Annotated in this window: 37 protein-coding genes and 1 pseudogene; 14 read left to right on the forward strand and 24 right to left on the reverse strand. The window is 64.3% G+C overall.

What is annotated here, in order from left to right:
- Nucleotides 1-221 precede the first annotated feature (221 nt).
- A complete protein-coding gene (locus GVL12_RS22500; protein WP_159917800.1) occupies nt 222-1169 on the reverse strand; it encodes an ABC transporter substrate-binding protein in 948 nt (315 codons plus the stop codon).
- A 577-nt stretch (nt 1170-1746) separates the two neighbouring features.
- Between GVL12_RS22500 and GVL12_RS22510 the strand changes: the two genes are divergently transcribed.
- Entirely contained in the window at nt 1747-2646 is a 900-nt protein-coding gene (locus tag GVL12_RS22510) for a DMT family transporter (protein WP_159917802.1), read from the forward strand.
- On the opposite strand, the gene GVL12_RS22515 is transcribed toward GVL12_RS22510, so the two are convergent.
- From GVL12_RS22515 to GVL12_RS22550, 8 genes are all read right to left on the reverse strand, one after another.
- Nucleotides 2638-3375, reverse strand: a complete 738-nt coding sequence (locus tag GVL12_RS22515) for a uracil-DNA glycosylase (RefSeq protein ID WP_159917803.1) — start codon at nt 3373-3375, stop codon at nt 2638-2640. The genes GVL12_RS22510 and GVL12_RS22515 overlap by 9 nt on opposite strands.
- A gap of 14 nt (nt 3376-3389) precedes the next feature.
- Nucleotides 3390-4190 carry an indole-3-glycerol phosphate synthase TrpC gene (gene trpC / locus GVL12_RS22520; RefSeq protein ID WP_159917804.1) on the reverse strand — a complete coding sequence of 267 codons (801 nt, stop codon included), beginning with the start codon at nt 4188-4190 and terminating at the stop codon, nt 3390-3392.
- Between the two features lie 28 nt (nt 4191-4218).
- On the reverse strand, nt 4219-5265 hold the full coding sequence (gene trpD, locus GVL12_RS22525) for an anthranilate phosphoribosyltransferase (protein ID WP_159917805.1): 1047 nt from the start codon (nt 5263-5265) through the stop codon (nt 4219-4221).
- An 8-nt stretch (nt 5266-5273) separates the two neighbouring features.
- Nucleotides 5274-5858, reverse strand: a complete 585-nt coding sequence (locus GVL12_RS22530) for an aminodeoxychorismate/anthranilate synthase component II (protein ID WP_159917806.1) — start codon at nt 5856-5858, stop codon at nt 5274-5276.
- A 4-nt stretch (nt 5859-5862) separates the two neighbouring features.
- Complete coding sequence (locus GVL12_RS22535) at nt 5863-6204, reverse strand: chorismate mutase (protein ID WP_159917807.1); 342 nt, start codon at nt 6202-6204, stop codon at nt 5863-5865.
- Nucleotides 6201-7700, reverse strand: coding sequence for an anthranilate synthase component I (trpE, locus tag GVL12_RS22540; RefSeq protein ID WP_159917808.1), 1500 nt, complete (start codon nt 7698-7700; stop codon nt 6201-6203). The genes GVL12_RS22535 and trpE overlap by 4 nt, the downstream gene beginning before the upstream one ends.
- 232 nt (nt 7701-7932) lie before the next feature.
- Nucleotides 7933-8634 carry a phosphoglycolate phosphatase gene (locus GVL12_RS22545; RefSeq protein ID WP_159917809.1) on the reverse strand — a complete coding sequence of 234 codons (702 nt, stop codon included), beginning with the start codon at nt 8632-8634 and terminating at the stop codon, nt 7933-7935.
- Nucleotides 8635-9292: 658 nt separating this feature from the next.
- A complete protein-coding gene (locus GVL12_RS22550) occupies nt 9293-9973 on the reverse strand; it encodes a hypothetical protein (RefSeq protein ID WP_159917810.1) in 681 nt (226 codons plus the stop codon).
- Between the two features lie 262 nt (nt 9974-10235).
- On the opposite strand from GVL12_RS22550, the pseudogene GVL12_RS22555 reads away from it, so the two are divergent.
- From GVL12_RS22555 to GVL12_RS22565, 3 genes and pseudogenes are all read left to right on the forward strand, one after another.
- Nucleotides 10236-10735: pseudogene (locus GVL12_RS22555) on the forward strand (tyrosine-type recombinase/integrase).
- A 279-nt stretch (nt 10736-11014) separates the two neighbouring features.
- Nucleotides 11015-11539 (forward strand): hypothetical protein, encoded by a 525-nt coding sequence (locus tag GVL12_RS22560; protein ID WP_159917811.1) that lies wholly within the window; start codon nt 11015-11017, stop codon nt 11537-11539.
- A 384-nt stretch (nt 11540-11923) separates the two neighbouring features.
- The gene (locus GVL12_RS22565; protein ID WP_159917812.1) at nt 11924-12754 is read left to right on the forward strand and encodes a DUF2971 domain-containing protein; all 831 of its coding nucleotides are present in this window, start codon (nt 11924-11926) and stop codon (nt 12752-12754) included.
- A 246-nt stretch (nt 12755-13000) separates the two neighbouring features.
- Here the strand turns inward: GVL12_RS22565 and GVL12_RS22570 are convergent, their stop codons facing one another.
- A complete protein-coding gene (locus GVL12_RS22570; protein ID WP_159917813.1) occupies nt 13001-13960 on the reverse strand; it encodes an IS5 family transposase in 960 nt (319 codons plus the stop codon).
- A gap of 533 nt (nt 13961-14493) precedes the next feature.
- Between GVL12_RS22570 and GVL12_RS22575 the strand changes: the two genes are divergently transcribed.
- A complete protein-coding gene (locus tag GVL12_RS22575; protein ID WP_159917814.1) occupies nt 14494-18216 on the forward strand; it encodes a DEAD/DEAH box helicase in 3723 nt (1240 codons plus the stop codon).
- A gap of 612 nt (nt 18217-18828) precedes the next feature.
- Here GVL12_RS22575 and rpe read toward each other — a convergent pair.
- Complete coding sequence (gene rpe, locus GVL12_RS22580; protein WP_159917815.1) at nt 18829-19515, reverse strand: ribulose-phosphate 3-epimerase; 687 nt, start codon at nt 19513-19515, stop codon at nt 18829-18831.
- Between the two features lie 29 nt (nt 19516-19544).
- On the opposite strand from rpe, the gene apaG reads away from it, so the two are divergent.
- The 7 genes from apaG (at nt 19545) to GVL12_RS22615 (ending at nt 26629) form a co-directional block, all read left to right on the forward strand.
- The gene (gene apaG / locus GVL12_RS22585) at nt 19545-19952 is read left to right on the forward strand and encodes a Co2+/Mg2+ efflux protein ApaG (RefSeq protein ID WP_159917816.1); all 408 of its coding nucleotides are present in this window, start codon (nt 19545-19547) and stop codon (nt 19950-19952) included.
- A complete protein-coding gene (locus GVL12_RS22590) occupies nt 19953-21914 on the forward strand; it encodes a site-specific recombinase (RefSeq protein ID WP_159917817.1) in 1962 nt (653 codons plus the stop codon).
- 110 nt (nt 21915-22024) lie between these two features.
- Nucleotides 22025-23284: a cation:proton antiporter gene (locus GVL12_RS22595; RefSeq protein ID WP_159917818.1), complete on the forward strand. Its 1260-nt coding sequence runs from the start codon at nt 22025-22027 to the stop codon at nt 23282-23284.
- A complete protein-coding gene (locus GVL12_RS22600; RefSeq protein ID WP_159917819.1) occupies nt 23274-24398 on the forward strand; it encodes a YbdK family carboxylate-amine ligase in 1125 nt (374 codons plus the stop codon). Before GVL12_RS22595 ends, GVL12_RS22600 begins: the two co-directional genes overlap by 11 nt.
- 134 nt (nt 24399-24532) lie before the next feature.
- Nucleotides 24533-25489 carry a thiamine-phosphate kinase gene (gene thiL / locus GVL12_RS22605; RefSeq protein ID WP_159917820.1) on the forward strand — a complete coding sequence of 319 codons (957 nt, stop codon included), beginning with the start codon at nt 24533-24535 and terminating at the stop codon, nt 25487-25489.
- A 94-nt stretch (nt 25490-25583) separates the two neighbouring features.
- Nucleotides 25584-26144, forward strand: coding sequence for a phosphatidylglycerophosphatase A (locus GVL12_RS22610; protein ID WP_159917821.1), 561 nt, complete (start codon nt 25584-25586; stop codon nt 26142-26144).
- 5 nt (nt 26145-26149) lie between these two features.
- Nucleotides 26150-26629 carry a CinA family protein gene (locus tag GVL12_RS22615; protein WP_159917822.1) on the forward strand — a complete coding sequence of 160 codons (480 nt, stop codon included), beginning with the start codon at nt 26150-26152 and terminating at the stop codon, nt 26627-26629.
- A gap of 164 nt (nt 26630-26793) precedes the next feature.
- On the opposite strand, the gene GVL12_RS22620 is transcribed toward GVL12_RS22615, so the two are convergent.
- The 7 genes from GVL12_RS22620 to lptA all read right to left on the reverse strand — a co-directional run bounded on the left by GVL12_RS22620 (nt 26794) and on the right by lptA (nt 34554).
- Entirely contained in the window at nt 26794-28257 is a 1464-nt protein-coding gene (locus tag GVL12_RS22620) for a SulP family inorganic anion transporter (RefSeq protein WP_200844017.1), read from the reverse strand.
- Between the two features lie 432 nt (nt 28258-28689).
- Nucleotides 28690-29532, reverse strand: a complete 843-nt coding sequence (locus GVL12_RS22625; RefSeq protein WP_159917824.1) for a UPF0149 family protein — start codon at nt 29530-29532, stop codon at nt 28690-28692.
- A gap of 147 nt (nt 29533-29679) precedes the next feature.
- A complete protein-coding gene (locus tag GVL12_RS22630; protein ID WP_159917825.1) occupies nt 29680-30195 on the reverse strand; it encodes a putative toxin-antitoxin system toxin component, PIN family in 516 nt (171 codons plus the stop codon).
- Nucleotides 30192-31463: a class I SAM-dependent RNA methyltransferase gene (locus GVL12_RS22635; protein ID WP_159917826.1), complete on the reverse strand. Its 1272-nt coding sequence runs from the start codon at nt 31461-31463 to the stop codon at nt 30192-30194. Before GVL12_RS22635 ends, GVL12_RS22630 begins: the two co-directional genes overlap by 4 nt.
- A gap of 71 nt (nt 31464-31534) precedes the next feature.
- The gene (locus GVL12_RS22640; protein ID WP_200844015.1) at nt 31535-33115 is read right to left on the reverse strand and encodes an RNA polymerase factor sigma-54; all 1581 of its coding nucleotides are present in this window, start codon (nt 33113-33115) and stop codon (nt 31535-31537) included.
- Nucleotides 33116-33152: 37 nt separating this feature from the next.
- Nucleotides 33153-33905: an LPS export ABC transporter ATP-binding protein gene (gene lptB, locus GVL12_RS22645; protein WP_235033955.1), complete on the reverse strand. Its 753-nt coding sequence runs from the start codon at nt 33903-33905 to the stop codon at nt 33153-33155.
- A gap of 25 nt (nt 33906-33930) precedes the next feature.
- On the reverse strand, nt 33931-34554 hold the full coding sequence (lptA, locus tag GVL12_RS26745) for a lipopolysaccharide transport periplasmic protein LptA (protein ID WP_159917827.1): 624 nt from the start codon (nt 34552-34554) through the stop codon (nt 33931-33933).
- Nucleotides 34555-34745: 191 nt separating this feature from the next.
- Between lptA and GVL12_RS22655 the strand changes: the two genes are divergently transcribed.
- A complete protein-coding gene (locus GVL12_RS22655; RefSeq protein ID WP_159917828.1) occupies nt 34746-35501 on the forward strand; it encodes a hypothetical protein in 756 nt (251 codons plus the stop codon).
- A gap of 27 nt (nt 35502-35528) precedes the next feature.
- Here GVL12_RS22655 and GVL12_RS22660 read toward each other — a convergent pair whose 3' ends face one another.
- From GVL12_RS22660 to GVL12_RS22685, 6 genes are all read right to left on the reverse strand, one after another.
- Nucleotides 35529-36596, reverse strand: coding sequence for a hypothetical protein (locus GVL12_RS22660; protein WP_159917829.1), 1068 nt, complete (start codon nt 36594-36596; stop codon nt 35529-35531).
- Nucleotides 36597-36816: 220 nt separating this feature from the next.
- Nucleotides 36817-37470: a thiol:disulfide interchange protein DsbA/DsbL gene (locus GVL12_RS22665; protein WP_159917830.1), complete on the reverse strand. Its 654-nt coding sequence runs from the start codon at nt 37468-37470 to the stop codon at nt 36817-36819.
- A 56-nt stretch (nt 37471-37526) separates the two neighbouring features.
- Entirely contained in the window at nt 37527-38189 is a 663-nt protein-coding gene (locus GVL12_RS22670; protein ID WP_159917831.1) for an SPOR domain-containing protein, read from the reverse strand.
- 15 nt (nt 38190-38204) lie between these two features.
- Nucleotides 38205-39902 carry an arginine--tRNA ligase gene (gene argS, locus GVL12_RS22675; RefSeq protein WP_159917832.1) on the reverse strand — a complete coding sequence of 566 codons (1698 nt, stop codon included), beginning with the start codon at nt 39900-39902 and terminating at the stop codon, nt 38205-38207.
- A gap of 293 nt (nt 39903-40195) precedes the next feature.
- Nucleotides 40196-40642 (reverse strand): DUF2214 family protein, encoded by a 447-nt coding sequence (locus tag GVL12_RS22680; RefSeq protein ID WP_159917833.1) that lies wholly within the window; start codon nt 40640-40642, stop codon nt 40196-40198.
- Entirely contained in the window at nt 40639-41574 is a 936-nt protein-coding gene (locus tag GVL12_RS22685) for a LysR family transcriptional regulator (protein ID WP_159917834.1), read from the reverse strand. Before GVL12_RS22685 ends, GVL12_RS22680 begins: the two co-directional genes overlap by 4 nt.
- A gap of 205 nt (nt 41575-41779) precedes the next feature.
- Between GVL12_RS22685 and GVL12_RS22690 the strand changes: the two genes are divergently transcribed.
- On the forward strand, nt 41780-43975 hold the full coding sequence (locus tag GVL12_RS22690; RefSeq protein WP_159917835.1) for a malate synthase G: 2196 nt from the start codon (nt 41780-41782) through the stop codon (nt 43973-43975).
- The last annotated feature ends 133 nt before the right edge of the window (nt 43976-44108 follow it).

The raw sequence follows: 44108 nt of genomic DNA on the forward strand, positions 1-44108 counted from the left end.
ATTTACGCTCCACGCTTCCTCCCCACGTTCGGTCGCCCTCACGCAGTTGCGCTTCACTTTGCTCACTGTGACCAGCTCGCAGCGGGACTTGCACCCGCAGGTGTGCGCCCATGCTGGGCACACATGCAAAAAGGGCCACCAGGGCCCCGGACCACGCCGCGAAAAAGGAGCCCGGCACGGTAGCGCCCAGCGCGGCGGCGCCCGGCGCGGCGGCGCCCCGTTTAACCGCGGGCAAAGGCATCCGAGAGCTGCTGGATGTTGGTTTTCAAGGCGCCGGGACCAGCGTTGGACAACAGATACCAGGTCGAAGCGTTGAGGTAGACGACCTGCTTGTTGCGCCAGGCCTTGGTCGCCTGCACGAGCTTGTTGTCGAGCAGCTTGTGCGCGGCATCGCCTTCGCGGCCGATCGCGGCATCGCGGTCGAGCACGAACAACCATTCGGGATTGGCCTTGAGCAGGTATTCGAAGGACACGGCCTGGCCATGCTTGGAGACGTCGATCTTCTGCGGCAGCGCCGGCATGCCGAACACGGTGTAGAGCATGTCGAAGCGCGAGCCAGGACCGTAGACACTGAGCTTGCCGCCGCTGGTCATCAGGAACAGGCCCGGGCCCTGCCGGGCGGCCTTGGTGCGCAGCGCGGCAACCGCCTTGTCGACGGACTGGATCTCGGCTTCGCCTTTTTCGGCCAGGCCGTACACCGCCGCGATCGCGCGGATGTTGCGGTACACCTCTTCGAGCTGCCTCTGGTTGTCCAGCGTCACGTCGAGCACCGGCGCGAACTTCCTGAGCGCATCGAGCTTGGGCAGGGAGCGGTTGCCGGCAATGATCAGATCGGGCTTGAGCGCCTTGATCTTTTCATAGTCGGGCTCGAACAGGCTGCCGATGTGCGGGTACCTGGCGCTGTCGGAATAGGCTTCGAGCAGCGGCGGCAGCTTCTGGTTGGGAATGCCTTGCACATTGCCGCCCAGGGCCTGGATGATGTCCAGCGCCGACAGGTCGAGCACCAGCACGGTCCGGGGTTTGAAAGGCAGGCGCACTTCGCCCGAGCCATCCTTGACGGTGACCGTCTGCGCGGCCCAGCCCGTGGCCGCGCCACCGGCCATGCTCAACACCACACCCCATTGCCCCAGGCGGCCCATCGCCTCGCGGCGCGTCACGGAAAACGTCATATCCCCTATCCTTCCTCACAATGCCGGCGAAAAAAAGCCCCCACGCTTGCCTCACTGCGTGTGGCTGCGCTGCCCCCCGAGGGGGCACTTTTGTCTTGGGGCGGCCCGGCGACAAAAAAAAGCCCCCACGCTTGCCTCACTGCGTGTGGCTGCCTGGGGGGCAAAGCCCCCCATCGTTTTTGTCTTGGGGCGGCCCGGCGACAAAAAAAGCCCCCACGCTTGCCTCACTGCGTGTGGCTGCGCTGCCCTCCGAGAGGGCGTTTTTTTGTCTTGGGGCGGCCCGGCGACAAAAAACATCCGCTGCAGACGCGTTCGACCGGCTGGCCGTCAGCCTCCAATTTGCGAACAATTATCATTTCCAATCCTACCAGAACCCCAGGGTTAATCCGTATACGCATGGTTTTTCCACGGTTGCCGGCATGGCTGCTGCGCCATGAGCGACACGCCACGGGTGCGCTGGGGTAAACGCGCCTGTGACAGGGCCTAGAATGATTTGCTTGCGGCGCGCATCCGGCCTCGCAGCCAATTCCAGGCCGCGATCGCGGCAGATTCATTCAAAAAAGAGAGGGTGGGCGCGATGTCCTCCTGGTTTGCGGGACTGTCCCTGCCCGTGCGCTCGGCGCTGACCGGCATAGCCCTCACGGTATGCGCCTGCGCGCTGTTCGCGCTGCTCGACAGCGCGACCAAGTTCAGCGGCCAGGCCCTGCCCATGCTGCTCGTGGTCTGGCTGCGTTATCTGGCCCAGGCGCTGGTGACCACGGCGCTGGTGCTGCCGCGTTACGGCTGGTCGATATTGCGCACCCAGCACCCGCGCTTTCAGCTCAGCCGCTCGGCCTTCGGCCTGCTGACCACCTGCGTGGCGTTCTTCTGCATCCAGAGCATGCCGCTGGGCAACTTCACCGCGATCTGGGCCGCGAGCCCGCTGCTGATCGTCGTCGCCTCGGCCTGGCTGTTCAAGGAGCGCATCAGCGCCGCACGCCTGGTGCTGCTGCTGATCGGCCTGGCCTGCGTGATCCTGATCGTGCGCCCCGAAAGCACCGACCAGCCGCTGGGCTGGCGCAGCCTGCTGCCGATGGCGCTGCTGCTGTGCGGCACGGGCTACCAGTTGCTGGGCAGCCGCCTCGCGCGCCTCGATGAACCCGCGACCACCCAGCTCTACACCACCTGGCTGCCGCTGCTGCTCACGGCTCCGCTGCTGCCCTGGTTCTGGCAAAGCGTGGACCGCTGGCAGCTCTGGGCTGCGGTGCTGGTCATGGGCGCGTGCAGCGGCATCGGCCATCTGCTGCTTCTGCAGGCCTACCGCGTCGCGACCCCGGCGACGATCTCGCCGTTTCTCTACAGCCAGATCGGTTTCGCCATGGCCATGGGCTGGCTGTTCTTTGGCCAGGTGCCGGATCAGTTGTCGCTGCTGGGCATGGCCGGTGTCGTTTTGTGCGGCATGACCAGCATCTGGCTCAGCCTGAGAGAGTCACGCTGACTGGCTGCGCGCCTCGCGAAACGCGCGCGCCCGGCCGAAGTGGCCGTTGCCGATGAAGGGCACGGGCGGACGCAGCGCCGACAGCGGCGAAGGGTGGTTGCTGGTCAGCACCAGGTGACCGCGGTCCGCGGGAATCCAGGCCTGCTTGGACTGCGCGTGGCTGCCCCAGAGCATGAACACCACGGGATGCGGGCCTTCGGCCACATGGCGGATGACGGCATCGGTCAGGGCTTCCCAGCCGCGCCTGCTGTGGCTCGCGGCCTGGCCCTCTTCGACCGTGAGGCAGGTGTTGAGCAGCAGCACGCCATGCGTCGCCCATTTGACGAGGCTGCCACCGGGCGCGGGAAAGGCCGGCATGGGCGTGCCCAGGTCGCGCTGCATTTCCTTGAAGATATTGCGCAGCGACGGCGGCAGCCGCACGCCGGGCGCGACCGAGAACGCCAGGCCTTCTGCCTGGCCGCGGCCGTGGTACGGGTCCTGGCCCAGAATGACCACGCGCACCGCTTCGGGCGGCGTGAGTTCGAGCGCGCGCAGCGGCTGGGGCGGGAAGATCACCGCGCCCGCAGCTAGCCGCGCCTGCAGGAACGCCAGCAGCTGCTGGCCGCCTGGACTCGCGAAAAAATCATCGACCAGCGGCTGCCAGCCCGGCGCCACGGGCCAGTCGGCAGGGTTGGCGCTTTGCAACTGGGTCGCGGCGTCGGGGGCAAGAGTGTCGATAGCGTGCTGCATGTCGCCCCGCGATTTCAGGAGAAGAGCTTGGCCAGCGCCAGGCCCGGATCATCGGCGCGCATGAACGCCTCGCCGACCAGGAAGGCGTTGACGCCCGCGTCGCGCAGCGTCTTCACGTCGGCGGGCGTCAGAATGCCCGATTCGGTGACCAGCAGCTTGTCGGCCGGCACCTGCTTTTGCAGCTCCAGCGTGGTCTGCAGGCTCACTTCGAAGGTGCGCAGGTTGCGGTTGTTGATGCCCAGCAGCGCGGTCTTGAGGCGCAGCGCGCGCTCGAGTTCGGCCGCGTCGTGCACCTCGACCAGCACGGCCATGTCGAGGCTGCGCGCCACGGCTTCCATTTCGGCCATCATGCCGTCTTCAAGGCAGGCGGCGATCAGCAGCACGCAGTCGGCGCCCATCGCGCGCGATTCGTAGACCTGGTAGGGATCGATCAGGAAATCCTTGCGCAGCACCGGCAGCAGGCAGCTCGCACGCGCCTGCTTGAGGTAGTCGACGCTGCCCTGGAAAAACTGCTTGTCGGTCAGAACCGACAGGCAGGCCGCGCTCACCTTGCCATCGCCGTCGGCATAGCTCTGGGCGATGTCGGCGGGAATGAAGTCGGCACGGATCACGCCCTTGGACGGGCTGGCCTTCTTGACTTCGGCGATCACCGCCGCCTGGCCCTTGGCGATCTTCGCGCGCAGCGCGCCTTCGAAGTCACGCGTGAGCACGCGGCTTTCGGCATCGCGGCGCATTTCGGCCAGCGGCATTCTTTTCTGGGCAGCGGCGAGTTCTTCGCGCTTGACCGCCACGATCTTGTTGAGGATGTCGGACATGGGAAGCTTTCGGTAATCGGGGAAGAATTCAAACGGCGCGCGGGCGCGACAGCGCCTGCGATTTGGCAACCAGTTGCTGCAGCTTGGCGAGCGCCGCGCCGCTGTCGATCACCTGCCGGGCGCGCAGCAGCCCGTCGGCGATGCTGGGCGCTACATTCGCCGCGTACAGCGCCGCGCCCGCATTGAGGCACACGATGTCGCGCGCCGGGCCTTTCGCGCCCTTGAGCACGTCGCGCAGCATGGCCATGGACTCTTCGGGGTTCTCCACGCGCAGCGCGCGCGTGCTGGCCATCTGCAGGCCGAAGTCTTCGGGATGGATCTCGTACTCGTGCACCGCGCCGTCCTTGAGCTCGCCCACCAGCGTGCTCGCGCCCAGGCTGATTTCATCGAGCCCGTCACGGCCATAGACCACCAGCGCGTGCTCGGCGCCCAGGCGCTGCAGCGCGCGCACCTGGATGCCCACCAGGTCTTCATGGAACACGCCCATGAGGATGTTGGGCGCGCTGGCCGGGTTGGTCAGCGGCCCCAGGATGTTGAACAGCGTGCGCACGCCCAGCTCCTTGCGCACCGCGGCCACGTTCTTCATTGCCGGGTGGTGGTTGGGCGCGAACATGAAGCCTATGCCGACCTCGGCGATGCACTCGGCGATGGCCTCGGACGACAGGTTCAGGTTCACGCCCAGCGCTTCCATCGCATCGGCGCTGCCGCTCTTGCTCGAGACGCTGCGCCCGCCATGCTTGCTCACCTTGCCGCCGGCCGCGGCGATCACGAACATAGAGCAGGTCGAGATGTTGAAGGTATTGGCGCCGTCGCCGCCGGTGCCGACGATGTCGACCAGATGGGTGGTGTCGGCAACCGGCACGCGCAGCGAGAATTCGCGCATCACCTGCGCGGCGGCCGTGATTTCGCCAATGGTTTCCTTCTTCACGCGCAGGCCGGTGAGGATGGCGGCGGTCATCACCGGCGACATTTCGCCGCCCATGATCATGCGCATCAGGTGCAGCATTTCGTCATGGAAGATTTCGCGGTGTTCGATGGTGCGCTGCAGCGCAGCCTGGGGAGTGATCTGTTGCATGCCGGGTCTCAGGCCTTTTGTTCCAGGAAGTTGCGCAGCATGGCGTGGCCATGCTCGGTCAGTATGCTTTCGGGGTGGAATTGCACGCCCTGGATGGCGAGCGCGCGGTGGCGCACGCCCTGGATCTCGCCGTCTTCGCTGGTCGCGGTGATTTCCAGCACCTCGGGCAGGCTCACGCGCTCGATGACCAGCGAGTGGTAGCGGTTGACGGTGAACTGCCGGGGCAGGTCGGCGAACACGCCCGACTGCGTGGTGGTGATCACGCTGGTCTTGCCATGCATCTGCTGCTGGGCGCGGATGATGCGCCCGCCGAACGCCGCGCCAATGCTCTGGTGGCCCAGGCACACGCCCAGGATCGGCAGTTGGCCGGCGAAGTGCTGGATGGCCGCGACCGAAATGCCGGCTTCTGCCGGCGAGCACGGGCCGGGCGAGACCACGAGCCGCTCGGTGCCTTCGGCCTGCATGCGCGCGGCCAGTTCCTCGAGCGTGATCTCGTCGTTGCGCACCACGCTGACTTCGGCGCCGAGTTCGCCGAAATACTGGACGATGTTGTAGGTGAAGCTGTCGTAGTTGTCGATCATCAGGAGTTTCATCGCGTCACTCCTTGTCGGCATTCGGGGCCAGGCCCTGGTCGCGCAGGCGCGCCAGTTCCTGGTGTTCGTAGGCGATGAACAGCTCCATCATCGCGCGGTAGAGCTGCTCGAACAGCTCGGGGCTGCCGCCTTCCAGCGCGGCCTGGGCGCGCACGCGCTCGACGATGGCCTCGATGCGCGCTTCATCGCGCACCAGTTGCGGGTCGTTCTTCACGCGCGCCGCCTGGGTCATGAAGCCGCTGCGCTGCACCAGCAACGGCACGAGGATGTCATCGAGGGCGTTCACGCCTGCGCGCACCTCGTTCATGGTCGTGCAGTGGGGCACTTTGTCGATTGCGCGGCTCATTCCAGTCCTTCCTCTACCAGTTCCGCGGCGCGCAGCAGCGCCCGCGCCTTGTGTTCCGTTTCGCGCCATTCCATCTCGGGCACCGAGTCGGCAACGACGCCGGCCGCGGCCTGCACATAGAGCACGCCGTCCTTGATCACGCCGGTGCGAATCGCGATCGCCACGTCCATGTCGCCCGCGAAGCTCAGATAGCCGCAGGCGCCGCCGTAGATGCCGCGCTTGACGGGCTCGAGCTGGTCGATGATTTCCATCGCATGCACCTTGGGCGCGCCCGTCAGCGTGCCCGCGGGGAAGGTCGCCTTGAGCACGTCCATGCTGGTCATGCCGTCATTGAGCAGGCCTTCGACGTTGCTGACGATGTGCATCACATGGCTGTAGCGCTCGACAGCGAAGGCTTCGGTGACTTTCACGCTGCCGGTGCGCGCGATGCGGCCGATGTCGTTGCGCGCCAGGTCGATCAGCATCACGTGCTCGGCGCGTTCCTTGGGGTCGTTGATCAGATCGATCTCGGTGGCCTTGTCGGCCTCGGGCGTGGCGCCGCGCGGGCGCGTGCCGGCCAGCGGGCGGATGGTGACCTTCTGGCCCTCGGGCGTCTTTTCCTGGCGCACCAGGATTTCCGGGCTGGCCCCGACCACATGGAAGTCACCGAAGTGGTAGTAGTACATGTAGGGGCTGGGGTTGAGCGAGCGCAGCGCGCGGTACAGGCTCAGCGGGCTTTGCGTGTAGCGCTTGTGGATGCGCTGGCCGACCTGGACCTGCATGAAGTCGCCCGCGGCGATCATTTCCTTGGCCTGCTCGACGGCGGCGATGTAGTCGGCCTTGGCAAAGCTGCGCTGCGCCGGGTGGCTCTCGCTGGCCTTGAGCTGGGGCGCGCTGACCGAATAGCGCAGCTGCTCCTTGAGCGCGCGCAGGCGTTTCTTGCCGCGCGAATAGGCTTCGGGCTGGGACGGATCGGCGTAGACGATCAGGTACAGCTTGCCCGAGAGGTTGTCGATGACTGCGACTTCCTCGCATTGCAGCAGCAGGATGTCGGGGCAGCCCAGGTCGTCGGGCGGGCACGACTTCTCGAGCTTCTTCTCGACGTAGCGCACCGCGTCATAGCCGAAATAGCCGGCCAGGCCGCCGCAAAAGCGCGGCATGCCCGGCGTCAGCGCGACCTTGAAGCGCTGCTGGTAGGCGGCGATGAAGTCCAGCGGATTGCCCAGGTGGGTTTCGACCACCTGGCCGTCGGTCACGACTTCGGTGCAGGCATCGGCGCCGAAGCCGCTGGCGCGCAGCAGGCTGCGCGCGGGCAGGCCTATGAAGCTGTAGCGGCCGAAACGCTCGCCGCCGACGACGGATTCCAGCAGAAAGCTGTACTTGCCATCGCCCTGGGCATGGGCCAGCTTGAGGTACAGCGACAGCGGGGTTTCGAGGTCGGCAAAGGCCTCGACCATCAGGGGAATGCGGTTGAAGCCTTGCGCGGACAGGCTTTTGAATTCGAGTTCTGTGATCACAGAAAAGAGCTCCCAGCTCAGGGCGGCAGGCGGTTTCTACGCGTGCCGCAGTTCAATCTAACGGCCCGTCTAGGGCCACGGGTGCACGCTGGGACGTGCCCCAGGTGCCATCAGGCGTTCAAGTGCGTAGGCTTGCGCCAGGGCCAGGCTCCCCGGTCTTTGAGACCTGCAATGGACGTGCGGTGAATGAACATGGGCCAAAGTGTAGCAAACCCGCGCCGGTGCCGGGCCTTCAGACGCTCAACAGCGTGGGAACGACCGTCAATTCCTGCAGGCTGTCGATGCAGGCGTCGGCATCGACATCGCGCACCGGCTCGCCATGGTTGTAGCCGTAGCTGACCAGCACCACCGGGCAGCCCGCGGCGCGCGCGGCCCGGGCGTCATTGCTCGAGTCGCCGATCATCAGCGTGTGCGCGGGCGCGCTGCCCAGCGCTTCGCAGGTCTTGAGCAGCGGCAGCGGGTCGGGCTTCTTGCGCTCGAACGAGTCGCCGCCAAACACCTGCTCGAACAGGCCGTCCAAGCCCTTGGCCGCCAGCAGCGGCTGGGCAAACGACAGCGGCTTGTTGGTCAGGCAGGCCAGGCGCAGGCCCTGGGCGCGCAAGGCTTGCAGGCCTTCGCGCACGCCGTCGTAGACCTGGGCGTACTGGCCGTTGATCGCCAGGTAATGGTGCTGGTAACGCTCCCAGGCCTGGGGGTACAGCGCCTCGATATCGGCCACATTGACATGGGCCAAAACGCTGCGAATCAGGTGCTCAGAGCCCTTGCCCACCATGGTCTCGATGGACGCGGCGGCAATCGCCGGCAGCTGGAGGTCGGCGAGCATGCCATTGAGCGCGGCGCTGAAGTCGCCCAGCGTGTCGACCATGGTGCCATCCAGGTCCACGATGGCGGCGTCGAAATCAAAGTGGGACAACGGAATAGAGATGGAAACCATGAAATAGAGTTCGCAAACCCAAAAGGAGGTATGTTAGCTCCTCAGGAATAAGGTTGCGAAATCGCGCTTCTCCCCCGGAACCTGATGAATGCACAAAACACATCTACAGGGACGGACGCTAGCCTTCTTTACCAGCATTTCACAATGAGATGATGGGCATGCTTGCTCTGACTATCAGAAGCAATCGATGACTGCTATGCAGCAATTGCGCTGCTCGTTGCCGATGGTCACCGCGCCATGCCGGCCATCCGAGCATCGACTTCAGCGACGCGGCCCAATGGCGGGTTTCGTGTGTTCAGCGGACAGCGACTATCAAGTGCAGGCAGATAGGTCGCCCGATGTCCGCTGCCATGTCGCGCGAGCGAGTGCTTTCGACCCGTTGTAGTCGTTTGCCGGCCATCGCGTCCTAGGTCTGCCTTGCAGCGGTTGCTGCCGGTCAAGGCAATATTTCCACTTCGCGGGCACACCTGCTGAGCAGTCATCTGCGCTTCAACGCTGGAAATATCCCAACGGCAGGTTTTAGGCTAGCTGCAGACATTGACGGCAACTTAAGGCCCGAGGAGTCCGAGCGTCCGGTGTCGCTGTTCGCGAACAGGTGCTTCCGACCCTAAGCGGAAATTCGTAACTCGGAAAAGCGGACGTTCACCGGTCTGAGATGTTAGGTGCCGCTGCCTGCGACTTTGTAAGGCTTGGGAGTAAGCTTGCCATCAGCGACATCTTTCGCGAATTGCTCCGCAATTTGCAGCGCTTTTTCCTCTAGTTGGCGACCCATGTTCGCTATGTACTCTGCATGCCCCTCAAGTTTCGTCTGCTCTTTGAGAAGATTGGAAATTGGCATGAGCCCGTACTGAACCTTCGCATCATCGTATTCCTCAATCATGACCGCTCCCTGCGGTAGTTTTTGCTTGCCCAAGCTAGCCGTAAAGAAGATAAATGAGTCATGACTAGGAATTCTGCGACCTGCCCAGTGTGCGAACATGTGCCGTATGTGACGATGCTGCACGAAGATCTCAGCAGCTTTGCGAATCCCCTCAGCAAGCTCAAGATTCCAAACACAGCTATCAGCGCAAGCAACAAGATGATCTAGCGCATCCTTGTCGTTGAGTTTCAGTGCAAATGTTGTTGCCGTTCCACTCCTGATATGAGTAAGACAATTGATCACGCGCCGCGCTTCAAGATCAGCAACGCAATAAGTCTGAACAAATTTTCCGATCAGTGCGTAGTCGTCACCTGAAAGTGGATGCGTGCCGTTCATAAGGTGACCAAGAGACATCCTTGCCGCCAGTAAATCGGCTGGAATCTCCGGTGCAGCATCACGGGGCAATCTGTGGCTTCTCATGACTCCTCCCAAGCACCTAAAAGTTATTCAGAAGCAAAAAAATCTTATTCTGAATCATACGGACAGCTTCAATGTCCCCTATGGGTAGCACGTCACGTAGACAGCGGCTATTGGCCGGGAGGGTGAATTCGTGGCTGCACCATGAAGCCGACAGTCAACAGTTTCGGCTGCTCATCGCGAGCCGTGGAACAAGGGCAAGATCGTCGGGCAGAAGGCGTCGTTCAAGCTCAAGGAAATCTGGGCACTTCGCGTGAGGCTCCAGATGGAGGGCCGGGTGCGCGAACTTGCTCTCTTCAACTTGGGCATCGATAGCAAGCTGCGGGGATGCGACCTCGTCTCCCTTAAGGTTCGGGACGTATGCCACGGGGGCCAGATGGCGACGCACGCATGTCGTCATGCAGCACAAGACTCAGCGTTCAGTGCAGTTCGAAATCACGCAGGCTGCTCGTGAAGCCTTGCAGACCTGGATCAAGCAGGTTCAGCTGAAGCCAGAGGACTTTCTGTTTCCAAGCCGGCTACACGACTCACCGCATCTGGGGACTCGGCAGTATGCCCGGATCGGTCGACGAGTTGGGCCTGGGCCGTATGGAGTATGGTACGCACTCGATACGCAGGACGAAAGCGACACTGATCTACCGCCGCACCAAGAACCTGCGCGCTGTGCAGTTGCTACTCGGCCACTCCAAGCTGCAGTCGACAGTGAGGTACCTGGGCATTGAGGTCGACGACGCCCTCGAGATATCTGAACAGACGGAGATCTGAGACTGCAACTGGCGGCCACCACGGTAACTACGGCCGGGCGGCCGCCTTCAACGGCTGCAATACGGCGCTGAGCCCAACTGGCACTCTCGGCCAGAAGCAGTCCTTCGGTCATTAACAGTCAGTATCCACCAAAGACTGAGATCAAAATTTTTAGGCTTCTCTAAACGCGACAACAGCTAATTTGCCTGTAGAGCTGCAAACACATACAGTACTAGGCGAACTAAGCATGCCTGTTGCGTTCCTTCTAAATCTAGTTAAGCCACTTACAGGAGCGTACGAATGAGAACCAAGACTAGTCCGGTCGGGCAGTTCATCATCGATGAACTCGGGGACACCGACGAAGCATACGAATACGTATATGGCCTCATGCCGCTGATTGGGGAAGTGGTCATTTGGTTCAATACTTTGGAATCGGACCTCGACCACCTCCTCTGCAACTTCATATCAGACCGTACTGACCAGAAGGGCCTTCTCGTTGTAGCAAACATGATGTACGCGACGAAGCTTGATTTGTTTGATCGCTTCGCTACCGACTTTCTACGGTCTGCAGTCAATGAGCCCGTCTGGCTTTCCAAACTCATTTCCGACTTGCGAGAATGCGGCACACTGCGCAACAAAGTCGTTCATGCAAACTGGATGTATACGAACTCCGAGGGCTACACGCAAGTCAAAATCAAAGTGGGTAAGCGTGGCCTCGAACACGAGCTGACACAGTTCACAGCAGAAGCACTTCAGCTCATCATTCAAAAAATCCAATCAACTCGCGAACAACTGGACTACCTCAACATGGAGTTTCTTCCGTGAAATACCGTGGCCTAACCGGTTGGTCAAGCCGACACCCACAAGCTTCGTTTGTAGGTACCATCCGAGCTTCGCACTCCGGCGCGGCTTACCGCGAGCGTTAGCCAGTCTATTAGCCCTACTCATTTCAGCCCATGAATGTTCAAGCGTTATTTACGCTTGCAAGCGTTGTTTCGCTCGGTGTTTGGCGTTCGCTTGGGCTTCGCCTGCGTGGGGTGCGCCAGTTTCAAGCCTTTTTGGCCTCGAGCCGTTGCTTCACTACTACAGGTAGCTCTGATTTTTGCAATCAGTGGCCGGTGCAGTCACTTTTGTTTTTTGCTGGGTCTAACTCGGCGCTCAAGCTGACCCGCCTTCGGCGGTCGGCTTAGATTTTTCGTTAGAAATCTTATGAACACGCTGTACCACTATACCGACCTTAATGCCTTCTTAAGCATTATTCAAAACAAAAAGCTATGGCTAACTGGAGCGTACAACCTTAATGATCACCGAGAAGTTACATGGGCTCTAGAAAAAATTGGAACCTGTCTATCGCGGTTCGCTACAAGTCACTGCCAAGAGAAAGCAAACGAGATTTCGCAGCTAATCCAGGCTAGTTGTGGCGTCCCATATATTTGCTCACTATCGACAGAATCAGACAGATTAAGTCAATGGCGTGCATATGGCCAAAATGGTGCAGGAATAGCCATCGGAATCAATAGATCAGCCCTCCCAAGTAGCGAACGATTACCGTATATGACTGCCTCGCGAAAACAAAGTGTATCGCTACAACGCGTCGTCTATGACAACGGAGAGCAAGAGCAATTAATTGATCAGGTTCTAGCGCCGATATTTGATCTTCCTAAAATTGACGAAGAGGCACATTTCCAGATGTCAATGGCGGCCTCAAAATTATCTGGACTTTCCACAATATTTAAGAATCGAGCATTTAGCGAGGAGAGTGAATGGCGAATTATTCATAGCCCCATGATCATGGGGCGCCATGACGACAACGCATCATTGATAAGAATGAGTATTTCCGAAGCGAAATTTAGGGTGGCCGGTCAAAAGATAGTTACGTATTTCGAGTTCGACTTCTTTGATAAAGCTCACAGCGAAATATTTGCAGAAGTCATGTTAGGTCCTAGGTGTGAGGTTTCAAACTATGACTTGTCAATACTTCTCACACAGCACGGTTTAGAGAAAATACGCATACGACGTTCTGAAGCATCTTATCGTTGAACCATATTTCTAACTATGCGTTCAACGCGGACGCCAACAGCTGCCATGGCTTCGCCATTTTCATGACAGCTATTGGTTCGCTTCACTTTTCGTGCTGCGCCGCCCGTTAAGGAAGCTCTGCTTTAAGCACTTTGCGATGTGCTAATGCCGACCATGCGAGTCGTTTTGCCAGTTCAGTCAGCTCGACGGCCGGTTTCCCGTCACTTTCAGCTGACCCACAGGCCTTTTGGCAAACTGCAGGCGCACTCATGCCTGCACCACCATCAATTTGTGCCGCACCATCCACAGATTGGACAGTGCAAACAGCGTGTGCAACTGCGCAGTGTTCTTCTTCAACCCGCGGTAGCGCACCTTGACGTGCCCGAACTGGCGCTTGATCACTCGGAACGGATGCTCGACCTTGGCCCGGATGCCGGCCTTGAGTTTCTCGACCTTGTTGATCAAGGCATCGATCACGTTGTCCTTGTCCAGCGCCCGGCGTTTGCCCGGGTGCATGGCGATGTTCCAGCGCACGCCGTCTTGTGCATCCGGCCGCTTGGCTGCACCCTGGTAACCGGCGTCGCCCCAGGCTTCAATTTCTTCACCGTGCAGCAGGCTGTTGGCTTCGACCACGTCGTTGACGCTGCCTGTAGTGCCGCGCACCGTATGCACCAGGCCCGAATCGGCATCCACCCCAATGTGGGCCTTCATGCCGAAATACCATTGGTTCCCTTTTTTGCTCTGCTTCATCTCAGGGTCGCGTTCGCCCGACGCATTCTTTGTCGAGCTGGGGGCCGCAATCAGCGTGGCGTCCACCACGGTGCCAGCGCGCAGCAGCAGCCCCTTGGCGCCCAGCAGTTCGTTGACCAGAGCCAGAATCTGCGGGGCCAGCTTGTTGTCCTCCAGCAGCCGACGGAACCGAAGAATCGTCGTCTCGTCGGGCACGGCGGTGTCCCAGTTCAGCCCTGCAAACTCCCGGAACAGTGGCATGTCGTGCAACGCTTCTTCCATCGCCGGGTCGCTCAGCGTGAACCATTGCTGCATGAAGTGCACGCGCAGCATGGTCTCCACGGCAAACGGCGGTCGTCCGCGCCTGCCCTCCGGCGCGTAGGGCGTGATCAGCGCGACCAACGCCGCCCACGGCACAACTCGCTCCATCTCGCCAAGAAACTCCCGCTTGCGCGTACGCTTCGTCGTCAGGTTCAGACCCAGGTCGGCTTGTTTCATGACTGGAATTTTCTCAGAGCATCGGCTTCGGCTGAGCACATCGGGGCGGGATTTATGCAGACCTTCCTTAACTTTTCAGTTAGTAATTTGGCTGTCTGCTTTGGGTCGGCAGCGCCAGTTGATCGGCCGTTGGAGCTGCCGTTTAACCCAGGGGCACCTGAGCCTTTGGTCGGCGGAGGCAAGACCCATCCTGAAGGGCCGGTCACGGGGGTGCAGCAGTCATTCGACTGCGAATCTGTCCAACGACCGGTGTCCGCGATAGCGGTCGATGCGCTGCCGACGTTGGATGACGGCTCCCAGCCTGAAACAGTCGCCAGTGGGAGCGCCTCCAAGGACTGCTTCTGGCCGACACCGGTCACTGGCCGACTCGCGCGTCGAGCGGCAACGTAGGGCCTGGCTGCTGTAATTAGCGCGCAAGCATGTGATAGGGTCAGGCTTTGTCCGAGTGGCTGGTGGCCGCAATCGCGCGTCAGGCTGACAAAAGACAGTGCAAATGTTGCATATGCACTGATATGCATCACAGGAGAAAAGCCTTGGCTTCCAAACCCGGCAGCGTCAACCCACGTTCAATTCAAACATTGGATCACTTGATTGCGTCTGCGACGGGAAAGACGACGGGTGGCGTCGTCAGTTTTACGGTGCCAGTGGCGGATCGCGCGAAGGTTGCGCAAGAGTACAAGAAGGCCATGGTCGCGTTGGATGGCCACGAATTTTGGGTTGAGGGCGCCGAGGAGTCATATCGATCCGACAGGGGGCTCTGGACGCCACAGCGCCGAGCCGTTGCCTTGGCTCACGCGTACCTGGCCTCACGAAAACACGCTGCAACGGATGCACCTCGCGAGGCGGCGCTCATCAAGATGCCCACGGGCACTGGCAAGACGGGCGTCATCGCGACGCTCGCCTGCGTGTCGCCCCTGGTCAAGAAGGTGCTGATCCTGACCCCTCGTGCTGGACTCGTGCATCAGATGAAGCAGGACTTGAGCTTCCGTTTCTGGAGTCGCTCGGTCCACGGGGTCTATCACGGGTGCAAACTGCACGAGAAACTGACTGACACAGAGATCAGCGATCTCAGCGCAGCGGTCAAGGCCGGCAAGGTGACACCGGTTCGCGTCCTGGCCGCGGAAGAGTACTCAAAGATCTGGAAGGAGCGGACCCAGGACCGACAGATTCTGGTGTCGACGTTCAACGCGCTGCACTTGGTCATGGGTATCGCCTCGCCGCCCCACCGGTCAATGTATGGCAAGGAGATCCGCCCGGTCGCCAGCAGCCTGAATGGGCTTGAACCGGGGAAAACGGCCGATGAGTGCCTCGCAGCGTTCCAGGATCTTCTGAAATCCGTCGATTTAGTGATCGTCGACGAGGGGCATCACGAGCCGGCGTATTCGTGGGCGCAGGCTGTTCGCGCCATCGGCAAGCCCACGATCATTTTCTCGGCCACCCCGTATCGCAACGACTACAAGTACTTCGAGATCGACGGCAACTTCGTGTTCAACCTGCCATGGCAGGAGGCCGTGGATCAGAAGCTCATCCGCGACGTGCAGTTCGCAGCGCCGGTGGCATCGAGCTCAGCAAAATCGTCAAGCGGCTCAGGTCGTCGCAGTAGTGCCGCCAAGCCAACGGGCTACACCCCGCAGAGCTTCGTCGACGAGTTTGCAGCGACGCTCAAGCTGCTTCCCGCAGGTAAGAAGGTGATCGTCCACGCGGGCACGTTCGCAGCACTCAAGACGCTGCAGCGCGTCTTCTTCAACAAGGGCAAGGGCGAGGCCGCCTTACTGATTCACGACGCCTACCAGGGCGTCGCCGAGCTTGAGTGCAAGGACTTGGATGGCCTTTCAGCTCGCCACAAGAAGCAACTCAAGGAGCTCAGATTCAATCAGGTTCGGCAGACGGAAGCAAATCCGGATGCCTCAGGCGTCCGCATTTGGCTGCACCAGTACAAGCTGATGGAGGGGATCGACGACAGCAGCTTCATCGAGATCTGGCTCTACGACGGCCTTGGAAACGCCCGGCAGGTTGTGCAGCAGATCGGGCGCGCCATCCGGCGCCCGGACCTGAAGGATCCCACCGGACAAATCGCAATCATCCGCGGCAGCTCGAAGAAACTGGACCGATACGAAGGTTCTCCAACCGTGGCCGAGCAGACCGCGCGTCGCTGGAAGGAGTACCTCGAGTACGAAGAGTATGCGGCGCAGCGATCTGATGTGGCCTTCATCGCAGAGACCCAGCTGGTTGCCTCAGTCAAGCGCACGGCGCCGGCGGTCCAATACATCGCTGGCGAGTTCAAGGGTGGGCACCTGCTTGATCAGAACCCGACAATGGAGGCCTTCGTCCTCCCTCGGCGAGCGGTGGTGTGTCGCGTCGAGGGAGTTGACGCGCATGATCCCATAGCCATTCCCGACAAGGTTCTGGAGCAGCTTCAGGCTGCAAGCTGCGAAGCCATGCAGCTAGAAGAGCGATTCGACATTGCGGTGGTGTCGGCACCGGCCGGTGAAATCTATAAGGACGTCCGCCTGATCCGCTACCTTGCCTGGGGCAACTCGCCATACCTGGCAAGTCACCACATTCCAGAGTGGCGACTGGGCGTCATGGCCATCGTCCGGTCGGGCCGCTACATCTTCCTGCTCGACACCGAGAGCATCTGCATCGACTACGACCGGCTGAAGCTGCTCAGCCCGGATCCCGTCGAATTGAAGCGGTTGTTTGCGCGGACTGCCACTGGCGCTGCTGCACCAGCCAATGCCACACGTATTGTCGAGACGGTGGCCAGCGGTTTGGACACGAGCGAACTGGGCCTTCGATCTATCAGCATCCGCAAGCATGCGCTCGACGACGCCTATTTCGATCTCGCCGAGGCCAGCCAGATCCCGACGTCAGTGCGCGGCTTTGGACAACTTGGACCCAAGTCAGCGCGCCGCCGGCTGTCGCTGTCTCGCTCCAGCGTCGCTGACGCGACCAACAAGCCGCTGCCTGTGAAGGACTACGTGGAGTGGGCACGGATCGTCGGGACCACAATGGCCGATGGCGGGGTGAAGCCTCACGGTTTCTTTGACCGGTTCGCGAATGAGGTGGCCGCCCTTGACGAGACGAAGGGCGCTCCCAAGTCCATCCTGCTAGATGTCTGGGAACTGCTGGACACAGCCACCGAGACGCGGGACGAGCGTGCTTGGGATCTGGATGCCGCCCGGGAAGTATTGAAGTGGGACACCTGCTGTGAGATAACAGACCGCCGAACCAGCTCGACCGCACCGGCGAGGTATGCCTTCGATTTCGGTCCTCACGAGGTCGAGATCAAGTACATCTACAAAGCGGCCATTCCGTCTACGGGTCGCTATGCACTTTCCTGTCCCGCGCTCAACGAGGCGCTCAGTGACCCCAGTGTGCTGACGGGCGGTACGGAGACCGATGCCGACAACACCGCCTTCGGCCGACTGCAGTCGGTTTCCCTGACACGGCTTATCAACCAGGAGCAGTCGTTCCGGGTGGTCACCTCCGAAGATCGAGTCGTCTATTCGAAATCCCACTTCTATCGGCCGCACATCGACGATGCCCTGATGTCGATCCTAGAGCCCTGCCAGGCTGTCAAGCTGGTCCTGAGCGAAAAGGGGGACACACGGATCACGAGCGTGGCCGACTGGGATACAAAGACGCTGTTTGGACTCGTGTACGGCTGGATCAACTCGACGACCGCGCATACTTTGGAGCTTGCGAAGGATCTTCAGGGTTGCGGCTTGGTCATTTGCGATGACCGGAACGACGAGACGGCCGACTTCTACGGGATCAATGATGTCGCGAGACGCGTCATCATGATCCACGGCAAGGCGGCCGACGGAACTGCCGGTGTGTCTGCTAGGAAGCTGCAGGACGTCACGCGTCAAGCCTTGGCAAGCCTAGCGTTCGCGGGCTCCAGCCGTCGCGACTTCCCGTTCTCGTCCAAGTGGAAGTCCGATTGGACGGTCGTTCTTAAAGATGCCAAAAAGGCGGCGATATCGAAGACACGATTCCTGTCTAAGGTCGTCAAACCAGCAATCCCACCGACGCCAAAGGAAGCGCACGGTCTGCTTTTGAAGGCACTCGCCGACCCGGCGTACAAGAAGGAGATCGTGATGTTCACCGGCGGCCTCTTGAGTCAAAAGGCGGCGCTGGCGACCCTGAAGAGCTCCGATCAGCGAGAGCTTCAGTTTCTCTACTTCCTGGCGGCGGTGCGATCGACGTTTGATCGAGCAGGCGTGCGGTTCCGGATCGTTTGCAACGAATAGCAGTTCCAAACGCCGCTCAGCGCGCGCCAACCGAGCGCTGCGATGCCTGTATGGTCACGAAGAATGGTCAAAACCTGCGCACCGTGTCGGCTGCGGCGGACTACGACGGGAACAATTTCCGCTTCACCAGCGGCGTGATCCAGCAGTTGCACGCTTCGTAAGGTGCGCGCATGAACGGTGTTGAAGAACCAACGCGGTATACAGATACGCCCCGCGTGGAAGGATCGCACCAGCCCTGCTCACATCCGTTTGCAACTCTATTTCCATTGCGTGTCACGCAACACGTCGGAAATCCCAGTTTTTGCAACTTTTGCTGGTTTAGCTACCGAACCGAAACAATCGCCTGAGTAGCAAACAGACTGCTTAGGTTTTCCAACTTTATTCCGTTGGACCACAAAGGAGCGAAGGGCGGGATGGGGCAGAAGCATGGTGGAAAGCAAAGTGACGCATGACTATCGCCAGCCCAGGGCGCCGCCTGCGAGACTGGCGTGCCCCAGCATTGGGGCAGCGAGGAAGGGCCGCCCCGCACCGAGGCTGCCGTCCCTGGCCGGGCGCCCCCCTCCACCGAAGGTTGAGAGGGGGAAGCGAGGGCGGCCCATGCCGCGAAGTCGCTCAGGGGGTGCTTAATTTTTCTCGCATGCCGTCGATGACGCTGCGGTAGTCGGGCTTGCCGAAGATCGCGCTGCCGGCAACAAAGGTATCGGCACCGGCGTCGGCGACGCGGCGGATGTTCTCGCCCTTGATGCCGCCGTCGACTTCAAGGCGGATGTCCTTGCCCGAAGCCTCGATGCGCCGGCGCGCGTCCTCGATCTTGCGGAAGGTGCTGTCGATGAAGCTCTGGCCGCCGAAACCGGGGTTGACGCTCATCAGCAGGATCAGGTCGATGTCGTCGATCATCCAGTCGAGCACGTCCAGCGACGCGGCCGGGTTGAACACCAGGCCGGCCTTGCAGCCGTGCGACTTGATGGCCTGCACGCTGCGGTGCACATGGGTGGACGCATCGGGGTGGAAGCTGATGTAGTCGGCGCCGGCCTGGGCGAAGGCCTGGGCCAGTGCATCGACGGGCTGCACCATCAGGTGCACGTCGATGGGCACGGCCACGCCTTCGGCGGTCTTGGCGTGGGGCTTCAAAGCCTCACAGATCATGGGGCCGAAAGTCAGGTTGGGCACGTAATGGTTGTCCATCACGTCGAAGTGGATCCAGTCGGCTCCAGCAGCAATGACGCTGCGGACTTCTTCACCGAGGCGGGAGAAGTCGGCGGACAGAATCGAGGGGGCGATGCGGAAGGTGCTGCTCATCCGTCAATTGTCGCAGTTACTATTGCACCATGCCGACCAACGACTTTCAGATCGAGGTACAGCCCGAATACCTGCCAGAGCAATCTGCGCCGGAAGCCGGCGTGTTCCGCTTTGTCTACACCATCACCATCACCAACGCGGGCCGCACGCCCGCGCAGTTGATTGCGCGCCACTGGATCATCAGCGACAGCAACGGGCATACCGAGGAGGTCAAGGGCCTGGGCGTGATCGGCCACCAGCCGCTGCTGCAGCCCGGCGAAGCCTTCCAGTACAGCAGCGGCTGCGAGCTGCGCACGCCCAGCGGCACCATGCACGGCAGCTACCTGTGCGTGACCGACGAGGGCGAGACCTTCACCGCTGCGATCCGCCTGTTCATGCTCGAAGCCTTCGATTCCGGCACCGACCCGCGCCCCCTGAGTGACCGCATATTGCACTGAATGAAGCGAACCGCTTACGACCTGCCCCTGCTCCTGCTCGAACTCGACCCGCAGGCCGACCTCGCCCACCGCCATCTGTGGCTGATCCATCTGCTGGCCTGGGTGCGCGCGCCCGCGCCTTCGATCGAGCTGGCCGTCGACCGCGTGCGTCAGTTCGTCGATGCGCTCGAAGCCGACCCCGCGGCGCGCGCGCGCATGCAGGCCTGGTGGGAGCGGTTCATAGAAACCGTCGACCTCACCACGCTGCTGGCCGACTTCGGCTTCGCCCCGCGCACCGCGCTGGCCAGCGAAATGAGCGAGCGCCTGCGCTACAAGCTGCTGCCCGCGAGCCCCGAGACCATCGATGCTTCCGAGCTGTTCATGCTCGCGCTGCCCGACGAGTTCGACGCGCGCTGGCTCAATGCGCTCGACGGCGAGCTGCTCGCGCGCCTGCGGGTGCTGGTTTCATCTAAGCAGGATGGCCCTTCGTACTGGCAGCGCACGCTGCTCAGCGCCATCACCTATTGCGCCGGCCAGATCCTGTCGACCGGCTTTGCGCCCGAGCTGCGCCTGCGCATGAGCGACAGCGCGCGCAATGCCCAGCCATTCCACGCGCTGATCCATGACGTCGAGAACCTGCGCGTGGAAGTGATGCTCGCGCTGCGCACGCCCGACCGCCTGCTGGCTGCGGAGCAGCGCCTGCGCGAGCGGCTAGACGCCTGCCGCGCGGCCACGGCCACCGTGTACTCGCATTTCGAGTCCGAAGGCATTTCCGTCGGCCTGGTGTTCCGGCTGCGCCAGTTGCGCGAGCGCATCGTGCGCGTGCGCCGGCTGCTCGACTGCCTGACATCCGAGCGGCCGGTCGCCGAAGCCGCGCCGCTGCTCGCCCACCTGGTCGGCGTGGCGCGCGAGCGGCGCAGCCTGCGCGCGCTGTTCTCGGCCAATTCCTCGCTGCTCGCGGCCAAGGTGGTCGAGCGCAGCGCCGAAACCGGCGAGCACTACATCACGCGCAACGCCGCCGAATACCGCGCCATGGTCGGCAAGGCCGCGGGCGGCGGCATGGTGATGGCCTTCACCACCTTGATGAAGTTTGCGCTCGCCTCGCTGGCGCTGTCGGCGTTCTGGGGCGGCCTGCTCGCGGGCATGAATTACGCGCTGAGCTTCGTGCTGATCCAGATGCTGATGTTCACCGTGGCCACGAAACAGCCCGCGATGACCGCGCCGGCGATGGCCGCCAAGCTCAAGGAACTGCCGGACCAGAAGTCCGTCGAGGACTTCGTCAGCGAAGTCGCGAATCTCGCGCGCTCGCAGGTCGCGGCCATCCTGGGCAATGTGCTGGTCGTGCTGCCGGGCGCGCTAGGCCTTTCCTGGCTGTTCCTGCAGGCGTTTGGCCACCCGCCGCTGGACAGGCCGCATGCCGACCAGGTGCTCGATTCGCTGAGCCTGCTCGGCCCCTCGGTGCTGTTCGCGGCGGTCACCGGCGTGCTGCTGTTCACCAGCAGCCTGGTCGCGGGCTGGGCGGAGAACTGGTTCGTGCTGCGGCGCATGGATTCGGCGATACGCTACAACCCGCGCATCTCCGATTTCCTGGGCGCCGCGCGCGCCGACCGCTGGGCCCACTTCCTGCGCAAGAACATTTCGGGCTTTGCGGCCAATATCTCGCTGGGCATGATGCTCGGCCTGGTGCCGGCGTTCGCCGGCTTTTTCGGCCTCGGGCTCGAAGTGCGCCACATCACGCTGTCGGCCGGCCAGATCGGCGTGGCCAGCACCACGCTGGGCATGGAGGTGCTGCACAACAGCGCCTTCTGGTGGGCCATGGCCATGCTGCCGTTCAACGGCGCGCTGAATGTGATCGTCAGCTTCCTGCTGGCATTCCGCCTCGCGCTCAGAGCGCACAACGTCAGCGGTGTGGACCGCGAGCGCATTTACCGCGCGATCCGCGCGCGCCTGCGCAACGCACCGCTGAGTTTCTTCAAACCTTGAAGACGCACTTGTCCTGCATTGTTTTCAAACAGGCAAGGATAAAGTCCCCCGGCAGCTGCCGACGGAGCCGTAACCAGCCGGCCGGGTAGCCCATAACAGGAGGAAGACGCATGGAGAATCTCACAGGCTTTTGGGCGCAATGGCTGCGCCCGTCTGCCGGACTGGTGACGCTGCAATGGTCGCTGCTGCTGGCACTGGCCACCATCGGCGGCTCGCTGTGCCAGCGCTATATCGGCCTGCCCAAGGTGGTCGGCTATTCGCTGGTCGGCACGCTGGTCGGTTTCGCGGGCTTCAGCGGCGCTCCCTGGCCGCTGCAGGGCATCAGCCTGTTCATGCTCGAACTGGGCGTTTCGCTGGTGCTGTTCGAATGCGGTGGGCGCATTCCGCTGCGCTGGTTCCGGCACAACCCGATGGTGCTGGTGCAAAGCATCGCCGAAGCCGCGCTGACCTATTTCTCCGTGCTCTGGCTGCTGCGCTGGCTGAACACGCCCGCCGACGTCGCCGGCCCGATCGCGATGGTGGCCATGGCCGCCTCGCCGCTGGTGCTGTCGCGCGTCATCACCGACATGCGCGCCGCCGGCGCCGTGACGGACCGCTCCATGGTGCTCGCCACGCTGTCGACGCTGTACGCGCTGACGCTGGGCAGCGCCCAGGCCGAAGTGTTCCACCGTCCCGCGCAGACGCTGCTCGACAGCACGTCGGCCGTGGCCGTGGTGCTGGGCGTGTCCATCCTGGTCGCGGCCGTGCTGTCGCTGCTGATGCGGCTGGCCTTGCGCGTGATGAGCCCGTCCAGCGAAAACACCTCGATCCTGGTGCTCGCGCTGATCGCCGCGGGCACGGCCGTGACCGCGCATCTGGGCGGCTCGGCGCCGCTGGCCGCTCTGCTCGGCGGCATGCTGCTCAAGCACCTGCATCCGCGCCCCTGGGCCTGGCCGCGCCAGCTCGGCACGGCCTCGACCCTGCTGACGATGATGATGTTCGTGCTGGTCTCCACCGTCGCTGCGCAGGCCGACTGGAACCTGCCGCTGGCCGGCGTGGTGCTGGCCGTGATCATCGTGCGGCTGCTGGCCAAGGCCATAGGCGTGGGCCTGGGCAACGTGGGCAGCGGCGCGAGCTGGCGCCAGGCGATGTGGGTCAGCTGCGCGATGGCGCCGATGTCCTCCGTGGCCCTGCTGCTGGCCTCGCAGTTCGTGTCCGCCGCACCCGACAGCGGCCAGATGATCTCACGCGTCGCGCTGCCTATGATTCTGATGATGGAGCTGATCGGCGCCGTGGTGGCCAGCCTGGCTTTCCACCGTGCGGGCGAAAGCTCCAAGACCCTGCGGCTGCTCAGCCGCAGCAACGCTCCCGGAGACCGCAATGGGCCTTGAAGCTTTCCACCATTCCGAACCGCTGACGCTGGGCGTGGAGCTCGAGCTGCAGTTGCTCAACACCCACGACTACGATCTCGCGCCCTACGCCGAAGACATGCTGCGCCTGATGGCGAAAACCCCGCTGCCCGGCAGTGTGGTGCCCGAGATGACCAGCAGCATGATCGAGATTTCGACGGCCATCTGCCACTCGGCCTCCGAAGTGCTGGGCCAGCTCACGCCTATCCGCGACGCGCTCGTCAAGAATGCCGACAAGCTCAACATCGCGATCGCGGGCGGCGGCACCCACCCGTTCCAGCAATGGCACGAGCAGCGCATCTACGACAAGCCGCGGTTTCGCGAGCTGTCCGACCTCTACGGCTACCTGTCCAAGCAGTTCACCATCTTCGGCCAGCATGTGCACATCGGCTGCCCCGATGCCGATGCGGCGCTGCTGATGCTGCACCGCATGTCGCGCTATATCCCGCACTTCATCGCGCTGTCGGCGTCCAGCCCCTATGTGCAGGGCCAGGACACGGCCTTCGATTCGGCGCGGCTGAACTCGGTGTTCGCGTTCCCGCTGTCGGGGCGCGCGCCCTGCGTGCTGACCTGGGGCGAGTTCGAGCACTACTTCGACAAGATGACCGGCACCGGCGTGGTCAAGAGCATGAAGGACTTCTACTGGGACATACGGCCCAAGCCCGAGTTCGGCACCATAGAGATCCGCGTGTTCGACACGCCGCTGACCATAGAGCGCGCGGCCGCGCTCTCGGGTTACGTGCAGTCGCTCGCGGCCTGGTTCCTCGACACCCAGCCGTTCACGCCCAGCGAGGACGATTACCTGGTCTACACCTACAACCGTTTCCAGGCCTGCCGCTTCGGGCTCGACGCGGTCTATGTGGACCCGGCCACGGGGCGCCACCAGCCGCTGGCCGAGCACATCCTGCACACCATGGACCAGATCGCCACCCACGCCGCGCGCCAGGGCGCAGCGCCTTCGCTGCACCTGCTGCGCCTCGATGTCGAAGCCGGCCAGAACGACGCGCGCTGGCTGCGTGAACGCCAGCGCGAAGAGCAGCTGCTGGCCGAAACCAGCCGCCAGGCGGCGCTGCGCTTTCGGGGACAGCCAATATGAATCCCCCCCTGAGCGACTTCGTCGCGTCCCCCTAGGGGGACGACACCCTCGCTGCGGGACGGCCCTTGCTCGGTGTCCCTGACCTGGCTCAAGCCGGTATCGAACGGCAGTGAACTAAATTCAGAAAGCCTTGAATGGGTGAATTCGACCTGATCCGCACATTTTTCACGCACCCCGTGCGCCGCGCCGCGCTGGGCGTGGGCGACGACTGCGCGCTGCTCGCACCCACGCCGGGCATGCAGCTCGCGGTGTCGAGCGACATGCTGGTCGAAGGCCGGCACTTCTTCGCCGACGTAGCCCCGCTGCGGCTGGGCCACAAGGCGCTCGCCGTGAACCTCAGCGACCTCGCGGCCTGCGGCGCCCGGCCGCTGGCCTTTACGCTGGCGCTGTCGCTGCCGCGCGCCGACGCCGCCTGGGTCGCCGCGTTTGCCGAGGGGCTGCTCGCGCTGGCCGACGCGCACGACTGCGAACTCATAGGCGGCGACACCACGCAAGGCCCGCTGAACATCTGCATCACCGTCTTCGGCGAAGTGCCCGCGGGCCAGGCGCTGCTGCGCAGCGGCGCGCGCGCGGGCGACGACATCTACGTCAGCGGCAGTCTGGGCGACGCGCGCCTCGCGCTCGAAGCCTTGCAGGGCCGTCTGGCGCTGCCACCGGAGACACTGGCCGCGGCGCGTCTGCGGCTGGAAATGCCGACCCCGCGCGTGGCGCTGGGCCAGGCCCTGCGCGGCATCGCCAGCAGCGCCCTCGACCTGAGCGACGGCCTGCTCGGCGACCTGGGCCATATCCTCGCGCAATCGCGCGTCGGTGCCTGCATCGATACCCGGCTCACAAGCCCGCTGCTTGCCGCCGGCCTGCCCAACGATGCGGAACTCGTGCGGCAATGCACGCTCGCGGGCGGCGACGACTACGAACTGTGCTTCACGGCCGCGCCAGCGCTGCGCGCCCAGGTTGCGGCCACAGCCCTGGCAAGCGACACGCCCGTCACACGCATAGGCAGCGTGCAGTCCCAGACCGGCCTGCGGCTGCTCGACGCCCAGGGGCAGGAGATGCTCAAGCGCTACGCCTCGTTCGACCACTTTTCCGTTTGAGAGACAGGGACGGCGGCGCATACTCCCACAAATACCGCTCCACGGAGATCATAGAATCAGGCTATTAATCTTCAAATCTATTTGCAATTTACTTATGTCACGCCCTTTCGCCACGCCTGCTGAGGCGCCTCGCCCATCCCGCAAGCCTCCGGCGCCCTATCGCCCCAGCGTGCGCTTCATGATGGCCCACCCGGCCCATTTCATCGCGCTGGGCCAGGGCTCTGGCCTGGGCCGCATCGCACCGGGCACGGTCGGCAGCCTTTGGGGCTGGGCCACGTTCCTGCTGCTGCAGCTCTGGTTCACGCCGACGCAGCTCGGCTGGATCATCGCCGGCGCCCTGATTCTGGGCTGCTGGGCCTGCACCGTCACCGCGCAGCACATGCGCGTCGCCGACCCGGGCCATATCGTCTGGGACGAAGTCGTCGGCATCTGGCTGGTGCTGTGGCTGTGCATGCCCATGGGCTGGTGGGGCCAGCTGTGCGCGTTTGCGCTGTTCCGCTTCTTCGACGCCGCCAAGCCCCAGCCCGTGCGCTGGGCCGATCAGCTGTTCAAGGGCTTTGGCTGGCGCGGCGGCATTGGCATCATGTTCGACGACCTGATCGCCGCCGGCTGCACGCTGCTGACCATCGCGCTGTGGCGCCATTTCTTTTTCTGAACGCCATGTCCACCGCACTCGTCACCGAACTTGCCGCGGCGCTGCTGGCGCGCGGCGCGCAGATGGCCACGGCCGAAAGCTGTACCGGCGGGCTGATCGCCGGCGCCTGCACCGAGATCGCGGGTTCGAGCGACTGGTTCGAACGCGGCTTCGTCAGCTATTCCAACCAGGCCAAGACCGAGATGCTGGGCGTGGACGCAGCGCTGATCGATGCCCATGGCGCCGTGAGCGAAGCCGTCGCGCTGGCCATGGCGCACGGTGCGGTGGCCCATTCGCGCGCCCGGTGCAGCCTGGCCGTGACCGGCGTGGCCGGCCCCGGCGGCGGCTCGCCCGCCAAACCCGTGGGCATGGTCTGGTTCGGCTGGTGCGTCAACGGCCAGGCCGAGGCGGAGTGCATGCGCTTCGATGGCGACCGCGCGGCCGTGCGGCAGGCGACGGTGGAGCATGCGCTGGCCGGGTTGTTGCGGCGCTTGGGCGCGGGCTAGCCACTTGCCTGGGGCCCGGCCCTTCGATCCTTCGGCAGGCTCAGGACTCAGGGTGAACGGTGATACGGACGCTGGGCGAACGGTGATTGGGGCGTGGTGTCAAATCCGTTCGGGCTGAGCCTGTCGAAGCCCCCTGTATTCAACCAGCCGAGCAAGCGTGGGGGCTACTTCACCCGTTCCATCAACTGCCGGCTGCTGGCAGTCAGCCCCGTGACCTCCACCGCACAGCCATGCGCGCGCAGCCGCTGCACGACCTTCTCCAGCGCCGCCACCGCGGTGATGTCCCAGAACTGCGCGCCGCTCGCATCGATGCGCACCGCGCGCCCTTCGACGCCGCGCACGTCGAACGCGTCGACCAGCGCATCGGCCGAGGCAAAGAACACCTGGCCCGTGACGCTCCAGGTGCGCGTAGCGGCGCTATCGTCGTCTTCGCAGCGCACCTGCAGCAGCTGCGACACCTTGGCCATGAAGAACACGCCGCTGAGCAGCACGCCCACGGCCACGCCGACGGCAAGGTTGTGCGTCACCAAGGTCAGCACCACCGTCGCCAGCATCACCGTCGTCGATGTCCTGGGATGGCGCGCGATCTCGCCCAGGCTGCCCCAATTGAAGGTGGCCACCGACACCGTGACCATGATGGCCACCAGCGCCACGACCGGCACCAGCGCCACCCAGGGCTTGAGCAGCACGATCAGCACCAGCAGGAACACGCCGGCGAACAGCGTCGACAGGCGGCCGCGCCCGCCATAGGTCACATTGCCCACGGCCTGGCCTATCATGCCGCAGCCGGCAATGCCGCCAAAGCAGCTGGCCGCGACGTTGGCCAGGCCCAGGCCCCTGCATTCGCGGTTCTTGTCGCTGGGCGTATTGGTCATTTCATCGACCACCGACGCCGTGAGCACCGACTCGAGCAGGCCCACCATGGCAATTGCAATCGCGGGCAGCAAGATGATGCGCAGCGTTTCCCAGGCCAGCGGCACTTCGGGCAGGCCGAACGACGGCAAGGCATCGGGCAGGTGACCCAGGTCGGCGACGGTCGCCACCGGCAGGCCCAGGCCCGCGGCCAGCAGCGTCAATACCAGCACGCAGATCAGCGGCGAGGGAATCACCGCCAGGGCCGCGATGTTCAGGCGGCGTGCCATCCAGGGCAGGCCATAGATCAACGCCAGCCCCAGCACCAGCAGCGCCCAGCCCGCGCCGTTGGCCTGGTGCAGATGCGGCAGCTGCGCGCTGAAGATCAGGATGGCGAGCGCGTTGACAAAGCCGGTGCGCACCGAACTCGAGACAAAGCGCACCAGCAACCCCATGCGCAGCCAGCCGAAAATGATCTGCACCAGGCCTGCAAGCAGGCCCGCGGCCAGCAGATAGGCCAGGCCGTGCGAAGCCACCAGCGGCGCGGCGACCAGTGCCACCGACCCCGCAGCCGCCGACACCATCGCCGGGCGCGCACCCGCGAACGCGATGACGATGCTGATCACAAACGACGCGTACAGCCCCACGGCCGGGTCCACGCCGGCGACAAACGAAAACGCGATGACTTCGGGAATCAGCGCAAACGTCGCGACCGCGCCGGCCAGCAGTTCACGCGGAATGCTGGGTGCCCATTCGGCACGCAGGCGGGCAAGCAAAGGGGGGGCCATAACAATGAAAGCTCTCAAGAAACAGCTTTTTTCTGCCAAATAAATCAATGACTTAGCAATGATCCGATTTATGCAAACAGCGATCGCAAAGTCATGATTTTTTTCCAAAACGAATAGCTAATGGCCGTTCACCCTGAGCTTGTCGAAGGGTGCCTCCACCCTAGGCCAGTGCGCCAGTTCATCCTTCGACAGGCTCAGGACGAACGGGATTTTGAGGCCGTGCCTCACCTTGTCACGCTGTTTCTTGACAACGCCTGGCGAGGTTTCTCCTCGCTTACCCAGCTCAGGGCGAGCAGGCTCGAAATCGGCGCGGCCCAGCTCAGGGGCAGCGAGCAAGGGCCGCCCCGCAGCGAGGCTGCCGTCCCCCTCCACCGAAGGATGAGAGGGGGAAGCCGCGTGAGCGGCTCAGGGGGTGCTTATTTACCCACCATGACACTTCTTGAACTTCTTGCCGCTGCCGCAAGGGCAGGCATCGTTGCGGCCGGGCTGCACGCCCTTGACGATGGTTTCCTGGCGCGGGCCCATGCTCTTCCACAGCTGGCGCAGGTCGTAGATGCCCCAGATGGCTTCGCCGAACTGCTCCACGCGCGCCTGGCTGGTGCTGGCCGGGCCGTTTTCATCGTACATGCAGACTTCGGGCTTGCCGGTGTCGTCTTCGGTCAAGGCAACCACCGATTCCAGTGCGGCGTCCAGCCACTGCGCGGCTTCCTTGTCGCGCGGTGCAGCCCATTCCTCGGGCCAGTTTTCGACGGCGAACATGAAGCCCAGCGCCCAGACCTGGCCAAACGAAGGGATTTCCTGGCCGTCCATTTCGGCGCGCTCTTCCTCGGGCAGGCTGGCGATCGCGCCGCGCATGTCCATGGCTTCGGGCTGGAACGTGCGGTCGTCGTCGAGCGTCTTCACGTCGGCGTCGAGCTGCTGCACGACTTCATCCCAGCGCGCCTGCCACAGCGCGAGGAAACGCTCTTGCTGTTCTACGTCCTTGAACGCGTCGATCTTGGGCAGCGGCTGGCCTTCGGTGACTTCGAGTTCGGCACCGTCGCCCAGCAGCATGGGCAGGTATTCGGCCGGAGGAATCGCGCGGCGCGTGCAGACCAGCGCCGTGAGAAAACCGTCGCAGAATTCCCACTGGGGAATTTCCTCGCCGCGCGAACGCAGGTCTTCGAGGATCAGGTCCAGCTCTTCGAGCGCGTCGCCGTCAAGCGCGGCACCGGCCGCCGTCAGGTCTTCATCGGCGGGAATGGGAGTGTTTTGTTCGGTCATGGTGGAATCTTTCGTGGAGGCCGCAGCCATCACAGGAGGGCGTCAGGCCAGGGCTGCAGGCCCGGCTGCGCAACGCAGCAGGCAATTGCCGGCAGTGTAGCCGCCCGGCATAGCCACAGCCTGGCATGGGAGTATCCCGCCCTGGGCTCAGCCGGCAAGCGCCCGGGTTTGCGCGGCAGCTGCCGGCGCCGCCGCGGCGGGTGCGTCCAGCAGAATATTGCCGACCGTCGCACCCAGCAGCGCCAGGCGCTTGCGCAGCGCCAGCACCGCCTTGTCCTTGCTCAGCAGCAAGGCACGGTGCTGCACCGCGAGCGCGAGGAAATGCTGGTCGTCAGGGTCCCTGCAGACCACCTGGATCGCAGGCGCCTCGGGTTGATAGGCCACACCGGCATCGAATGCCGCGAGCACGCTGGCGCTGCTCAGGCCGTAGAAGGCCACGCGCGGCGCGATCTGTGGATAACCGAGAACGCGCTCGAGCTCCACGCGCTGCGCGGCATCGGCGATCCAGCGCAGCGCCCCTTCGTCCAGCAAGGCGCGCACCGGCGCGATCGCCGGGTCGTTGAAGACCAGCAGATCGAGCACCATGTTGGTATCGAGCACCAGGGGCCGCGGCACGACGTCGTGGGCCGCATTGCACTGCGGCCAGCGCAGCACGATCTTCATGCCTGGGGCGCTGCGCCGTCGGCGTTCTTGCGCGGCTTGACCGCGCCCTTGATCATGTCGAAGCGGAACATACGGCATTCAATGGGGCCGTTCCACAGCGGCACGCGGCGCGACTCCTTGAGGCGCATCTTGCCGGGCAGCTTGAGGTCGGGCGTGAGCATCCAGGCCTGCCAGCCGCTGTAGTTCTTCTTCCAGTGCGATGCGAGTTCGTTGAAGAACTCGACGCCGTCCTCGGTCTGCGCCGTTTCACGGCCGACCTGCTCGACCTGGCCCATGCGCTCGGCCGCGTTGCGGCCCGCCGTGCCGGCAGCGGCAATGCGCTCGCCGTAAGGCGGGTTGAGCACCATCACGCCGGGCTGCTCGCTCGGCGGCATGCGCTGCAGCGCATCGCCGCCGCGCAGATTCACGGCCCGGGCCACGCCCGCGCGCTCGGCATTGCGCTCGGCAAAATCGACCATGCGGTGCGAGACGTCCGAGCCGTAGATGCCCACCGGGCTCTCGCAGATCGCGTCTTCGGCCTGGCGCACGATGGCTTCCCAGACATGGGGCTGGAACGGCACGAGCTTTTCAAACGCAAAGCGCCGCTGTATGCCCGGCGGAATCCGGGAGGCGATCTGCGCGGCCTCGATCACCACCGTGCCGCTGCCGCAGCAGGGGTCGTACAGCGGCTGCGGGTTGTCGCCGTGCGGGTCCCAGCCGGTGGCGGCAATCATCGCCGCGGCCAGCGTTTCCTTCAGGGGCGCATCGCCCTTGTCTTCGCGCCAGCCGCGCTTGAACAGCGCTTCGCCCGAGGTGTCGATGTAGATCGTCGCTTCGTCCGTAGTCAGGTGCAGGTGCACGCGCAGATCGGGGTAGCGGGTCTCGACGTCGGGGCGCACGCCGGTCTTGGCGCGAAAGCGGTCGGCGATCGCGTCCTTGACGCGCAGCGCGGCGAAATTCAGGCTGGTCAGCGGGCTGTGCTGGGAGGTGACTTCGATCTTGAAGCTTTGGCGCGTGGTGAACCAGATCTCCCAGGCGACTTCGCTGGCCGCGCGGTACAGGTCGTTCTCGCTGCGGTATTGCGAGGTCGACAGTTGCACCAGCACGCGCTGGGCAAGGCGGCTGTGCAGGTTCAGCAGCAGCGCATCGCGCCACGAGGCGCGCAGCATCACGCCCCCGCGGCCGACCAGCAGGTCATGCCCGGTGAGCCCCGTGATGCGGTGGGCCTCTTCGGCCAGATAGTCCTCAACGCCGGCGGCGCAGGGCAAAAACAGTTGCAGTTGATTCATAGCAGGGGCCTGAGGATACGCGTTTGGCGGGAACTGCGAACATTCGAGGGCATGTTGCCAGACCCTGGCGGCTACAACGACTTGCGCAGATTGGCCGGCGCGATCTTGAGCACATCGCGGTATTTGGCCACGGTGCGGCGCGCGCACTCGATGCCCTGCTCCTTGAGCATGTCGGCCAGCTGGCTGTCCGACAGCGGCTTGAGCGGGTTCTCGGCCGCGACGAATTGCTTGATCAGCGCGCGCACCGCCGTGCTCGACGCATTGCCGCCGGTCTCCGTGCCCAGGCCCGAACCGAAGAAATACTTGAGTTCATAGGTGCCCATGGGCGTCGACATGTACTTGGCCGTGGTCACGCGGCTGATCGTCGACTCGTGCAGGCCCAGCTCGTCGGCGATGTCGCGCAGCACCAGCGGGCGCATCGCGAGTTCGCCATGGGTGAAGAAGTTCTTTTGCCGCTGCACGATGGCCTGCGAGACGCGCAGGATGGTGTCGAAGCGCTGCTGGATGTTCTTGATGAACCAGCGCGCTTCCTGCAGCCGCTGCTGCAGGCCCGCATGCCCTTCGCTGCCCTTGTGGCCGCGCAAGGCGTTGGCGTAGATGTCGTGCACGCGCAGCCGCGGCATCACGTCGGGGTTGAGCTGCACGCTGAACTGGGGCTGGCCGTCGCCGCTGCTGCGCGCCATCTTGCGCACCAGCACATCGGGCACGATCAGGTTGCGCTCGACATCGGCAAAGCGCCGGCCCGGCCGGGGCTCGAGCCGCGCGATCAAGGCCATGGCCGCGCGAATGCGTTCGTCGCTCGCGCCGCAGGCCTGCATCAGCCGGCGCACGTCGCGCCGCGCAAGCAGATCCATGGGCTGCTCGCAGATGCGCAGCGCGGTCTGCACGGCAGCGGCATCGGTGTGCTCGTCGTCGCGCGCCGCGAGGTGCTTCAGTTGCAGCGTCAGGCATTCGGCGAGGTTGCGCGCGCCCACGCCCACGGGCTCGAGCGACTGCAGCAGGCGCAGCGCCACCGTGAAGTGGTGGACCAGCTCTTCCTGCTCCTCGAGCGCGTCGGCGCCGGCCAGGCCCGCGGCGAGTTCCTCGAGCGGGTCTTCAAGGTAGCCGTGTTCGTTGAGCGACTCGATCATGAAGCGCAAGGCCGCGCGATCGACATCGCCCAGGCGCAGCGACAGCGCCTGGCGGTGCAGGTGATCGGTCAGCGACTCGTGGCCGTGCGCGAGGTCCTGGGCTTCGGCGTCGTCATCGCCGCTGCGCGCGCGCGCTTCGCCGCCCCATTCGCTGTCGTCGGGCGCGAGGTCGGAGCTGCCGTCGCCTTCCCAATCCGGCGCGGCATCGGCTGCGGCCGTGACTTCGCTGCCGTCCGTTTCACTGCTGCTGGATTTTTCGGTCGACGACGCCGCCGTAGCCGCGTATGCGTCGTCGGCATAGTCGTCGCGCTGCGCGGGCACATCGGACTGGGCCAGGCCGAACTCCTCGCGCTCGGCTTCTTCCGTGGTGCGCTCCAGGAACGGATTGTCGTCGAGCATGTGCTCGACTTCCTGGCTCAGCTCCAGCGTCGAGAGCTGCAGCAGCCAGATCGATTGCTGCAACTGGGGCGTGAGTGCAAGATGCTGCGATACGCGTAGAGACAGACCCGGCTTCAACAGCATTCCCCTTCAAACCCACACAAGCTGGTGCACATGGCCATCACATCCGGAAGTGCTCACCGAGGTAGACCCGGCGTACGTCGGCGTTTTCCACGATCTCCGCGGGCGTGCCCTGGGCGAGCACATGGCCGTCGCTGATGATGAAGGCGTGATCGCAGATGCCCAGCGTTTCGCGCACGTTGTGGTCGGTGATCAGCACGCCTATGCCCCGCGCCTTGAGAAAGCCGATGATGCGCTGGATCTCGATCACGGCGATCGGGTCGATGCCCGCGAACGGCTCGTCGAGCAGGATGAAGCGCGGCTGGGTGGCCAGCGCGCGCGCGATTTCCACGCGCCGGCGTTCGCCGCCCGACAATGCGAGCGCGGGCGAAGCGCGCAGATGGTCGACGCGCAGCTCCTGCAGCAGCGCCAGCAGGCGGCGCTCGATTTCATCGCGTGTCAGCGGCTTGCCCTGTTCGTCGCGCTGCAGTTCGAGCACCGCGCGCACGTTGTCCTCGACGCTGAGCTTGCGAAAGATCGACGCCTCCTGCGGCAGATACGACAGGCCCAGGCGCGAACGCTGGTGGATGGGCATGTTGCCGACCGCCTGGCCGTCGATGAAGATGTCGCCGGCATCGCAGCGCACCAGGCCCACGATCATGTAGAACGACGTGGTCTTGCCCGCGCCGTTGGGCCCCAGCAGGCCCACGACTTCGCCTTTTTGCACCGCCAGCGAGACGTCCTTGACCACCTTGCGGCTGCCATAGGATTTGGCCAGGTGCTTGACTTCGAGGCGGCTGGACTCGGGCGGCAAAGGGGTTGGGTTCACGGAGCGCAGCTCATTTCTTCGGTTCGATGGTCGTGCTGGGCCGCAGGTTCGCGGCCGGTGCGGGCGCGGGGGCCGGCGGCTGCTCCCTGGGGGCAAGCACGGCGCGCACACGCCCGCCCGAAGCCGCGTCCGTGCCGTCACCCGCCGCGCGCGCCTGGCCGTCGACGGTGAACACATCGGTGAGGTTGTTGTAGACGATGACCGCGCCCGTGATTTCGTCGCTCAGCGCCGTGCCGCGGTAGCGGCGCAGCTCGCCGCGGCGGATCAGCTTGACGTTGTCGGCCTTGCCGTCGTACTCGATGACTTCGGCCTCGCCTTCGACGTACTCGTCGGGCTGGCCCGGCAAGGTGTCGCGCTTTTGCCGGAAGAATGCGCGCTTGCCCGCGGCCGCCGTCACGGTGCCGTACTGGTAGCCCTCGGCATCCTGGCGCACGTCGAGCTGCGCGCCGCGCAGCACGATCGTGCCCTTGGTCATGACCACGTTGCCGGTGAAGACACTGGTCTGCTGGAGCTCATCGTGGCGCAATGCATCGGCCTCGATGTTCATGGGCTTGTTGCGGTCAGCCTTCTCGGCCTGAACCGCGCCGAAGGCAAATACCGAGCACAAGAGGATGGGGAGTAGGCGTTTTTTCATGGAGGGCACGAATCTTGCAGCCATTGTAGGGTGTGTCAGCCGTTCATGCCGCCACACGCCGGTCTGGACCGTGCGCGCGGCCCCTCAAATGCGGCTTTCGGCAACGCGAGACATCACAGGATCGGGTGATGTGGAGGTCGCGGCATTTTCTGACAATGGCGCCATCACCCACAACCCAAGCGGAGCCACTTATGAAAAATGCACTGAAAATCCTGAGCGTCGCGCTCCTGGCAACATCGTTGATGGCTTGTGGCGGCGGAGATGACAACGAAAACACCGCGGACGCCGGTGGCTCCGGCGGCTCCAGCAATACCGATGGCTCGGGCGGCGCCGACGGCTCCGGCGGCTCGGGCAGCGGCCTCCCCGCCGGCACCCTCGTCGCCCACAGCTACTTCAGCCGCGATTTCTCAGGCACCCGCCAAGTGGAGCTCGACCTCCAGATCGACAGCGCCACCACCACGCTGGGCAGCGACACCTTTACCTACACCTACAACACAGCGGCCGGAACCTGGAGCGCCAGCGATGGCTACAGCCTGATCGGCGGCCTGGCGGACAACCATCCCGGCGTCCAGGTCTGCAAAGACGGCGAGTCAGCGCATGTCGTCCTGCCCGCCAACGCCCAGCCTGCCACGCTCGAGGATCTCAAAGGCAAGACACTGACCTGGTACGAGGACTGCAAGGTCAGCGACGGCACGGGCGAAGACCCACTGCCCTCGTCCGTCACTTTCGCCAGCGACGGCTCGCTCGAGGTCAAGACCACAGGCCAGACCGAAACGGAATACCAGAGCCCAGAGAACGTGGCCGCGCTGCTGTCGGACAGCGGGTTCGCCGACGATTCCGGCACCACACGCCTCTTCGCCTACAAGGTGGGGGAACGGCCTGTCGTGGTGCACCACAATCTCTCCGAGGAAATCATCACGACATGGGTCTACGAGCCCGGCAACTGACCGCGCAATGGCCCAGGCCGGGGAGCTTCAGATCCCCGGCCCGAGCAGCCCCAGCTGCCGCATCAACCGCAGCAGATCGGACTGTCTGCGGGTATGGGTCTTCTGGAACACTGCGCGCAGTTGCGTGCGCAGCGTGTTGAGCGAGAGCTGCAACTGCTCGGCAACGGCGGGCAGCGGGTCGTCGTATTGCAGCAGGTGGTGAACCAGCCGGATTTCCGCAGGCGTCAGGCCGAACAGGGCACGCAGCAAAGTGCCAGGGACGGCAGGCCGCCACTGCGGTCCCTGGATGGCCACCAGTGCCAGGGCGTCTCGCCAATGGACGCCGGCCGCCGGAGTGAATGGCAGGGTGACGAGCACGCCGGCATCGGGCAGCATCAGCGCTCCGGCCCTGGCGGTCTCGGTGCCGAGCCCGCACGCCTGTTCCAGCAGGCGGTGCAGCCTGGAGGAAAGCTGCGCGGGCTGGGCCGGCAGCGGGCAACCAGGCGCCAGCAGCCATTTCTGGCCGGCCGCATTGCTGGTGACGACACGGCCTTGTGCCGAGCACACGATCAAGGGGAAAGTCAGGGCATCCAGCGTGCTCTTGAGAAGCAGGGATTCGGTCCGTTGCTGGCGCAGTTGCTGGCGCAGGTTCAGCGCATGGCGCAGATGCGGCTGCATGGTCCGCATCAGCATCCGCTCCTGCAGGGTGAACGACTTGCGGCCGGCTTCACGCTGCACCGACAGGGTGTGGAGGTACTCGGTGCCGCTGCCCGCCGGCAGCAATGCATAGTTTCCGATGCCATGCGGGATCAGGAACTCGCGATAAAAGGGCATGCGCTGCAGGTTGGCTGCGCCATGGTAATCATGGTCGACATAGATATGCCCTGCCGCCAGCAGCGGCTCTGCGGCACGCGCCGGGTCCACGTCCTGCATGGCGGGAAAGCCGGCCTCGAGGTCTGGCAGCAGCGTGCCCGCGTGGTCTAGCGACAGGAGGCCGGTAGGCCGGTGCAGCGTCACGAGGGCCGCGCTGCCGCCGCCCAGGGCGGCAGTGACTTGCAGCAAACCCTGCTGCCACCTTTGCGGCGTGGCGATGCCGTCGTAGAGGCCCTCCAGCAACTGAAGCGCCTTGCTGTTTGGATCACTATGTGAAGACATGGATCATTGCAGTGCAGGCAGTGGATGCCGTTGCAGTGTAGTCCAAACCCCGCATATTGAAAGCGACTGTAACGCCCTGGGCCTGCACGGGCCCGCCGAGCGCCCTGGCGGCGCCAGCGCAAAGCGGGCCGGCCAGCCCTCCCGCCGGGGCGGCCGCCGCGCCCCATTTACCGGCGCGTGCTCAGCCCTTGCGGCTCACGGCCACGAGGTGATCGGTCACGCGCAGCACATTGGCCATGTTGCCAGCCATCGTGCCGTCGGTGTAGAAGCGGCCGGCCACGCCGATCGAGGGCACGCCTTCGACGTTGTAGTCCTGCTGCAGCTGGGTCGCCTTGCGCACCTGGTTGGACACGGTGAACGAGTTGTAGCTCTCCTTGAACTTGTTCACATCCACGCCCTGCTTGCCGATCCAGGCGAAGATGTCCTCGTCCTTGGCCAGGCGGTTGCGCTCGACGTGGATCGCCTGGAACACCTTGGTGTGGACTTCGTCGAGCTTGCCCATGGCGAGCAGCGCGTAGTAGAGCTTTTGCTGGGGAATGAAGCTCGCGTTGAAGCCCACGGGCACGCGCTGCACCACCACGTCAGCGGGCGCTGCCGACTTCCAGGCCGCGAACGCGGGCTCGAAAGCATGGCAGTGCGGACAGCTGTACCAGAAGAACTCGAGCACTTCGACCTTGCCGGCACCGGCCGTGGTCGCCACGGGCTTGGCCAGCTTGGCGTAATCCTTGCCTTCCTTGGGCGCTGCGGCCTGGGCCAGCGCAGGCGTGGCCACGAAAGAAAGGGCACCAGCGGAAACTGCCGCAGTGGCAGCCAGAGAAAACTCACGGCGTTTCATGAAACAACACTCCTTGTTCGGTTCTGATAGGTCAGAGGGCGGGCACGCTGAAAAGTTCAGCGCTGCACACGCACCAGCGCGGAATCGACGCCCGCGCCTTCGAGCTTGAGCTTGAGCTGCTCGGCGTCGTCGCGCTTGCCGAACGGGCCTACGCGCACGCGAAACACCGTGCGGCCGTTTTGCTCGCGCTCGCTGACGCGCGATTCCCAGCCCAGCATGGCGAGCTTGGCGCGCTGTGCTTCGGCATCGGAAGGGCTGCGAAAAGCCCCGGCCTGCACGAAGTAGTTGAAGCCTTCGGCCGCGCTGGACTCGGCCGACTTGGCTTTCACCAGGTCGCCGAGCGGGTCGCTCGACGCGCTGGCCTTGCCGTCCGGCCTGGTCGTGGCGGTGACGGGTGCCACGGGTTGGCTCGACGCCGGCGCTTCGGTCGGCGCGGCCGTCACGCCATCCGTTGCGGGCGTCACGGCACCGGCCGCGGCATCGGGCGCCGCGGGCACGGTGATACGCGCCGGGTTCTTGCCGTACAGCGGCGAGTTCGGGTCCCAATCCTTGTTCTTCTTGGCCTCGGCCGCGTCCTGGTCGACGTTCTTCGGCGCTTTGCTGAGGAAGGGAACTGGGACCTTGCTGACATACACCGCCACGCCCAGGGCCGCGCCCAAGCCGACGATGATGCCCAGGATGAGGCCGAGAATGGTGCCGCCGCGTTGCTGTGTCTTCATGATGGACTGATTGGTTTACATGCGTTCTGGAGCGGACACGCCCAGCACTGCGAGGCCATTGTGCAACACCTGGCGGGTCGCGCTGATCAACGCCAGGCGCGCCAGCTTCACCGCCTCGTCGTCGACCAGGATGCGCTCGGCGTCGTAATAGCTATGGTAGGCCGCGGCCAGGTCGCGCAGGTAGAACGTCACGTCGTGCGGCGCATTGCCCTGAGCGGCCGCGGTCAGCATGTCGGGGTACTTGGCCAGTTGCAGCATCAGCGCCTGTGCCTGCGGGCCTTCGAGCGCCGACAGGTCCACCTCCTTGAGCTGCGCCGCATCGCCGCCCCAGGCCTTGAGCACCGAGCAGATGCGGGCATGCGCGTACTGCACGTAGTACACCGGGTTGTCGTTGTTCTGCGCCACGGCCAGATCGACGTCGAAGGTGTATTCGGTGTCGGGCTTGCGGCTGAGCAGGAAGAAGCGCACCGCATCCTTGCTGGTCCATTCGATCAGATCGCGCAGCGTCACATACGAGCCCGCGCGCTTGCTGATCTTGACTTCCTCGCCGCCACGCACCACGCGCACCATGGTGTGCAGCACGTAGTCGGGGTAGCCCTGGGGAATGCCCACGTCGGCGGCCTGCAGGCCCGCGCGCACCCGGGCGATCGTGCCGTGGTGGTCCGTGCCCTGGATGTTGATGACCTTGCTGAAGCCGCGTTCCCACTTGGCGATGTGATAGGCCACATCGGGCACGAAGTAGGTGTAGCCGCCGTCGCGCTTGCGCATCACGCGGTCCTTGTCGTCGCCGTAGTCGGTCGACTTGAGCCACAGCGCGTCATCGAGCTCGTAGGTGTGGCCGTTGGCGATCAGGCGCTCGACGGTGCGCTCCACGCGGCCCGACGTGTAGAGGCTGGACTCGAGGTAGTACTCGTCGAAGCGCAGGTTGAACGCCTGCAGGTCCTTGTCCTGCTCGTTGCGCAGATAGGCGACGGCGAACTGGCGGATGTTGTCCTGGTCGTCGACATCGCCGTTGGCGGTGAACTCGCGGTCGTCGGCCTTGACGGTCTTCTTCGCGAGGAAGTCGTTGGCGATGTCCTGGATGTAGTCGCCGTTGTAGAACGCCTTGCTGGCCGGGTTCTCGGGGTCGACGGGCCAGCAGTCGTCGCCGGGCTTGAAGCCCTTGGCGCGCAGCTGCGTGCTGTGGGTCAGCGTCTGGATCTGCACGCCCGCGTCGTTGTAGTAGAACTCGCGGTGCACGTCCCAGCCCTGGGTGGAGAACAGATTGCACAGCGCATCGCCGAGCGCTGCCTGGCGGCCGTGGCCCACATGCAGCGGGCCCGTGGGGTTGGCCGAGACGAACTCGACCAGCAGCTTTTCCGCGCGGCGCGGCTGCTGGCCGAACGCCTCGGCGGCCGACAGCACTTCGCGCACGATTTCCTGCTTGGCCGCGGGCTTGAGGCGCACGTTCAAAAAGCCGGGGCCGGCAATTTCAAGTGCATCGACCCAGCGCGTGAACGCAGGCGTGGCCATCAGCGCATCGCTGAGCGTCTGCGCGAGTTGCCGCGGGTTCTGCTTGGCCGCCTTGGCCAGCTGCATGGCCGCGGTACAGGCGTAATCGCCATGGGCGGCGACCTTGGGGGATTCGAAAGCGGCGCGCGCACCGGCGCCGGGCGACAATTTTTCCAGCTCAGCGGCCAGGGCCGCGAGCAATTCCTGTGTGACGGAGAGCATCGCGGGATTTTACGTGCCCGCCCCGGTTTGTGCCGCCACGATGAATTCGACCGTGTGGCGCAACGGCGTCAGTTGTGCCCGTTGCCCCCTGCCCGCTCTCGTTCTCCAGTTCCCGGTCCCGTTCGCCCTGAGCCTGTCGAAGGGCCGTCAAGGGGGGCTTGCCCCCCTCCGTGCAGTTGCGCGCAGCGAGCAAGCGTGGGGCTGTTTTTGCCGCCGGGCCGCCCCAAGGCAAAAACGCGGTGGGGGGCATTGCCCCCCATCGAGAGCCACACGCAGTGTGGCGAACGTGGGGGTCACATCCCCCGCGCCCAGAACACCGCAATCACCGCAATCACCGGCACCACATGCGCCTGCACCATGATCCAGCGGCGCGTGCGGCCCACTTCCTGCGCATCGGGCAGGGACTGGCCCGCGGCCAGGCCGCGCACCCAGCGGCGGAACGTGAGCGACGGCTTGATCGACAGCAGCGCCACGAGCACGAACAGCGTCATCTTCACATGGAACAGCGGCTGCGAGACATACCACGTCATGCCCTTGGTGCCCCAGTACAGCCGCGCGAGCCCGGTGAGCAGCAGCGCCAGCGCCGCGAGGCCGTAGATCAGGTCCAGCCGCGCGAGCCGGCGCACGACCGCGGCGTTCATCCATTCCGCGCGGCACAGCGCCGCCTGGCTCGACAGAAAGACCACGAGGGTCAGGACGGCGAGCAGGTGCAAGGCTGCGAGCAGGGCTTCAAAGGTCATGGGGACACTCCGTTCTTCCAGAATTCAGCTTGTTGATAGTGGTGCTTCAAATAGTCGATCCACAGCCGCACGCGCAATGGCATGTGCTTGCGCTGGGGGAAGACCACATAGATGCCGTTGGGCGGCGCGGCGAAGGCCTCGAGCACCGGCACGAGCCGGCCCGCGGCGATTTCGGCCTCGACTTCCCAGGTGCTGCGCCAGGCAATGCCCCAGCCGCCCAGGCACCAATCATGCAACACCTGCCCATCGGAGCAGTCCAGCGGGCCGCCCGACTTGAAATGCACGACGTCGTGCGTGCTCTGGTCGGGCTGCGGAATGCGAAACGCCCAGCCCCGGGTCTGGGACGCGTCGCTCGACAGCGTCAGGCAGTCGTGCTGCGCCAGTTCGCTGGGGTGCGCGGGCGTGCCGCGCCGCGCAAGGTAGGCCGGCGTCGCCACGCACAGGCGCCGGTTGTCGGCGATGCGCACGCTCACCAGCGACGAGTCGGGCAGGTCGCCGACGCGCACCGCGCAGTCGAAGCCTTCGCCCGCGAGATCCACCACGCGGTCGCTGAGATTGAGCGAAATGCTGACTTCGGGGTGCAGATCGCGAAAGCGCGGCACCAGCGGCGCGACATGGCGCCGGCCAAAGCCCGCGGGCGCGGTGATGCGCAAGTGACCCGTGGCCTTGACGCCGCCGGCCGAGACGCTGGCCTCGGCATTGGCCACGTCCGACAGCAGCCGCTGGCAGTCCTCGAGAAACGCGCTACCTTCGTGCGTCAGCGAGATGCGCCGCGTGGTGCGCACCATGAGCTTGACGCCCAGATGTTCTTCGAGCGCGTCCAGCCGCCGCCCCATGATGGCCGGGGCCACGCCTTCGGCCTTGGCCGCCGCCGTGAGGCTGCCTTTGGTGGCCACTGACACGAATGACTCGAACGCCTTGAGTTTGTCCATGCCCGGATTATGGAGACAAAGCCCGACTGCGGTGCGCTGATACCTGGGCACTGCGGTGCGCCATGGTCTGCACGAGCACTTTTGCGTAAAAGTCACGAGTTCTGCACTTTTGAAGCGGTTTATGTTCACAAACAATTCAAATACAGTAGCTCATCTCCTGCGCGCGTCGCAGCGTTGCCCATTTTTCCATTCCGAGGTTGATTCCATGACCGATCGCACCACCGTCCACGGCCTGCAGGTAGCCAACGAACTGCACCAATTCATCAATGACCAGGTGCTGCCCGGCACGGGCGTCGCTGCCGCGACGTTCTGGCAAGGCTTCGACGCCCTGGTCAAGGATCTCGCGCCGCGCAATGCCGCGCTGCTCGCCGAGCGTGACCGCCTGCAGACCGAGCTCGACACCTGGCACAAGGCCCACCCCGGCCCGATCACCGACATGGCGGGCTACCGCAGCTTCCTGAGCCGCATCGGCTACCTGGTCGAGCCGCCGCAGAACGTGCAGGCCACGACCACGGGCGTGGACGCCGAACTCGCGACCCAGGCCGGCGCGCAACTGGTGGTGCCCATCCTGAACGCACGCTACGCGCTCAACGCCGCCAACGCACGCTGGGGCTCGCTGTATGACGCGCTCTACGGCACGGACGTGATCAGCGAAGCCGATGGCGCCGAAAAGGGCAAGGGCTACAACCCCGTGCGCGGCGCCAAGGTCATCGCCTTCGCGCGCAATGTGCTCGACCAGTCGGCGCCACTGGCCACGGGCTCGCACCAGCAGGCGGCGCTCTATGCGGTCGTCAATGGCCAGCTCAGCGTCACGCTCACCGACGGCCAGATCACCGGCCTCAAGGACCCGACAAAATTCGTTGGCTATCAAGGTAGTGCAGAGGCGCCCTCCTCCGTTCTGCTCAAGAACCATGGCTCGCACCTCGACATCCGCATCGACCGCAGCACGGCCATCGGCCAGACCGATGCGGCCGGCGTCAGCGATGTGGTGCTCGAATCGGCGCTGTCGACGATTCTCGACCTCGAAGACTCTATTGCCGCCGTTGACGCCGAAGACAAGGTGCTGGGCTACAGCAACTGGCTGGGCATTCTCAAGGGCACGCTGACCGAGTCCTTCGACAAGGGCGGCCGGACCGTGACCCGCGGCCTCAACCCCGACCGCGAATACACGGGCGCCGACGGCCAGCCGCTCAAGCTGCACGGCCGCTCGCTGATGTTCGTGCGCAATGTGGGCCACCTGATGACCAACCCGGCCATCCTCTGGGACGCTGAAGGCAAGGAGATTCCCGAAGGCATTCTCGACGCCATGGTCACCACGGCCATCGCGCTGCACGACCTCAAGGGCCTGGGCGCCAACGGCATCCGCAACAGCCGCGAAGGCTCGGTCTACATCGTCAAGCCCAAGATGCACGGCCCGGCCGAAGCCGCGTTTGCCGATGAACTGTTCGGCCGCGTCGAGCAGGTGCTGGGCCTGCCGGCCAACACCGTCAAGCTGGGCATCATGGACGAGGAGCGCCGCACCAGCGTCAACCTCAAGGCCTGCATTGCCGCGGCCGCCGCGCGCGTGGCGTTCATCAACACCGGTTTCCTCGACCGCACGGGCGACGAAATGCACACCGCTATGCATGCCGGCCCCATGGTCCGCAAGGCCGAGATGAAGACCAGTGCCTGGCTGCCCGCCTATGAACGCAGCAATGTGCTGATCGGCCTGGGCCTGGGCCTGCGCGGGCGCGCGCAGATCGGCAAGGGCATGTGGGCCATGCCCGACCTGATGGCCGACATGCTGCAGCAGAAGATCGCCCATCCCAAGGCCGGCGCCAACACCGCCTGGGTGCCCTCGCCCACGGCCGCCACGCTGCATGCGCTGCATTACCAGCAGGTCAATGTCGCCGAAATCCAGGCCGAACTCGAAAAGACCAATGCCGACGCCGAGCGCGACGACCTGCTCGCGGGCCTGCTGCAGGTGCCCGTTGTGAAGGAGGCCAAGTGGACCGAGGCCGAAAAGCAGCAGGAGCTCGACAACAACGTGCAGGGCATCCTGGGCTATGTGGTGCGCTGGGTCGACCAGGGCGTGGGCTGCTCCAAGGTGCTAGACATCCACAACGTCGGCCTGATGGAAGACCGCGCGACGCTGCGCATCTCGAGCCAGCATATCGCCAACTGGCTGCTGCACGGCGTCGTGAGCGAAGCCCAGGTGCGCGAGACTTTCGAGCGCATGGCCGCCATCGTCGACCAGCAGAACGCCAGCGATCCGCTGTACCGCCCCATGGCCGGCCATTTCGACAGCTCCTACGCCTACCGCGCGGCCTGCGATCTGGTGTTCAAGGGATTGGTCCAGCCTTCGGGCTACACCGAGCCCCTGCTGCACGCCTGGCGCCAGAAGGTCAAGGCCGCGGCCTGACCCTAGCCGTTCGTCCTGATCCTGCAGAAGGATCGAAGGACGAACGGCCTTGACTCAAAATCACATACGCGGCGTGGCATCGCACAGCGCCCTACACTGCAGCATGCCCCGCCCCGCGCCCCCTGCCCTCGAC

Source organism: Pantoea sp. 18069, from assembly GCF_902706035.1.
Lineage (GTDB): Bacteria > Pseudomonadota > Gammaproteobacteria > Burkholderiales > Burkholderiaceae_C > Comamonas.

What these genes read in the sequence shown, in the direction of transcription:
- GVL12_RS22500 (WP_159917800.1), bottom strand. Translation starts at nt 1,169, where the DNA reads ATGACGTTTTCCGTGACGCGCCGCGAGGCGATGGGCCGCCTGGGGCAA.
- GVL12_RS22510 (WP_159917802.1), top strand. Translation starts at nt 1,747, where the DNA reads ATGTCCTCCTGGTTTGCGGGACTGTCCCTGCCCGTGCGCTCGGCGCTG.
- GVL12_RS22515 (WP_159917803.1), bottom strand. Translation starts at nt 3,375, where the DNA reads ATGCAGCACGCTATCGACACTCTTGCCCCCGACGCCGCGACCCAGTTG.
- trpC (WP_159917804.1), bottom strand. Translation starts at nt 4,190, where the DNA reads ATGTCCGACATCCTCAACAAGATCGTGGCGGTCAAGCGCGAAGAACTC.
- trpD (WP_159917805.1), bottom strand. Translation starts at nt 5,265, where the DNA reads ATGCAACAGATCACTCCCCAGGCTGCGCTGCAGCGCACCATCGAACAC.
- GVL12_RS22530 (WP_159917806.1), bottom strand. Translation starts at nt 5,858, where the DNA reads ATGAAACTCCTGATGATCGACAACTACGACAGCTTCACCTACAACATC.
- GVL12_RS22535 (WP_159917807.1), bottom strand. Translation starts at nt 6,204, where the DNA reads ATGAGCCGCGCAATCGACAAAGTGCCCCACTGCACGACCATGAACGAG.
- GVL12_RS22545 (WP_159917809.1), bottom strand. Translation starts at nt 8,634, where the DNA reads ATGGTTTCCATCTCTATTCCGTTGTCCCACTTTGATTTCGACGCCGCC.
- GVL12_RS22550 (WP_159917810.1), bottom strand. Translation starts at nt 9,973, where the DNA reads ATGAGAAGCCACAGATTGCCCCGTGATGCTGCACCGGAGATTCCAGCC.
- GVL12_RS22560 (WP_159917811.1), top strand. Translation starts at nt 11,015, where the DNA reads ATGAGAACCAAGACTAGTCCGGTCGGGCAGTTCATCATCGATGAACTC.
- GVL12_RS22565 (WP_159917812.1), top strand. Translation starts at nt 11,924, where the DNA reads ATGAACACGCTGTACCACTATACCGACCTTAATGCCTTCTTAAGCATT.
- GVL12_RS22570 (WP_159917813.1), bottom strand. Translation starts at nt 13,960, where the DNA reads ATGAAACAAGCCGACCTGGGTCTGAACCTGACGACGAAGCGTACGCGC.
- rpe (WP_159917815.1), bottom strand. Translation starts at nt 19,515, where the DNA reads ATGAGCAGCACCTTCCGCATCGCCCCCTCGATTCTGTCCGCCGACTTC.
- apaG (WP_159917816.1), top strand. Translation starts at nt 19,545, where the DNA reads ATGCCGACCAACGACTTTCAGATCGAGGTACAGCCCGAATACCTGCCA.
- GVL12_RS22590 (WP_159917817.1), top strand. Translation starts at nt 19,953, where the DNA reads ATGAAGCGAACCGCTTACGACCTGCCCCTGCTCCTGCTCGAACTCGAC.
- GVL12_RS22595 (WP_159917818.1), top strand. Translation starts at nt 22,025, where the DNA reads ATGGAGAATCTCACAGGCTTTTGGGCGCAATGGCTGCGCCCGTCTGCC.
- GVL12_RS22600 (WP_159917819.1), top strand. Translation starts at nt 23,274, where the DNA reads ATGGGCCTTGAAGCTTTCCACCATTCCGAACCGCTGACGCTGGGCGTG.
- thiL (WP_159917820.1), top strand. Translation starts at nt 24,533, where the DNA reads ATGGGTGAATTCGACCTGATCCGCACATTTTTCACGCACCCCGTGCGC.
- GVL12_RS22610 (WP_159917821.1), top strand. Translation starts at nt 25,584, where the DNA reads ATGTCACGCCCTTTCGCCACGCCTGCTGAGGCGCCTCGCCCATCCCGC.
- GVL12_RS22615 (WP_159917822.1), top strand. Translation starts at nt 26,150, where the DNA reads ATGTCCACCGCACTCGTCACCGAACTTGCCGCGGCGCTGCTGGCGCGC.
- GVL12_RS22625 (WP_159917824.1), bottom strand. Translation starts at nt 29,532, where the DNA reads ATGACCGAACAAAACACTCCCATTCCCGCCGATGAAGACCTGACGGCG.
- GVL12_RS22630 (WP_159917825.1), bottom strand. Translation starts at nt 30,195, where the DNA reads ATGAAGATCGTGCTGCGCTGGCCGCAGTGCAATGCGGCCCACGACGTC.
- GVL12_RS22635 (WP_159917826.1), bottom strand. Translation starts at nt 31,463, where the DNA reads ATGAATCAACTGCAACTGTTTTTGCCCTGCGCCGCCGGCGTTGAGGAC.
- GVL12_RS22640 (WP_200844015.1), bottom strand. Translation starts at nt 33,115, where the DNA reads ATGCTGTTGAAGCCGGGTCTGTCTCTACGCGTATCGCAGCATCTTGCA.
- lptA (WP_159917827.1), bottom strand. Translation starts at nt 34,554, where the DNA reads ATGAAAAAACGCCTACTCCCCATCCTCTTGTGCTCGGTATTTGCCTTC.
- GVL12_RS22655 (WP_159917828.1), top strand. Translation starts at nt 34,746, where the DNA reads ATGAAAAATGCACTGAAAATCCTGAGCGTCGCGCTCCTGGCAACATCG.
- GVL12_RS22665 (WP_159917830.1), bottom strand. Translation starts at nt 37,470, where the DNA reads ATGAAACGCCGTGAGTTTTCTCTGGCTGCCACTGCGGCAGTTTCCGCT.
- GVL12_RS22670 (WP_159917831.1), bottom strand. Translation starts at nt 38,189, where the DNA reads ATGAAGACACAGCAACGCGGCGGCACCATTCTCGGCCTCATCCTGGGC.
- argS (WP_159917832.1), bottom strand. Translation starts at nt 39,902, where the DNA reads ATGCTCTCCGTCACACAGGAATTGCTCGCGGCCCTGGCCGCTGAGCTG.
- GVL12_RS22680 (WP_159917833.1), bottom strand. Translation starts at nt 40,642, where the DNA reads ATGACCTTTGAAGCCCTGCTCGCAGCCTTGCACCTGCTCGCCGTCCTG.
- GVL12_RS22685 (WP_159917834.1), bottom strand. Translation starts at nt 41,574, where the DNA reads ATGGACAAACTCAAGGCGTTCGAGTCATTCGTGTCAGTGGCCACCAAA.
- GVL12_RS22690 (WP_159917835.1), top strand. Translation starts at nt 41,780, where the DNA reads ATGACCGATCGCACCACCGTCCACGGCCTGCAGGTAGCCAACGAACTG.